Raw genomic sequence first — 57671 nt, 5'->3', positions numbered from 1 at the left:
CCGACCGGTGCGTCCGGCGCGTCGGCGTCCTCGGACGACATCGCCGAACCGGCCGACGGGCTGAGCACCGGCGTCGTCGAGTGATCGACCGAACCGACCACCGGCACGAACAACCGTTGACCGTCGACGAGCACCTGCGCCAGGTTGACGGCGTCGAGATCGGCCTCGGCCGACGGGCCGCCCGCCGACTCGATCGCGTCGTCCACACGGGCACCACCGGCCAGCTCGTACACCCCGGTGTCGGCAACCGCGCCGGCGACGTGCACGACGATCGTGGCGTCCTCCGACGGCACCGACGTCGCCGATGCAGAGTCCTCGGGCGTCGCCACCGTGGCCGACGGCGGCAGGGTGACCGAGGGCAGTGACGTCGCTCCTGCAACGGGCAACGTCGCCTCGGCCGACGGCACGGGCGCCCGGACCAGCCAGAAGCCGAGCAGTCCGACGACCACCACCGACACCACGGTGGCGACCAATCGGGCCGGACCGAACCAACGCCACCAGGCGAGCGCACGTTCGCCGAGCGTGACCGGCGGCTCGGGGCGTTTGACCGGCGCGACCCGATCGTCGCCGCCATCGTCGGAACGCACCGCTGGACGGGCGTCCGGCACCTCGTGGTCGAGCATCGACCTACCTCCTTCGTCGATCGCGCAGGCGCGCGAGACGGATCAGGAGGAAGTCGGTGCGGTCAGACTACGCCGTCCGGGACGCAAAGCGACCAGGATCGACGTCGGCTCAGAACAGACGAGCAGTGAGCTGCTTGCGATACGCCGCAGTGCGGGGATCGTGCGGCCCCATCAGCTCGAGGATGTCGATGAACTCCTGACGAGCGTCGTCGTCGGCCTTCACCTGGTCGAGCAGCTGGGTCAGCTTGTCGTCGTAGTCGTCGTCGGGGGCCAGGTGGACACGGGCCTTGGCGGCGATCGGGCGCGTTCGGTCGCTCTCGGGGATGCGTTCGAGCAGTGCCAGCGCCTCGTCGACGTCGCCCCGGTCGACCAGCAACTCGGCCAGCGCCACGATGGCGTCCTCGTTGCCCGGATCGGCCTGCAAGGCCATGCGGAGGGAGGCTTCGTCGCCGGCCTCGATCAGTGCGGCGAGCTGCGACTCGGCAGCCGTCGGCAGCAACCGCTCGACGAACTCACGAACCTCGTGTTCGCCTTGCGCCCCCATGAATGCGTCGACCGGCTGGCCGTTCTGGAACGCCACCACCATCGGGATCGACTGCACCCGGAACGCCTGCGCGATGCCCGGGTTGGCGTCGATGTCGACCTTGACCAGCTCGACCTGACCGTTCGTCTCGGCGACGACCTTCTCGAGGATCGGGGTGAGGGTCTGGCACGGTCCGCACCACGTCGCCCACAGGTCGACCACCACCGGAGTCGTCAACGACTTGTCGACGACGTCGGTCTGGAAGGTTGCATCGGTGACATCGATCGCCATGCGGGTCACCCTATCGGCGGTACTCTCGGCCACGTGGAGGACGCGAGCGCACGCTGGGTGGACGATCGGCCCGAGGTCACCGACCCGGTGCTGCTCGTCGGTCTGAGCGGCTGGATCGATGCGAGCGGCGCCGCAAAGGCGGCCATCGACGCCATCACCGCCGACGCCGAGTCCTCGCCGATCGTCGAGTTCGACGACGACACCTACATCGACTACCGGGCTCGCCGCCCCACGATGGAGCTGCGCGAAGGGCTGCACTCGGTGCTCCACTGGGAGCGGATCCTGCTGTCCGCCGGCACCGATCAGACAGGCCAGGACGTGCTCGTCCTGCACGGCCCCGAGCCCGACATGGCCTGGCACCGTTTCACCCGCATCGTCGGCGACATCGCGGTCGAGCTCGGCGTGCGGCACATGGCCCACCTCGGGGCCTACCCGTTCGCCGTTCCGCACACGCGGCCGGCCCGCCTCTCGATCAGCAGCCCGTCGCAGGACGTGCTGGCCCGGGTCCCGTTCCTGCGCAGCACGATCGACGTGCCGGCCGGTGCCGCAGCGGCGCTCGAACGCGAGATGCACGATCGCGGCATCCCGTCGATCGGCATCTGGGCGCAGGTGCCCCACTACATCACGTCGATGCCGTACCCGTCGGCGAGCGTCGCGCTGCTCGACGGCACCCGCGAAGCGACCGGTCTCGTGTTCGAGGCGGCCGAGCTGCGAGCGGAGGTCATCTCCCAGGGCCGTCGCCTCGACCAGCTCGTCGCGAACAACCCCGAGCACGAGTCGATGCTTCACCAGCTCGAACAGCTCTACGACGCCGGTGACGACGTCGCCGACATCGATGCCGGCGGCCCGAGCCTCGAGTACCGCAGCGGCGACGAACTCGCCGAAGAGGTCGAGAAGTTCCTCCGCGACCAGGACTGACGGCGACTCGACGAGTCACCGAAGTCACATCGAGTCGGGCCGGCTCGGATCGCCCCACGGCGTGCCGCTCACCTACCGTCTCGATCCATGAAGGTCGACGCCAGCCTCTCCGGTTCCATCACCGACGCCGCCGCCAACGCCGCCGAGCTCGAAGCCGCCGGGTACTCCGGCGCCTGGACGGCCGAGACGGCACACGATCCGTTCCTGCCGCTCGCCCTCGCGTCGCAGACCACGTCGGAGATCGAGCTCGGCACCTCGATCGCCGTTGCCTTCGCCCGCAACCCGATGCTGCTCGCGAACATCGGATGGGACATGCAAACCCTCACCCAGGGTCGCTTCGTCCTCGGTCTGGGCAGCCAGATCAAGCCCCACATCACGAAGCGCTTCTCGATGGAGTGGAGCAAGCCGGCCGCCCGCATGCGGGAGATGATCCAGGCGGTTCGAGCGATCTGGGACACCTGGGAAAACGGCACACCGCTCGAGTTCCGGGGCGAGTTCTACCGCCACACGCTCATGACCCCCTTCTTCACCCCGTCGGCGAAGGATCTCGGCGACTTCGGCGTGCCGCGCATCTTCCTCGCCGGCGTCGGCCCGCTGATGACCGAGGTCGCCGGCGAGGTCTGCGACGGCTTCTTCTGCCACGGCTTCACGACCGAGCGGTTCCTCCGCGAGGTCACCATCCCCGCCCTCGAGGCAGGTCGTGCCAAGGCCGGTAAGACGATGGAAGGGTTCGAGATCGTCGGGCCGTCGTTCGTCGTCACCGGCACGACCGACGAGCAGATGGAACAGGCCGCCGACGCCGTGCGGAAGCAGATCGCGTTCTACGGCTCGACCCCGGCGTACCGCGGTGTGCTCGAACTGCACGGCTGGGGCGGCCTCCAGGACGAACTGAACGCCCTGTCGAAGCAGGGAAAGTGGGACGAGATGGGCGGCCTGATCGACGACGAGATCCTCAACACCTTCGCCGTCGTCGGTGCCCCTGAGGAGGTCGCGCCCGAACTCGGTCGCCGCTACGGCGACGTGATCAGCCGGATCTCGTTCTACGCCCCGTACGAGTCGGAGGCCGACCGCTGGCGCTCCGTCATCGACGGCATCAAGTCCCTCTGACCCCACCCCCAGCCCGACCAGCCCGACCAGCCCGACCAATGCGTGAACAAACTGCGCAATAGTTGCGCAGTTCGTTCACGCCTTCGTCGGGTTCGGGCGGGTGGGTGCGAGGCCGGTGAGCCAGCGACGGGCGTTTTCGCCGAGTTCGGCGGTGGCGTAGCCGCCCTCCTGGAGTACGACGGTCGGGAAACCCATCTGGGCGACCATCCGGCCGCACGCCTCGAATCCGTCGGCGGTGAGGTCGAGGTCGCAGATCGGGTCGTCGAAGTAGGTGTCGAGCCCGAGCGACACCACCACGAGATCGGGGTCGAACGAGTCGACGTCGTCGCAGGCCGCGGCCAGATGGTCGAGGAACGTGTCGTCGTCGGTGTGGGCGGCCAGCGGGAAGTTCGACGTCGTGCCGGCGCCGTCGCCGGTGCCGCGCTCGTCGACGTGCCCCGTCAGGTACGGATAGGCCCGTTCCGTGTCGCCGTGCAACGACACGAACTGCACGTCGCCGCGGCTGTAGAAGATCTGCTGCGTGCCGTTGCCGTGGTGATAGTCGACGTCGAGCACCGTCACCTTGGCATCGAGGGTTCGCGCCAGGTGGTCGGCGACGACCGCAGCATTGTTGAAGAAGCAGTACCCGCCGTACACCGACCGGGCGGCGTGATGACCGGGCGGCCGGCACAGGCCGTACGCGAACCGTTCGCCGTTCGCGACCAGATCGGCCGCCGTGAGAGCGACATCGACCGACGAGCGGGCGGCGTCGTAGGTGCCGTGGGTCAGTGGCGTGGTCGTCTCGAAGCACCACCAGCCGAGTCGGGCCGACACGTCGGACGGCTCGCGAGCGGCCCCCATCCCCTCTCGCAGCTGCGGCATCGCGAACACGTCGGGGATGACGTCGTGGGTGGGGCCGTGTGCTTGCTGGTACTCCTCCCACGCGTGTTCGAGGAAGTGGACGAGTCCGGGGTCGTGGACTGCCTCGATCGGCGCGACGCCCCAGTCCTCGGGGGCGACGAACTCGAACGAACCGTCGGCGGCGAGCGCACTCCGGATGAACTCGGCTCGCTCGGGCCGCTCGAACGGTTCCTGGAAGCCGGACGACTCGAACTCGCGCTGCGGGTGATGTGCCTGATGACGGAGTGAGAACACGACCTGCACGCCGCCATCGTGCCACCTCGTGCGACGGCCCGGGCGATTTCACCAGAACGGGTGACTGGACCCCGACCCTCGAATGTTACAGAATGATGACAGCGGGCGTGACGGGCGAAAGGAGCCCTCCCATGTCCACACCGACCGACCGCACCCCCGGTCGCCACGGCGACAACCCCCAGTTCACCGGACGCCAGGTCATCGACGAACGGGGCGAACCGCTCGGCTCGATCGACGACGTGCTCTTCGATCCCACCGACGAGACCCCCGAGTACTTCGTGGTCAAGCCCGGCATGCTCCGCCGGGCGCACTACCTCCCTGTCGAAGGCTCGTACGAATCGATCGACGGCGACATCGTCGTCCCGTGGGACCAGCAATGGTTCAAGATGTCGCCACCCGCCGCCCGCGACCACGTCCTGTCGACCGACGACCGACGCCAGGTCGAAGCCCACTACGCGGACCGCTGACGATGCGTCTGATCGACATCGGCGGCGCGAGCGACTGGGGAGGGCGACTCGACACCACGACGCCACCGCTCCAGACTGGGAGGAGCGGGCGACCCCGACCCGGATCCCGACCCGGAGGTCAGCCAATGCAATACCGGACGACCGACTCGAGCGACCTCGGCCCCATTTACACGGGCCGCAAGGTCTTCGACGCACACGGTCTCGCGCTCGGCACCATCACCGATGTCGTCTACGCCGACGGCGAATACGAACCGCAGTACCTGGTGGTCGACCCCGGCATGCTGCGGCGTTCGCACTACGTCCCGACGGCCGGCGCCGCCCAGACCGACACGGGCGACATCGTGGTCGCCTGGGATCGCGACTGGTTCCGCCTCTCACCGCCGGCGAGTGGCCGACCGGTCCTCACCGGCCGCCAACGCCGCGACCTCGCGGTCCACTACGCCGCCCGCTGACCACCCGGTGATCCGGGTGAGCCGATCGGGCCCTGCCATCGGCGGACCGTCGCTGAGGCGAATCAGCCCTCGACGAGATCGAGCTGTTCGTCGAGGTACAGCTCCTTGCACTTGGCGCGCTGGAGCTTGCCCGAACTGGTCTTCGGGAGCGTGCCCGCCTGCACCAGCATGACGTCGCGCGGCGGGAGGCCGCACACCTCGAGCGTTCGATGGTGGATGGTCTCGCGCACCTCGTCGGGATCGTCGGCACGCACCTCGGCGACGACGACGACCGACTCCTTGCCCTTGTATCCCTCCATGCCGAACGCGATCACGTTGCCGGCACGCACACCGTCGAGGCCACCGACGGCGCGTTCGATGTCTTCGGGGAACACGTTGCGTCCGCCGACGATGATCACGTCCTTGATGCGGCCGCACAGGATCAGCTGGCCGTCGAGCACGTAGGCGAGGTCGCCCGTGCACAGCCAGTCCTCGTGGAAGAGGGCCCGTGTGGCGTCGTCGCGCTTGTAGTACCCGGGCGTCACCGAGGTGCCGCGGAGCAGCAGCTCACCCACGTGTCGTTCGGGCAACTCCTCGCGGCTGTCGGGATCGACCACCTTGAGCTCCATGCCGGGCACCGCGGTGCCGAGCATCGGGAGTCGACGAGCGGTGACGGCGAGGTCGTCGGGATCGGTGATCTCGACCGGCTTCGCGACACGCGTGCGCTCGAGCACTTCACGGTCGACCGTGTCGCACCGCAGCCCGTCGCCCCGCTTCGGGAACGACGCTCCGATCGCCGTCTCGGCCATGCCGAAGGCGGGGAACACGGCGCCCCCCTCGAACCCGAACGGCTCGGCGGCGGCGACGAACGCCTCGACCGCTTTCGGGTCGACGGGCTCGGCGCCCGACAGGGCGAGCGTCAGCGACGACAGGTCGAGCTGCTGCCCCTTCTTGGCGGCGAGCTTGAGTGCACGCGTCGCGAGCACCCACGAGAAGTTCGGTCCGGCCGTTGCGGTGCCGCCCCAGTCGGAGATCCACTGCATCCAGGCCCCCGGGCTGGCCATGAAGTCCTGCGGTGCCGCCTGGACGAGATCGACACCCTGGCACATCGGGATGGCGAGGAACCCGACGAGGCCCATGTCGTGGTAGAGCGGGAGCCATGACGTCATGACCTCGTCCTCGGTCAACACGGCGGCCTCGCAGCACGCATCGATGTTCGCCGTGAGCACCCGGTCGGGGATCATGACGCCCTTCGGCTCGCTGGTCGACCCGGAGGTGTACTGGAGGATCACGAGCCGGTTCGGGTCGTCGTCGGGCACCTCGAGTCGGTCGCCCGACGGCACGTTGGGCGCACCTGGCATCACCGAGCCCATCGGCTCGATGGGCGGGTCGCCTGCCGCTGCCTCGTAGAAGGCGGCGAGCTGGTCGTCGATGAGCACCAGCTTGGCGTCGCCGTGTCGGATGCGGGCACGGGTCGAGTTCACGAACTCGTCGAGCGAGCCCATGCGCATCGGCAACGGCAACACCATCGACGCGATGCCGGCCATCCAGCAGCCTCGCACGATCGTCATCAGCTCACGAGACGTCGGACCGAGCACGGCGACGTGGTCACCGGGGACCAGCCCCTTGGCCTGGAGCGCGGCAGCGACCGACCGTGCCTCGTCGTGGATCTGACGCCATGGGACGTACACGGGTCCGTCGGGGGCGACGGAGTGGCCGACGAATCGGACCCCGGTGTCACGGTCGGCAGCGCGCTCGAGCCGCTCGATCGTCGAGCCGGTCGCGCGAATGAACGTCGAACTCATGCCACCCGACGCTACTGGCTCGACGGGATGGGAGCGAGGACGACATCCCGCCGACACTCCGTCGACACGCCGTCGACGGATCGAGGACGAGCTGCGATGCCGGTTCGACGTGGCATCGTGGTGGCCGTGACCACCATTCGAGCGACCGTGCTCCACACCCCCTCACCCGACCGGCTCGACGTGCTCGTCGACCAGGCGATCGAGATCGACGACACCGGCCGGATCGAACGGATCGGCGCGGCAGGCCCCGACGCCCACGCCGACGTCGTGCTCCCCGACGACACCGTGATCGTGCCCGGGTTCGTCGACACCCACCTGCACGCCCCGCAGTGGCCCCAGCTCGGAACGGCGCTCGACCTCCCGCTCGACCAGTGGCTGTTCGAGTACACGTTCCCGCTCGAGGCCCGATTCGCCGACCTCGAGTTCGCACGGCAGGTGTGGGATCACATGGTGCCGTCGCTCCTGCGACACGGCACGACGACCGTCACCTATTACGCGTCGATCCACGAAGCTGCCACCACGGCGCTGGCGGAAACGTGCGCCCGGCTCGGCCAGCGGGCGTTCGTCGGACGCTGCGCGATGGATCATCCCGACGGAACCCCCGAGTGGTACCGCGACCCGTCTCCGGAGGCATCGATCGCGGCCAGCGCCCGGTCGATCGACGAGATCCGGGCGATCGGATCACAACTCGTCCAACCGATCATCACGCCCCGGTTCATCCCTGCCTGCACCGACGAGGCGCTCACCGGTCTCGCCGCGCTCGCAGCCGACACCGACACCCTGATCCAGACCCACTGCTCGGAAGGCGATTGGGAGCACGGCCACGTACTCGAACGATGCGGTGTCACCGACGCGCACGCCCTCGATCGGTTCGGGCTGATGCGCGAACACACCGTGCTGGCTCACGCCACCCATCTCGACGACACCGACCGGGCGCTGATCGCGCAGCGCGGCGCCGGCGTCGCCCACTGCCCGCTGTCGAACGTGTACTTCTCCGAGCGCGCCTTCTCGGCTCGCGCCGCGATCGAGGCCGGCGTGCGGGTCGGTCTCGGCACCGACATCGCCGGCGGCCCGAGCCCGTCGCTGTTCGCCCAGTGCGGCCATGCGATGGTGGCGGGGCGACGCCGCGTCGACGAGGGCGAGGCCGACGCACGGGTCGACACGACCACCGCGTTCTGGATGGCGACCGCCGGCGGTGCCGACCTCCTCGGCGTCGACGCCGGCGTCATCGAAGCGGGGCGATGGTTCGACGCCGTCGCGATCCGACTGCCCGATCAGGTCGTGCCCGACGGCGATTGGGCGAGCCGGTTCGAGCGACTCGTGCGCCTCGCCACGCCGAACGACATCCGTTCGGTGTGGGTCGCCGGCCGCCAGGTCGTCTGATCGCAGGCGGCGCCGGGCCGCGTCACGCGCGAATCGGCGTTGGCCGGCACCCGTCGGCGCGGTCACGATGTCGGGATGGCATCACCCTCCCCCGTCACCGCGATCCCCGCCGCCGCCCCGGATGTCGCCGTTCGACACTTCACCGGCCTGCTCGCGCTCGAGACCGACTGCTGGGACGTCCATGAGTCGATGACCAACGGCCCGCACGACTTCGTCCTGCTCCAGACGAACGCCTCGCCGGCGTCGTTCGCTGCCGAGCACATCGACGGTGCCGTGCATCTCCACCACGCCGAGATCTCCGACGAAACACTCGGCCGCTGGCCGACCGACACGCTCTTCGTCGTGTACTGCGCGGGGCCGCACTGCAACGCCGCCGACCGGGCAGCGCTGAAGATCGCCGAACTCGGCCGCCCGGTGAAGAAGATGATCGGCGGCAAGACCGGCTGGCTCGACGAAGGCTTCGAGCTCGTCGCCGACCGATGAACGACGCTGTACCGACCGGCTACTGACTGCCCGGGAGTCGGTCGGGCAGATAGCCGTCTCGTCGGGCGCGGATGAGCTCGTCGTCGCAGACCCGACACAGGAACTCGCGCTGGATGCCTTGGATCGACATCTGCGATCCACGGGACTTCTCGACGATCACCTTCGGCGCCGCCTCGAGTTCGTGTCCGCCGCACTTGGGACACGACGGGCGAGGGTCGCGAACCCACGTGGCCCCGCACCGCTCGCAGGTGAGCTCGATCGTGTCGTCGTCGAGCCGATTGCCGCGCAGGTGCTCGTCAGTGCCACACGCTGCACACTCGATGTCGACCACACGGGCGATGGTAGCGAAGCCCGCCCGACCGAGGCTCCGATCAGCGTCTCGATCGGGCGCCTCGCCGAGCCGACCTGGCGATCACGCCGACGACCAGCACGATCCCGCACAGCGCGACCACCGCAGCCGCCAGCGCGCTGTCGAACGTCGTGGCGAGAACGGCTTGGATCGCGATCAGCGCCCCGACGACACCGAGCACCAGCGGCGACGGCTCGTCGCGCCGGACGGCGACGCCCACCAGCGCCAACGCAACGATCAGCGCGATCACCGGCCCGAGTCGTTCGTCGATGTCGGACCAGCTGATGGCCCCGATGTAGGCGACGATCGCCCCGGCTGCGATGCCGAGGTCCGACGGCCGCACCATGTCGAAGCCCGAGGCGAGGGCCAGTAGGGTGCCCCAGACCACCAGTGCTGCGCCGCCGACCCACACGCTCAGATCGAGCAGCGACGTGGTCGCGAACGTCACCGCGGCGGCCGCGACGACGACCGACAGGAACTCGACGGGACGCGAACGGTTGCGCCACAGCCCACAGCCGACCACCACGACGCCGAGCCCCGGCACGATGACGAGGACCTCCTCCGACGCCTCGCCGGTGCGGTCGACGAGCAGTCCGACGGTCACGGCGACACCGGCCAACCCGACCAGCGACAGGAAGCCCGCGAGCCGATCCGTGCCCGGTTCATCCTGTCGATACGACCAGGCGCCGGCAGTCAGCCCGACGACGATCAGGAGCGCGGCGATCGTGATCCGTCCGGCGAACGCGAGGTCGTCCCACCGCTGGGCGACGACCATGGCGCCGCCACCCAGCGCCAAGGTGCTCCCGAGGTAGACGGCGATCTCGGCGGGGATCGAGAAGCGCCGCTCGGCCGTTGCCTCCAGGTGCTCGTACCGGCGGATCGCGTCGAGTTGCTCTGGCGAGATCAACCCGGCATCCACCCAGGCAGCGCCGTGAGCCACCACCCGATCGGGCTGCAACAACGACGGCATGGCGACCTCCTCTCGCCGCTCCGACTCCAGTGTCCACCCAGGGGTGGTTCTGCACCAGGGTCGCAGGACCCCGATCGAGGCCAGCCCGGGGAGTCCGGCGCTTGTTCGTGTGTTCTCCCTGACCGTGATCGTCGCCTCGTTGCGCCGCGCCGCGGCAACCGCTCACGACCCGATCGGTCGTGCCGCTGCGGTATCGGGTCGAGCAGTGCCGAGCCGGCGGACTTTTCGTTCAGGACCGACCGCTCCCCGAAGACGCGCGCCTACGGTCGATGCATGGCGACCCACCCCGACGCACGGACCCGGATCGTGGTGCTCGTGTCCGGCAACGGCAGCAATCTCCAGGCCGTTCTCGACGCCTGCGACGAGGGGCGCCTCCCGGCCCACGTGGTCGCCGTCGTGTCGAATCGATCGGGCGCGTTCGCCCTCGAACGCGCCGCTGCTGCCGGTGTCCCGTCCGTGCACGTCGGTAAACACGCCGACGAATCGCGCCGCGACTACGACGCCCGGTTGGCCGACGTCGTCGCCGGATTCGGTCCCGATCTCGTCGTACTCGCCGGTTGGATGCGCATCCTCACGAGCGATTTCCTCGGCTGGTTCCCGAATCGGGTGATCAACCTCCACCCTGCTCGACCCGGCGAGCTGCCCGGCGTCAACGCGATCGAGCGGGCCTGGCACGAAGCACTGGCCGGCGAACGCACCGCCACGGGCGTCATGGTCCATCTCGTGCCCGACGAGGGGGTCGACGACGGCCCGGTGCTCGCGACAGCCGACGTCCCGATCCGCCCCGACGACACCCTCGACACCCTCGCCGAGCGCGTCCACGCCGTCGAGCACCGGCTGCTCGTCGACACGATCGCCACCCTCTGCCACCACACGTCCAACACCCCCTGATCCAGGAGCGCCCATCCATGAGCATCAACGACGATCTCTTCGACCGCTACGACGCCCTCACGTTCGACGATGTCGTCGTCGTGCCCGGCTACTCCGAGACACTGCCCGACGCCGTCGACACGGGCGCCGTGTTCGCTCGTGACATCGAGCTGTCGGTGCCGCTCGTGTCGGCAGCGATGGACAAGGTCACCGAGGCACGCATGGCGATCGCGATGGCCCGCCACGGAGGGATCGGCGTCATCCACCGCAACATGACGATCGACGCCCAGGCCGCCGAGGTCCAGAAGGTCAAGCGCAGTCAGAGCGGCATGATCACCGACCCGGTGACGCTGCGAAAAGAAGCGCCGCTCTTCGAGGCCGAAGCGCTGATGAACCGCTTCAAGTTCTCGGGGGTACCGATCACCGACGAGGCCGGCTACTTGGTCGGCATCCTCACCAACCGCGACATCCGGTTCTGTGAGGGCAGCGACTTCGAGCGACCGATCAGCGAGTTCATGACGAGCGACGACCTGGTCACCGCCGAGGTCGGGACGTCGCTCGACGAGGCGAAGCTCCTGCTCCAGAAGTACCGGATCGAGAAACTGCCGCTCGTCGACGCGAACGGCAAGCTCGCCGGCCTGATCACCGTGAAGGACATCCAGAAGCGGCTCGACTTCCCCAACGCCTCTCGCGACGACAGGGGCCGCCTACGGTGCGCCGCCGCCTGCGGAGTCGGCGACGACGTCGAGGCCCGCGTCGAGGCGCTGGTCGCGATGGGTGTCGACGCCGTCGCCATCGACACCGCCCACGGCCACTCGGCCGGGGTCATCAAGACGATCGAGCGCATCAAGGGTGGGTGGCCCGAACTCGCCGTGACGGCGGGCAACGTCGTCACCGAAGAAGGTGTCGAGGCGCTGGCCAAGGCAGGCGCGGACGCCGTGAAGGTCGGCGTCGGCGCCGGCTCGATCTGCACGACCCGAATCGTGTCGGGCGCCGGGATGCCGCAGCTGTCAGCGATCCACTTCGCGGCCAAGCGGGCACGCGAGATCGGCGTCCCGATCATCGGCGACGGCGGCATCACCTACTCCGGCGACGTGGTCAAGGCGATCGCAGCCGGTGCGACCACGGTGATGCTCGGCTCGTTGCTCGCCGGCACGGAGGAGAGCCCGGGTGAGACCGAGTTGTTCGAGGGCCGGCGGTTCAAGTCGTACCGCGGCATGGGGTCGCTCGGCGCCATGCAGGGCCTCGGCGCAGACCGCTACGCCACCGCCCAGGGCGAGCCGACCGACGTCGCCAAGACATCCAACAAGCTGGTGCCCGAGGGCATCGAGGGACGCGTGCCATATGCCGGCCCACTCGGCGACACGATCTTCCAGCTCGTGGGCGGCTTGCGGTCGGGCATGGGGTACGCCGGGGCCGCCGACCTCGAGCAACTGCGCACGAAGGCGCGGTTCATGCGGGTCACGACGGCAGGCCGCGAAGAGAGCCACCCCCACGACGTGACGATCACCAAGGAAGCTCCGAACTACCAGCGCAGCTGACCCCGCCACGTCACGCCCGTCGGCGTGACGAACAACACGTCTGCATGGCGGCTCGGCTGCCGATACACCGGGGAACTTCCCTCTCGACCGACTTGGTCGCCTCCCCATCGTGGATACCGAACCCCTCTCACCGCCGCTCGTCGTCGACGAGCCGACCGAAGTCGCCGACGCGCCCACTCGGCGGCGTCGATGGCGGCTACCGGACCGCGCGTGGATCGTCGTGGCTGCCTGTGTCGTGACCGCGGTTCGTTGGTGGGAAGCCGCCGACCGCCGCGTCTTCCACGTCGCCCCCGACGAACCCGGTCAACTCGCGATGGCCCGGTGGCTGAGTGGCGGGACGCGCTGGAACATGTTCGACCACCTGACGTGGCGGCCGGGGTACGCGCTCACGCTCGCTCCGCTGGCTCGGATCGTCGACGGTGGCGAAGGGCTCGTCCGCGCTGCGCTGACGCTCAATGCCGTGTTCGCAGGCCTGTCGTGCGTCCTGCTCACCCTGCTGGTGCGCCGATGGACCGATCTCGGTCACCGAGCGGCGGCCGGCATCGCTGCCGTCGTCGCGCTGGCGCCCAGCGCGATCGCATCGAGCGCCTATACGTGGGCCGAGTCGCTCATCACACTCGTGTTCCTCGCCACGCTCGTCGCGCTCCAGCGGTTCATCGACCACCGTGGCAGTGCAGCGGCCGTCGCCGCGGTCGCCCTGTCGGCGTTCGCGATGACCGTGCACGGCCGATCGCTCCCGATGCTGCCGGTGACGGCTGCGGTGATCGGCGTCGTCTTGATCGTCGACCGGCGCTGGCGTGAAGCCGTCGCGATCGGCGGTCTCGCGGCGACCCTCGGCCTCCTGTCGGTCCGGTTCACCAACTGGGTGCTCCGCAACGTCTGGGACGAACCGAGCGATGCCAACACCGCCGAGGCGGTCATCGAGCGACTCGACGCCCCCGGGGCACTCCTCGACTCCTTCATCGGACAGATGTGGTATCAGCTCGTCGCGTCCCTCGGCATGGTCGGCATCGGCACGGTGGTGCTGGTCGCGGCGCTCGTCAGGCCGACACGGCGGTTGGGTCGACTCGACGCCGCTGTCGTGCTGGTGCTCATCGCTCCCCTGGCGGCGACAAGCGTGACGTTCATGGCCGGTCGTGCTCGCCCGGATCAGCTGGTCTACGGCCGCTACGTCGACGCGGTGATCTGGCCGGTTGCGGCGCTCGGGCTCGCCTGGTCGTGGCGGCGGTTGCGCGCGACGACCGAGCTACCTCGATCATTCGTCCCGGTCGGGGTCGCGCTCGTCACGATCGCATCGGGCATCGTGGTGGCCTTCCGGCACGGCGACCAGCTGGCAGGCGACGTCGGCTTGCGGATGATGGTTCCCGGCCTGCTGCCGTACATCGGCAACGGTGACGGCGTCCCGGTTCTGACGATCACGGCGTTGGCGACGATGGCGATCGGAGTCCTCGCATGCGTGAGCGTCGCTCCGAGCGTCCGCCGACTCCCCCGATCGGTGTTGCTACTCGGCGCAGTGGCCGCGATCTCATTCGGTGGCGTGCGCGTGCACGATGCGCAGGCCGCCCATCTGAACTCGTGGGCGATCGGTGACGACGTCGCAGAGATCGACCGCATCGTTCCGGCGGGTGAGCCGATCGGCGTCCTGATGCGCCCGTCCGCGCTCGTCCCCGACCTCGTCGAGCAGCGACAGCGGTTCCAGGCGTACCAACTCTTTCTCGACGACCGCGAGTTCGTCTGGGAGCGACGACCCGGTCGATACTCGACGAGCTACGTGCTGGCACCCAGCCGGGTCCGAGCGCTCGTCGAAGCCGGCGGCGTCGTGGTCTGGTACGACCCGGGCAAGCCGATGGCGTTGTGGCAGCTCCCCTGATCGACGTCAGGCGAAGCCGGCGACGACGGCCACGGATGCTCGGTCGAGACCCGACTCGGCCAGCGCGCCGTACGACGACCGCATGAGTCCGGCATCGTCGACGAGAACGTTGGAGGGCGTCGCCGTGATGGCGAACCGGTACCACAGGCTGTCGTCGCGGTCGTCGACGACGACGACATTGTCACGACCGGCGGCGATGCCGCTGAGCCACGGGGCGTCGGGGCCGGTCTCGCCGGACGCCACGACCACGAAGGTGACATCGGGATGCCGTTCGGCGGCCTCGACGATCTTCGGCACTTCGTCCTCGGAGTAGTCACAGTCGGCTCGGACGAACGTCATGATCGCCGGGGCCCGCTCGAACAGTTCGGCGCCCTCGAGCACCTCGCCGTCGAGCGACGTCGCCGAGAAGGCGAACGCTGCCGGCACGGGCTCGGTCTCGGCGATCTCGACCACGGGCATCAGCGCCGCCGTCGTCACGGTCGACCCCGAGTCACCGGTGTCGATCGAGTCGGCAGTCGCGGGGTCGCCGGACGCCCCATTCGCGGACACCTCATCGACCGGTCGGGCGGCGACGTCGTCGGACGAGAAGCTCGAACCGTCCTCGTCGACGAGGACCCGTTCGCCCTTCACCGCACCGCAACCGGTGAGCGCCACGAAGCCGAGGCCGGCGACGAGGAGTGCGGCGCGACGCCTCACGACGGCACCGCCGCGAGCTCGACGTCGTGGAAGTCGACCTGCGACAGGGTCGAGATGAGGCCGACCATGCCGCCCGGGTTCTCAGTGGTCTCGGTGACGACGGTGTTGCCCTGGTAGATGATCGTGTACTGGTCACCGCGTGACTCGATCTTCAGCGTCACCGGCTGACCGGCGGCGGGAGCGGGGATGAAGTCCCACCCGATGTTCTGGTAGTAGCCGAGCTCGTCGTACCGGCCCCAGCGGAGCGTCTCGCCGTCGTCGGCGAGATCGACAACGATCGCACCGCTGCGCGAATCGGTCGAGCTGACGTTGAAGACCACGCCACCGTGGTTGGGCACGGTCGGCGACGAGAAGGTGACCTCCAGGTCGAAGTGATCGACGACGTGGGTGGTGAGCACCGACATCAGGTCGTACTCGCAGTCGTTCAGCTGGCGGTACGAGCCGTTCTCGACGAGCCAGCTGCCCGCCATGACGTTCCATCCGGCGACGTCACCGTCGAAGGTGTCGTCGACGAGGACGGTCCGGGTCGTCACCTGCGTGGTGGCGACAGCGTCGCGAGGCCGCTGGTCTTCGGAGATCGTGGCCGCACATGCAGCACCCTCGCCGAGACCCGCGTCGGGTGCGGCGAACTGAGGTGCTTCGAAGGTCAACTCGTACTCGGCTGCGGCGGCCAAGCCGTCCTCGGTGCTCGGGGCGACCTCGGGGATCGGACCGTCGACGTCGGGCAGGCCCGGCGGCGGCGGAGCGTACGGGCACGAGGCACCGTCGTTCGAGTTCGTCGACGGGCTGGTCGCGATCTGGGTGGCGACCGGGTTGCCGGTGCTGAACCCGGTGATCTGATAGATCTGCCCGCTGTTGCGGCCGACGTACAGGTTCGCGCCGGCGGTCGTCCATGCCGCACCGAACGCCTTGTTCGCACCCGAGATGCCGGCGACGGCGCCGAGGTTCGTGGCGGTCTCGGTCGTCACGTCGAAGCTCCACAGGGTCCCGCCGCCGCTGACGCCGTAGAACGTGCCCGAGACGTTCGCGATGTCGGCGACGCCGTAGTTCTGGGAGAAGCCGCTCAGGCGAGTCGCCTCGAGCGTGGTGACGTCGATCGCATACCAGTCGTTGCCGCCGCGCGACACGTGGAGGCGGCCGTCGTCGCCGAAGTCGCCGGTGTACGAACCGGGCACGATGTCCACGGTTCCCAAGGTGACGACGGTCCCGTTGTCGTCGATCCGGAGGAGGGTGTCACCCCGGATGGCGTAGAGGAAGCCGTCGGCGGGATTGAGGCCCATCGCGTTGTAGTTCGACTGATCAGCTCCCATCGGGAGGTACGTCGACGAGCCGACGTCGAACTCGGCCAGCTGGCCGGCGATGACCTGGAACAGCCCGCTCGGGCAACGTTCGGCGAGGGAGGGGGCGGCCGCCTGCGACGTGGCGGCGACGCCGAGGCTCGACGCAGCGAGCGACAGAGTCAAGACGATTCGTTTCACGTCCATGAGTCAGCCAGGCCGTGATGAGGACCCGATCCCGTTCAGGTCAAGATCCGTTCAGGCCGCAACATGAACGAGAACGTCGTCGCACCTGAACAAATCTTGAGGTTTGGCGAGCAGAGTCGCTGTCGTGATCAACGAGACTTCCAACGAGCGTCGGCCCGTCATCGTCATCGCCGACGACAGCGCGGTGCATCGGGTTGCGATGACCGCCATGCTGGAGCGTGCCGGATTCGACGTGCACGCCGGCCACGACGGCGCCGAGGCCGTGTCCCTCGTGAGCGAGGTGCGTCCCGATGCGCTCGTCGTCGATGCGCTGATGCCGCGAATGAGCGGCTTCCAGGTGATCGAGCACATCCGCCGGTCGCCGATGTTCGCCGCGCTGCCCACGATCGTGGTGAGCGGGCTGGAAGACGTGGCCTCCCGCGTTCGGGCGTTGTCGATCGGAGCGGACGACTTCGTGTGCAAGCCGGTCCACGCCGACGAACTGGTTGCTCGCCTCCGAGCACATCTGCGCCAGAATCGTGTGGCCGCACATCGCGTCGCGGCAGAGCGCGACGACTGGTACCGCGACACGATCGCACATCGCCGTTTCACGATGCACTATCAGCCGATCGTCGACATGACGTGTGGCGAGGTCGAGGCGACCGAGGCGCTCGTGCGATTCGACGACGGCACGTCGCCGGTCGACGTGTTCCACACCCCCGACCATCACGACCGTCGGGTCGAGCTCGAACTCGAGATCGTGGCAGCGGTGACCGACGACCTCGCATCGGGCGCCGTGTCGGTACCGGTCCACGTCAACGTCTCCCCCGCCGCTGCGCTCGATCCCCGACTCGGCGAGCTCGTGCACGGAACCGGACGACCCCTCGTCCTCGAGATCACCGAGAACGCCGCGTTCGATGCACACGATGCCGCGACGCTTCGAGCCCAGATGCCGCCGACCTGCCGTCTCGCCGCCGACGACGTCGGCGCCGGATACGCCGGGCTCGTGCAGCTCGTCGGTGTCCAGCCCGATCTGATCAAGATCGATCGTGAGATCGTCAGCAGCATCGACACCGATCCGGCACGACAGGTGGTCGTCTCGGGGCTGATCGAGTTCGCCGCGACTACAGGCGCCGAGCTGGTCGCCGAGGGCATCGAGACCGCCGCCGAGGCAGCGTTCCTGATCGAGATCGGCGTCCGACTCGGCCAGGGCTACTTCTTCGGTCGCCCGGCGCCGCTCGCGGCCGGGACCGTGCTCGATCCCGATCTCGACACCGACGACATCGGTCCGGTCACCGCCGCCTGATCGGGAGGCCGCCATCGGCCGAACCCGTGACCGTCTGCTCTCGTCGCCCTATCCCGTGATGGGCAGTGTGGCGTCGACTCGGCCGTCATCCCAGCGGCAGGTGCCGTCCGCGTCATCGGTCGTGCGCCGGATGATCCTCGCCGCCACCGCCAGCGCCGCACGACCGATGTCGTCGGTCGCTGGTGGGTGCTCGATCGTGACCGCGAGGTGAGGGCGGTCGACCGTGAACCGGACGGCGACCACGCCGGACTCACAGGCATGGACGATCGAAGCGATCGCCACCTCGCAGAGCGCGATCACGCAATCCCAGCGGGTGCACACCTCGGCGTCGGTGGTGTCCGCGTCGGTGGTGAGCAACTGTCCGTGACGAGCGGTCGGGCGCTGCCACCGCTGGAGGATGTCGGCGGCGACCCGTGCCGGGCGCTCCGAGAACGCCTCGTCGACGAACTGTCGCCGCGCGAAGGCTGCCAACGCGTTGACCAGAGCGAACGCCTCGTCGACGTCACCGCCGGCGTGCACCGTGCTGCGAGCGCGTTCGAGTTCGTCGGTCATCACGTCCGACCAGGCCGATCGTGCTCGTTCGTAGCCGGCGAGCAATCGGCCGACCTGTGCCGTGCGGTCGTCGACCCGTTCTTGGAGTTCTCGGTTGATCTCCCACAGGTCGCGCATGCCGCGCTCGGCGATCATCTCCGCCTGTCGTCGGGCCTTGCGCTCTCGATCGAGTCGTTCTTCGAGCCGGATGATCCGCTCGTCGATCGGCGGGTCGCTCCCGGCCGGCGCCGGTCCGGCGCTCATCGTTCGACGACCTCGAGCACGCACGAGTCGTCACCGCGATGCACACATTCGAGGTGGTCGACGGTGAGGTCGGTGCCAAAATGATCGCCCATGCCGAGGATGAGTCCTTCGGCGAGCGGGCACAGGTTTCGACTCGATTCGTACCGGAGCTGCATCGTGCGGTCGCCGGTCGTCGTTCGGAACGACGGCACCTCGGCGTCGGGGTAGATCTTCTGGACCTCGGGGTGAATGATGCCGTCGAGCTGGGCGAGGACATCCATCCAGGTGTCGGCACCGTCGAGGAGCTCTGCGTGTCGACCACCGAGCCGGGCGAACCCCTTGCGGCCGACGAGGACGAGCGCTTCGGGTTCGGTGACGCCGGCGACGTCGGCGGCGGCGGTCACGAGCGAGCCCAGCTCGGCGTCGGGGTAGCTCCCGAGTGAGGTGTAGGCGCCGTCGGCGCCCGAGCGACGAACGATCTCGTCCCAGGCGTCGGGTCCGAAGACGTCCTCGACGACTTCTTGGACGACGTTGAAAATGACACCTTTCATGGCGTGACACGCTCCCCGGTGATGTGGTCGATGATGATGTGATCTGTTCGTTCCGTCGGCCCGGTCGGTCCAGTTGTTGCGGTCATGACGCTGCCAGCCAGTCCCGGAAGGCCGTCTCGGTCCGTCGAGCAAGCTGCTCGATGTCGTCGGCGGGCCCGCCGTCCTGTTCGATATTCGCACACCGGTCGGCGAGCGCCGACGCCCCGAGCAGGCGGGCGCTCGACTTGAGCGTGTGTGCGGCACGACGGGACTCGGTCTCGTCGTCGCCGACGATCGTCAGCACCCGGGCGTCGAGCTCGTCGAGAAACGTCCCGACGAGGTCACGCACGATGTCGGGCGAACCCAGCTCGTCGGACAGTTTCCCGAGCACCGCCTCGTCGAGTGCAGGTGTCTCGTCGGCCGGTGACTCTTCCGGCGCCGCGGTCTCGACTCGCGCAGGGGCCGCCGTCTCGAAGACAGCTCGCTTGAGCGCCGAGCTGAGGTCGTCGAGCGACGCCGGCTTCGCCACGAAGTCGGTCATGCCCGACGCCAGGAACGCGTCTCGATCGGCGGTCGAGGCCGACGCAGACAGCCCGATGATCGGGATCGTCGCGAGGTCCCCGCCTTCGGCCCGGATGTGTTCGGTCGCCTCGGTGCCGTTCCAGCCCGGCAGCTGCTGGTCCATGAAAACGGCGTCGAAGCGGCCGGCGTCGGGGTCGAGCAGCATGGCGTGGCCGGCCTCACCACGATCGACGATCACCGCCTCGACCCCCAGTCGGTCGAGCTGGCTCCGCGCCAGTTGCTGGTTGACGGGGTTGTCCTCGACGACGAGGACTCGCAGGCCGGGCGGGAGCTCGTCGGTCTGCTGCGTCTCGGGTGGCTTGGCGGTGCGGAGCGGGATGACGACGTCGAAGCGAGTGCCCTCCCCGACCTTGCTGGTCAGGGTCACCCGACCGCCCATGGCGGTCACGAGGCGCTGCACGATCGACAGACCGAGCCCCGCGCCGCGCGCCTCGCCCGCTGTCGATGCGACGCGGAACGGCTCGAGGACTGCGGCCTGTTCGTCGGCGGGGATGCCGGCGCCGGTGTCGATGACCGAGAACACGAGCGCGTTCTCGCCTTCGCGGCGGACCACGATCTGGACCGTGCCGGACTCGGTGAACTTGACGGCGTTGCCGACGAGGTTGGAGAGCACCTGGCGGAGGCGGCCGTCGTCGGCCATCACCCACTCCGGGACGTCGCGCGCGATCCGGTGACTCACCGTCACCGGCTTGTCGATCGCTGCTGCGTTACCGAGGCCGACGACATCGCCGACCAGCCCGTCGAGCTCGGTCGGGATGGGGAAGATGTCGACCTTGCCGGCGTCGAGGCGAGCGGCATCGAGCAGATCTTGGGTGACGTGGGTCAACCCGGACAGCTGCCGGACGAGTCCGTCGGCCAGTTCGGCCGCACGCGGCGGCAGGTCTTCGCGGGTCAAGATCTCGGCCAGTCCTCGAACGGCGTGCAACGGATTACGGAGCTCGTGGCTGACCGTCGCCAGGAGTCTCGTCTGTGCATCGGCGACCTCTTCGGCGGTCTGGTGCCGTTTGGCGAGGTCGTCGAGATGTGCACGCTCGTCGGTGATGTCGCGGGTGGTGAGCACGAAGCCGTCGAGCAGGTCGTCGTCGGTGCAGTTGTACGCCTTGACCGAGCTCAGTTGGCGACGGCCGTCACCGCGCTCGAGCTCGACCTCGGTCTCGAACGACGCCCCTGGGGTGTCGAGGAATTCGTGGTGGTCGGCGACCAGGTGCGCGAACTCGCCGCCCGGGAACAGATCGCGAATGTCGCGGTCGGCCCAGAACGTGGTCGGATAGCCGGCCACCTCGACCAGCTCGCCCTTGCTGAACTTGATCCGGCCGTCGCCTCCGACGAGGGTGATCGAACCATCGGTGTAGGCGAGCAGGCGCTCCGCCGCGGTCTCTCCGCCGACCACCGGCCCGCGCGACGGCGGCAACAAGACGCCGAGCAGGTACTCGCACAGCCCGTCCTCGTCGGCCAGGCGGGCGACGCTCAGGTGCTGGACGAACTCGGTACCGTCACGATGCACGTACCACTTGTCGGTCTCGAACGACTCGAGGTCGCCGTTCGTCAGCCGCATCAGGTAGGTCGTGGACCACTCGTGATCCTCGGGACGAGTGATCCGCCCGACGTCGAGGGCGAGCATCTCGTCGACGGTGTAGCCGAACAGCGTGGCGTACGCCTCGTTGCACGCCACCTGACGGCCGTACGCATCGATGATCGACAGTGGGACCGGTGCGTCCTCGAAAAACCGTCGCCACGGGAGATCCGGCATGGGCACGTCATCCATTGTGGCCGACGGCGGCGTCCCGGGCGTGTCCGGCACGCTGAAACTCATGCGGCGATGCCGACGTGTTCCGATGCGGCAGCGACGAGATCACACGTCAGCAGCGTCGCAGCCGACGGATCGAGCACGGTCACGCTGCCCCGACGCACCGCACCGAAAAGTGCCCGGTGGGCCGACAGGTCGAGGAACTCGACCTCGGAGCAGTCGACGACGAGATGGCCCGGCTCGGCCGCAAGACGGTGGAGGAACGGCTCGACCTCGTACGCATCGAACCGTCTCGGCGCCACGTAGCGACCGTCGAGCTGGTCGGTGATGCTGCAGCACCCGGTGGGTGGAGCTGGGCGATGGTTGGCGGCGTCGATCGTCATGGTCGTGTCCTGGAACGCACCCGATCGGGTGTTGCGACCAGCCTGCTCGCCGTACGTCAAGGGGCCCGCCGCCGAAGATCAACATTGGATCAAGACGGCGCGGTCGGCGGATCGCCGTCGTCGGTGTCGTCGTCCATGTGCGTGTCGGAGAGGGTGTCGTCGTCTGCCTGCGCGTCGTCCGGGGCAACCGACTCGTCCGGGTCCCGACCGTCGGAGCGACGGCCCCGTCGGACCCACCACCACACGGCGCCGCCCATGGACAACCCGATCGAGACCACGATGACAAGCGGTAGCAACGAGCGCAGACGTTCGACCGGCGTCGGACCACGCGGCGTCGCTTCGTCATCGAAGACCGCTGCGACCGGTCGTTCGGTCCCGTCGGCCCGAAGGAGGCCGTACGACATCGAGGCGCGGGTCGCCACATATCCGATGTCGACGGCGTCAGCAGGGTCGCGGAGCTGCCAGACCATCGATCCCGCGCCTGCGGCCGAGGCGGCTTCCCGGAGCTCGGCGACCCTGTCGGCCTGGGCAGCGGGTTGGTCACCGCGGACGACCCCGACGTACTCGGGTCGCCCGTACTCGCTGACGAGCACCGGGCGGTCGACGACCTCATCGAGGGACGCCAGGCGCTCGCGCAACTCGTGGGCGGTGGTGAAGTGATGGAACGACACCACGTCGACCACGTTCGCGACTCGTGCAGCCTCACCGGCGTTCGACCATCCGACGGTGATCGGTGTCGTCTCGTCGAACGCTCGAACGCCGGCGACAGCACGTTCGAGCCATGCGTCGACGACCGCCGCTCCCCCGGAGCGATCGTCGTCGAGGTCTGGCTCGTTCTTGACGTCCCAGAGCACGATCGCCGGATGGCCGGCGATCGGCTCGACGACGTCGTCCAGATAGCGACGGTCGTCCGCCCACTTCGTGACGGAGTGATCGGCGCTCCCGTCGAACAGGGTGACGACCACGCCGAGGTCACGATTCGCTGCCAGGTCGAGGAACTGCTCGACCGCCTCGACGTCGATCTCGCCGAACTCCGGCCCGGCCACGAACACCCGCACGCTGTCGAACCCGTAGCCGACGGCGATGTCGAGCTCTCGGGCGCCGATCTGCGGGTCGAAGCTGCGCCAGGTGGGGTCGAACGACGCCGCGCTCGTCACGTTGACGCCGTCGAGCCGGGTGTCGAACGGCACGCCGCCGTCACCGGCGGCGACGGGTTCGACGGACACGCTTTCGATCTGCTGGACGCGCCAGTTGCCGTCCTCGAGCAGCATCACGAATCGACGTTCTTCGACGGTCGACACGACGGTACGGCGCTGCTGGTCGTCGTCGATCATGCGGACGACGTCGGCGAACGGAACGCCGATCGCGACGACGGAGCCGTCGTCGCTGTAGAAGTCGAGGCGCAGCTCCTGTTCGACCATGAGGGTCGCGACCGAGGCCACGTTCTCGTCTCCCTCGATCATCTGCTCGGCCTGTGCGAGGGCCGGCCCACTCAGGTAGTCGGAGATCGGAGCGGACCCGTCGCCCCGGCCGGCGCGATCGATGGCCGCAACCGCCCGGCTATAGGCGTCGGTGATGTCGTCTCGGGTGGCGGGCTCCATCTGACGTCCCTCGTTGGCGTCGGGGAGCCACCGGATGCCTTCGCTCACCTCGGCCGGTGCAGGTGGGGTGTCGTTGAAGATCGACTCCGGGTCGGCTCCGGACGCCGCCGTCAGCAGCGTGCCGGCGACCTGGCGCAGCACCAACAGCCCGACGAGAGCCACGACGACGAGACCGACGGCGGCGATCAGCCGCTTGGCGCGGTTGACCTGGATCACGGGATCTCCACCCGTTCACGAGCGCCGAGCACGGAGACGTCGACAGCGACGAGATCATCCGGAACCGGGTCGAGGAGCGCAACGCCCATGCCGTCGGCGATGACCACGTCGAGTTCGAGTTCGTGGTCGACGCCGAGGATGCGAGCGATCGTGCCGTCGGGAACGAACCCGCCGAGCTCGGTGAGGACCGGCCCGATCGTGAGCATCACGGCGTCGCCTGTTCGGTCGACCTCGACCGGGAGCGCGGTGACGTCGGCGCCGAAGTTGAGCACGAGTGAGTCGCTCCGCACCCCGTCGACGGTCAGTTCGAGCGACAGCGATCCGGGCGTGGACGGCGCCTCGACGACGAACTCGGCGCGCCCGTCGATCGTGACCGTTCGCAGCGTGCCCCGGCCGCTCGGACCGAACAGTTGCACCACGCCGACCGTGCCGTCGAGCAGTTCGTTGCCGAACTGATCGACGAGGACGTCGCTGCGGATCTCGACCAACTGCCGACCGTCGGCGCGCAGCGGCATCGTCGGCTCCAGCAGATCGACCGAGATCGGTGGCCCCGGCACCTCGAGCACCTCGACCTCGTCGCCGGTCGCCCCGTCGACGTCGACGCGCAGCGTCGTCCGGCCTGCCAGCGTCTCGGAGAACACCCGAACGGCTGCGAGCAGGTGTTGCACCGGCGCCTCGATCGACTCGACCGAGCCGTCGGGGTGACGTGCGATGACCTCGACGATCGTCCCGTCGGTCACCGCGTTCCCGAACCGGTCGCGAGCGAACGCCGTCACCATGGTCCAGTGCTCCCGGTCGGCCGTCATCGACCGTGGGCCGGCGAGCGGCGTGATGCCGTCGACCGCCTCCCCCGGCTCGATCGTGACCGAGGCCGTGCCGACGCCGTCGGCCGTGCGGACGATCGCGGTGAGGTGACCGCTCTGCTCGGTCGGGTACCCGTCGACCGTGACGTCGTCGAAGGTTCCGGCCAGCTCGACCGTGGTGCTGCCGGTGGGGCCGGTGACGGTCAGCGTCGCGTCGGTGACCGGTCGGTCGACGACGAGATTCCATGCGTCGCCGGCCCCGATCGTCTCCGGCCCATCGAGGTCGAAGGTCTCGGTCGGCGCCGTCCACACGGACGGCTCGCCGCGAAGCACGCCGATCGCGAGCGAGCCGACGGCGACGAACGCGACGACAGCGACCGCCACGAGCAGCAACCGCCGGGGTCGGGTCGCCACGAGTCGTCGCCAGCCGACGGTTTCCCGAGAAGCCGGAGCCAGAGCCGGATCGGTCGGATCGGCGACGACCGTCGACCCGTCGGGCTCGGACACGTCCATCGGTTCGGGCACGTCGTCCTCGCTCACGATGCCGACCTCGTGAAGTCGATGACCATGACGTCGAGCGACGGCCAGTCGGTGCCGCTCCGGAACAGGGCACGGTCGTCGAAGACACGCCCGACCCGCAGACTGTTCGCGTAGGTGGTGATCGGCACCTCGATCGTCTCGATGTCGTCCGGGGTCGGCAACGGCATCTCGAACGGGCCCGAGCGCTGCGGCCGCACCGCCTCGGACACATAGTGATCGGCCACCCACCGCACGATCCCGTCGTCGTCGCGCAGCGTGACGAACACGTGGGGCACCGTCGCCTCGGCGACGCCATCATTGCGCAGCTGGCCCGCCAGCACGTCGTCGACGATCGTCAGGTCGTGAGCCGTCAGTTGGCGGCCGAGGTCGGTGTCGGTGACGACCGCCTTCGCGGAGACGATCACCTCGGCGATCCGCTCGACGTCGAGCGCCAACGCCGTCGTGGCCCCGGCCTCGAACTCGACCTGTTCGGCGACGAGTTCACCGTCGACCTCGACGAGCCCGGCGACCCCTTCGAAGTCGATCCGGAACGGCACGATCTCACCGGGGAGTGCGGTATGGACCGCACCGGTCGCCGCTGCGTAGTCGGTCAGTTCCTCACCAGCGGCGTCGAGCAACTCGGCCGTCACCGTGACGTAGCCCGGGTCGACGTCGTCGTTGCGGACCTCGCCGACGACGCTGAGCTGCTCGTCGACCCGAACCAGCGACGCCGACAAGATGCTGATCTCCGGCCGGTCGAGCACGTCCTGGTACGCGGTCGGCTGATCACCGACCTGACGGCGACCCTGCGAGAGGTAGTCGACGCCGGCACGTCGGACGAACTGGTCGGGCGGGATCGTCGGATCGGGCGGCTGGTACTCCAACCGCCATCCGTCGTCGGTCAGGTGGAGGACGTCGACCGACGTGACGACGTGTTCCGACAGCGACGTCACGTACACGAGTTCAGATTCGACCACGACCGTGTCGTCGTCGCGATCGACCTGCGTCGACGTCATCGACTGGAGTCGGGCATACGACGCAACGAGGCCGTTCACCACGGATCGTTCGGTCAGGTACTGCGTGAAGGTCGGACGCGACGCCGGGTCGAGGAGCGCGTAGGCACCGTCGGTCTGACGGAGATCGAGCGCGTCGTAGTACGAGTAGACCGTCTCCGCCGGTGTGTCCTCGACCGGGTCGACCAGCACGTATGCAACGGCTCCCGCGAGCACCAGCGCGGTCACGACGACGACAGTCGCCTGCACGACCCGACGCCGGGCACCGACCGGACGGGCGACCCGACCCGCGGCCGCCGCGCGCAGCCGCGCGAGCCGGTTCCAGTCCTCTCGTTGGTCACCGTCGCCGATCCGCTGCGACGCGGCGAGCAGCCATCGGTCGATCGCAGCGTACGAACGCGTGACGAAGCCAGGGAGGGGGTAGCGCCGACGGCCGATGTCGACGCCGAGGAAATTCGCGATCAGGAAGCACCAGGCCGACACCATCGCCGTCATCGGCAACACGCCCCACAGCAGACGCTGCCACATCGGCAGTTCGAGGCGGAGCCGCCCGGCCGCCAGCGGTTCGACGTCGTCGTGTTGCCACACGGCGATCCCGTTCTCGAGCGGCTCGAGGCGCTGCCAACCGCTCGCCCAGAGCAGGGGGTCGTAGAACTGGTCGTTCGAAAAGACGTACTTCAGGTGGTACTTCTCCGGCGTCGCGAGGAACTGCTGGAGCGACCCGAGTCCGGGCACGCCGCTGTACTTGGCACCTTCGAGCCGTTCGACCGGCGTCGTCGTGAGCTCGGGCAGGCGACGAGCCGAGTGGTAGTTGCCGTCGACCGTTTCGGCCGTCGTCTGCGCCGACAGCCACGCCATCTGGTCGCCGAACCCCAAGGTCAGGTAGCGCCACCGATCGTGCTGGTCCTTCTCGATGAACGTGACGATCGGGTCCATGTCGATCGGTTCGGGCTGAAACGGCCGATACGACGTGAGGCTCGACGCGAACAACGCCATGGCGAGCACGGCGAGGGCCCCCGCGGTCAGGAGCCCGACGGTGACCCGTCGCCCGACGTTGCGACGGAGGACGTCGCCCAGTCGCCCGTGCACCAGGCTCTCGACGAGGCGGCCGGCGAACGGCAGGACGAGGATCGTCGCCCAGAACGTGAATCGGTCGAGGGTCAAGATCTCGAAGGCGCCGCCGAGCATCATCCGCGGGATGGGGGTCGTCCCGCCGGTACCGAGCAGGGTGAGCAGCGCCAATGAGGCGGCGAGCGGCCAGGCCTTCGACACGGCGCCGCGCAGCAAGGCGTACGGCAGGGCGAACAGCATCACGCCCCACGGCACCGCCCAGAACACGAGTCCGGCGTTGGTGTTGACGAGGAAGTTGTCCCGGCTGGCGTGCGGAATCGGGATCTGCGTGATCGGGTCGGAGGCGCTCCACAGCCAGTACGGCAGCACGACCGAGACCAGGCTGATGAGCACGAGGAAGCCGTACACCGAGGTCCGTACCAGTGCGGGCAGCACACGGCGCAGGCGGCGTGCGACGACGGGCCACCACGTCGCCCGCGACAGCGCGGACGGTCGGCCGGACGGTTCGTCGTCGAGCGGGGTCCGGAACACCTCGACGAGGGCGAGCGCGAGCACCGGGCCCACGATGAACACCGACCCGAACAGGGTCGTGACGTGATGCGCCGCCGTGGTACCCGCGGAGCAGACGACCGCCGCTGCGAGAGCACCGCCGCCGCCCCACCGCACCCACCGGTACACGAAGGGGGTGGCGTTCAGGAGCATGCCGAGTGACAGCAGGGTCGGCAGCTGGCCGAACACGTGCGCCGTCTCGGAGATCGACGACGACACGGCCGCCAGGATCGCGGCATAGCCGGCCGCCCGTTCGCTGACCCACAGTTTCGCGTAGCGGAAGATCCCGATGACCGTGAGCAGGATCGCACCGAGCATCACCGGGATGAACGCCGTGCCGTCGTCGAGCACCTTCGACCAGAGCGCCAGGAGCTGGTGGCTGCCGGGCGGATAACTGACCGTGGTGAAGCCCGTGTACCAGCGTGGTTCCCAACTCGAGAACCACGACCGGGCGTAGTGGTCGCCGAAGAACAGATGGACGTATGCGTCGTACGTCGACCGGAACGAACCCACGATCAACAACCCGCCGTGGAACAGCACGGTGATCACGAGCGCGATGCCGAGGCGCAGATCGACTCGCGCGCGTCTCCCGGCCATGTGACCACGCTATGTGCCCGCGCATCAGCACGGTGTGTTTCTCGATCAAGGCAGGATCAAGGACCTGCGCGTTGCCGGCCTCGTCCGAATATCAAGGTGACCTCAAGAAGATTCTCATGGTGGTCAGGATCGCTCGATTCATAACACTGTTGGACCGATGTCGTGCCAGAGTGTTGCTCATGCCGCCCGCCCACGAACTCGCCGCCGAGCTGGCGATCCGGCTCGCCGGCGCGTCTCGCGAGGAAGTGCAGCATGCCGTCGAAGAAGCGCTCCAGCTGCTCGCCCGTGAGGCCGGGGCGCCACGCGCCTACATCACGCTCTACCACGACGACGGCACGTTCGAGAACAGCCACGAGTGGACCGAAGGTGACGTCGTGCCGCAGCGACCGGTCATCCAGCGGCTGCGATCTTCCGACTTCGAGTACAGCTACCAGATGGCGATGCGGAACGAGGTGCTCGCCGCGACCGACCTCGATCAGTTGCCCGTGGCGGCCTCGGCCGAGAAAGCGTCGTTCTCGTCGTTCGGCGTGCGCGCCGTGCTCCAGGTGCCGATGATCGTCAATGACGAGTGCATCGGCCTCATCGGTTTCAACTACTGGTCACCGAGCGATCCGTGGAGCGACGACCTCGTCCTCACCGTCCGGCTGATCGCTCAGGTGATCGGCGTGGTGTTGGTCCGCAATCGCGCCGAGTCGAGCATGCGGCGGGCCTACGAGGAGGCCGATCGGGCGAACCGAGCGAAGGACGAGATGCTGGCGCACCTGAGCCACGAGCTGCGTACCCCGCTGCACGCCATCCTCGGGTACACCGAACTGATGGAGCTCGACGAGCGCTCCGATCACGATCGCGAAGCGCTGTTCCAGATCCAGTTCCAGGGCCGCAACCTGTTGACGATGGTCGATGACCTGCTGTCACTGGCCAACGGCGACTTCGTCCCCGACGAAGCGGTCGAGCTCGGGCTCGTCGTCGGCGAGACCGTGTGCAACCTCACCCCGGTGAGCGAACAGCGGCTGGTCGAGCTCACGCTCGGCGATCGCAACGACGAGGTCACGGTGCACGCCGAGATCGCCCGTGTGCGCCAGGTGATGTACTGCGTCCTGTCGGGTGTGATCACGGCAGCGACGCCTGGTGACCGCATCGGGGTCGAGCTCGCTCCCGACGGTGTCGTGCACGTCCGGGTCCGTGCCGACGACGCCACGGCCCGATCGGTGGCGGTCATGCCCATGGCCCGAGCGCTGATCGCGGGCCACGGCTCGATCGAAGCGTCGCATCGCGACGATGACGATCTCGACATCGCCATCCGTTTCGACGATCACACGCTCCCGGCCCGTGGCGACGACGCCATCGTCGTCAGCGGCGCGTCGAAGGCCTGACCGCGGAGGTCGACCCCCGGCACTCAGACGACGATGCCGTAGCCGACGCCGCGCACGGTGCGGACGATCTTGCGATCGGTCACACCGGCCAGCTTCTTGCGGAGGTTGGCGATGTGCACGTCGACCACGTGGTCGTCGCCGTACCAATTCTCACCCCACACCGCTTCGAGTAACTGTGCTCGCGTGAGCACCTGGCGAGGGTTCGCAGTGAGCTGGTCGAGCAGGTCGAACTCGATACGCGTCAGCTCGACCGGTGCCCCGCCGATCTCGACTTCGCGTGCCAGCGGCCGGATCACCAGGCCGTCGAGGTCGCGTTCGGGCACGTCGACCTTCGGCTCGCGCGGCCGGCGGGCCATTGCCTCGATCCGGGCGCCGAGCTCGCGCGGCGAGAACGGCTTGGTGACGTAGTCGTCGGCGCCGAGTCGGAAGCCCACGACCTTGTCGACCTCGTCGTCGCGGCCGGTGAGCATGATGATGTAGGCGTTCGACGTCTCGCGGATCGAGCGGCAGAGATCGAGTCCGTCGCCGTCGGGCAGGGTCAGATCGAGGATGACGAGATCGGGCGGAACCGACGCCATGCTCTGCTCGGCCTCCGCGATCGTGGTCGCCGTCCGGACCCGATGGTTGCTCTGTCGCAGCACCGACACGACGACCTGGGTGAACTCGACCGAATCCTCGACGACGAGAACGTCCAACTCCTGCATGGAGTCATTGTCGCACTTCGGCACACCGCCGTGCGGCTTCTCGGATCGCGAGCGCCGGAATCGGGTGGGCGCGCCCCCGGTCGAGTGGCGGGAATACTCTTCCGGGGGCGCTTGCCCGTGGCGTCATCGGGGTGGTGGGCACCCCGGTGATGACACCATCTCACGAAGGGAGCGCAGCGGAGCGGCACTCACCCTCGAGATGGCCGCCATGCCGTCGAACCCGGCGGGAAGGGTGACTGGCGGCGGCGTCATGTGAGCATCAAACCACAGCCGAACGCTCAGCGTGTCTGGCCACGACCAAGAAGATTCTGGTGTTCCTCAAGCGCCGGCCCGAACATCAAGCGACGATCAAGTTGGATCAGGGCAGGATCAGCTTGGCGGGTTTCGAATTGCAATAACGGTGCTGTTCGATCAGAGTCGGTGCCGTGGAGCGCATGACGGCCGAGATCGCCTTGCGCCTGGCTGCCGGTGCCGACGAACGCCTCGATGCCGACGTCGCCCAGCTTCTGGCCCAGGTCGGTGAGCGATATGCCCATCTCGGCCCGCGCCGACTCGGCGTGCTCCGCTTCCCCGTCGCCGGCGCCTTTCAGGTCGTCTCGATGTGGGTCAGCGACGACGCTCCACAGCTCCGCCGACCGGCCTCGGGCGGCTCCTTCCAACGACGCTCGGAACGCCCGTACTGGTACGGGCAGATGCTCGAGGCATCCGGACCGATGTTCGGTCGGACGGTCGACTTGCCCGACGAGGCCCGAATCGAACGCGAGATCTTCGAGCGTGAGGGCGTGGCGACGTATGCGCACGCTCCGATCCGGAGCGGCGGCCAGACCCTGGGAGCCCTCATCTGGGCATTCACCACCGACCACCCCGCCGACGACCCGGCGATCACGGCCCTCGTCGACGACGCCGCCGCGCTCGCGTCGGCGTTCAGCGTTCCGCTGCTCCGGATGGACTCCATCGACGACCCCGGAGCCGAACTCGCACTCCGACTCGTGCGGACCGACGACCGCGCGCTCCGTCGCACGCTGCACAGCATCCTGGGCGAACTCGCCGTCGCCGTGCACGCCGATCGGGCGAGCGTGCTGGTCGCGCACCCCGAGGACGGGACCGCCTCGCTCGCCGTCGGCTGGATCGACGAGAGCAAGCCGCTCCCGCCGACCATGCTCGCTCCTGACAGCGCACGGGTCAGTTCCAACCATTGGCAGTGGTCGCTCGGCCAGATGCTGGCCGGCAAGGCGGTTCGTCTCGACGACATCGCCGACGCCCCGCCGGAAGCTGCCGCCGACGTCGCGACCTGGGGGGTCGATGGCGTGCGGTCGGTCCTGGCCTTCCCGTTGACGACCGATGGAACGTTCCGGGGCGCACTCATCCTCAATCGCATCGAGCCGGGCTCGTGGAGCGACCGACAGGTGCACCGATGCGAGATGATCGCAACGAGCGTCGCCGCCGTCGTCGATCGTCTGACGACGGCCGAACGGGAGCGGACCGAGGCTCGACGCGAGCGCGATCTGCTGGCCTCGACGATGGAGCTCATCGGTGAGCTCAGCCACGAGCTGAAGACGCCGCTGCACACGATCGCCGGCTTCGCCGAGCTCATCGACGATTCGCGACTCACCGAATCCGACCGCGACGCCCTCCACACCGTCCGAGACGCAGCTGCCCGACTCGGGACCATGGTCGACGACCTCTTGACGGCAGCGAAGCCCCAGGACGACGCGTCGACCGAGGTGTTGCCCGTGCTCCAGCAGGTCCTCAAACAGTTCGACTCGATCGCGATCGCTCACGCCGTCGACATCGATTGCAGCTCACTCGATCCGTCGACCAGCGTCCCGTTCGATGCGCCGCGCACCCGGCAGCTCCTCCGCTGCCTCGTCTCGGGAGCATTGCTCGGAGCCGGTCACGGCGGCACGATCGCCGTGCATGCCGACGACGACGGACGCACGCTCGTCGTCGACATCGACAGTGCCGAGGTCGTCCCGCCGGCGGCACTCGGCTTCCCGGTCGCCCACGCCATCCTCGGGGATGTCGGCTCGATCGAGATCGACCGACTCGACGACGACCCTGCGGCGTACGGCGCCGTCGTGCGCACGCGGTTCCGCGACTCCGCCACGGCGATCTCGGGCTCCTGACCGACGACCGTCGGGTTCGGACGGGGAACGAGACGGGTACCGTCTCCCTCGGCGGCGCTCCCCCACCTGCCGCCGAGGAGGCAGCAATGAACGAACGCCACCGCGTCGTCGTGATCGGCGCAGGCTTCGGCGGGCTCCGCGTCGTGCGCGGTCTGGCCGACGCCGATGTGGACATCGTCGTCGTCGACGCCCACAACTTCCACACGTTCCAGCCGCTGCTCTACCAAGTCGCGACCGCCGGTCTCGACACCGACGACATCGCCTACCCGATCCGTGGAATCTTCCGACGTCAACGCAACGCAGCAGTGCGCGTGGCCGCCGTCACCGGCATCGATCTCGATCGTCGGACCGTCACCACCACCCGCGGTGAACCGTTGGAGTTCGACACCCTCGTCGTGGCAGCAGGCACCGTCAGCCACGACTTCGGGATCGACGGGGTCACCGACCACACCCTGCCGCTGAAGTCGGTCGCCGACGCCGTGGCCATCCGGGATCACGTCCTGACCACCTTCGAGCACGCCACCTTCGACGACCAGGTCGGGAACGAACTCGACGTCGTCGTGTGCGGTGGTGGTCCGACGGGGGTCGAGATGGCCGGCGGGCTGACCGAGCTGTACGACCGCGTCCTCCGGAAGGACTATCCGACGCTTCCGGTGACGAAGGCGCGAATCACCCTGGTCGAGGCCGTCGATCGCGTGCTCGGCACGTTCGACGAGTCACTGAGCAACCGAGCCGAAGCGACCTTGCGAGAACGTGGGGTCGACGTGATCACCGGCACCCCGATCGCCTCGGTCGACGAGGGCGCCGTCGCGCTCGAGGACGGCAGGCGGCTCGAGGCGGGCACGATCGTGTGGGCCGCCGGCGTCCGAGCGGCACCGGTCGCCGAGATGCTCGGCACCGAACTCGGACGAGGTGGCCGAATCATCGTCGGCGACGACCTGTCGGTCCCCGAGCACCCGAATGTGTTCGCGATCGGCGACATCGCCGTCGATCCCGACCGGCCGCTCCCCCAGGTGGCCCAGCCCGCCATCCAGGGCGGCAAGCACGTCGCACGACAGATCGAACGTCGACTGGCGGGCGAGCAGACCGAGACGTTCGAGTACACCGACAAGGGCTCCATGGCAACCATCGGCCGCAACCAGGCGGTCGCCGAGTTGCCCGGCGGGATGAAGCTGAGCGGGCCGATCGGCTGGTTGGCCTGGCTCGCGTTGCACCTGCTGTATCTCATCGGATTCCGGAACCGACTGAACGTGTTCGTCAACTGGGCCTGGAACTACCTCACCTACGACCGGGCCAGCCGGCTGCTCGCTCCGAGCGACGATTGATCATCGACGACCGGTGATCGCCGGTGCGAGGGCGGTGCCGCGGATCGAACCGTCTGCCACCATGGACCGGTGGCCGAGTACCAGTATCCGTACCCCGCTCCTGAGCTCGCCGCCGAGCATCCTTTCGTCCCGCTCGACTTCCGGCGACTCGAGCCGGCGGAGATGCAGCGGCGTGCCGACGAGTTCCACGCCGAGATGGCGCGCCGACGGTCGGTCCGGATGCTGTCTGACGAACCGGTCCCGATCGAGCTGATCGAGACGGCGATCGCGACGGCGAACACGGCACCGTCGGGTGCCCACCATCAGCCGTGGCGCTTCGTCGTCACCGGCGATCCGACCATCAAACGCGAGATCCGACGAGCCGCCGAGGACGAGGAACGGCAGAACTACGAGGGCGGTCGGATCAACGACGAGTGGCGCCGCGAACTCGCACCGCTCGGCACCGACTGGCACAAGGAGTTCCTCGAGTTCGCACCATGGATCGTCGTGCTCTTCGAAGAACGGTTCGGCGTCGACGACGAGGGGGTCCGCCGCAAGCACTACTACGTGAAGGAGTCGTGCGGCATCGCCGCGGGCCTGTTCGTCGCCGCACTGCATCACGCCGGACTCGCAACCCTCACCCACACGCCGAGTCCGATGGCGTTCCTGAGCCGGGTGCTCGGGCGCCCCGAGAACGAGCGGCCGTTCGTGCTGTTCCCGATCGGCTACCCGGTCGACGGCTGCCTGGTGCCCGATCTGCAGCGCAAGGCGCTCGATCAGGTCATGACCGTCGTGACGAGCTGACGCCGGGGTTCAGCCGTCGGCGGCGAGTTGGGCGACGAGGGCGTTCGGCTCCTCGACGCTGACACGGAGCACCCGCAGGCCGACACCGAACGGTCCGACCTTGCTGGGCACGGCCGGGTCGAGGTCGAGACGGACGACACCGCTCGACGAACCGTTGACCAGCCACTTCGCGCCCCAACCGTGCACGCCCCATCCCCAGATCTTGTCGTCGTCGAGTCGAGCCGACGTCACGGCCGAGCGCGGGATGTCGGATCGGAACGCCCATCCCATCCGCACCGTCACCGTGTCGTCGGACACCGTCACATGGCTCCGCTCCGGCCCCATGCCGAGCACCGTCAACAGGGCTCGGTTGAACGAGCCGTACGAAATCCCGAACCGTTTCCCACTCATGGCGGGCACCCTACCCAGTCGCCGACAGACGGGTCGGGTGTCGCAGGGAACAACGACGAACCCAACGGGTCGGGTGTCGCAGGGAACGGCGACGAACCCAACGGGTCGGGTGTCGCAGGGAACGGCGACGAACCCAACGGGTCGGGTGTCGCAGGGAACGGCGACGGAGTCGACGTTTCCGGAGATCACCCGACCCGGGTCAGGCGAGTTTCTCGACGAACGCTTCGAGTTGACGCAGGTTGCGACACTCGAACACGCCGTCGGTGTGCGCGCCGTAGTCGCCCACGATCGAGTCGCCGGTGTTCCAGTACGACTTCGGTTCGGGGTTGAGCCAGTAGACGTGGCGTGCCTTGTGCTGGATCTCCTTGACCACCCACGACTGACTGGCGTGATAGTTGTTCCGGGCGTCGCCCAGCAGCAGCACGGTCGTCTTCGGACCGACGTCTTTGCCGTAGCGTTCCCAGAACACCTCGAATGCGTGCCCGTAGTCGGAGTGACCGTCGACCCACACCACGTCGGCCTCGGTGTTCACCCGGTGGATCGCTTCCTGGATGTCGTCGGTGCCCTTGAAGAAATCGGTGACCTCGTCGATGCCGTCGATGAAGACGAACGACCGCACCTTCGAGAACTGACCCTGGATCGCGTACACGAGCATGAGCGTGAACCGTGCGAACGCGGCAACCGAACCGGAGATGTCGGCGACGACCATCAACTCCGGCTTGGCCGGGCGCGGGTACTTGAACTTCGGCTCGGCCGGCACACCGCCGTAGCTGAGTGAATGCCGCACGGTGTTGCGGAAGTCGAGTGGGCCCTTGCGGCCGTGCTTGCGCTTGCGGGCCAGGCGGGCTGCGAGCTTGCGGGTGAGCGGCTGCAGCGCCTTCTTCAGGCTCTGCATCTCCTCACGGCTGGCGTGCATGAACTCGACGTCTTCGGGGAGCGGCTTGCGGAGCGTCTTGGCCATCGCCTCGACGCCGCGGTCGGCCACGAGCCGGCGGCGGATCTCGGCCTCGATCTCCTGCTTGAACTCCTCGATGCGGTGCTCGAACTCGTCGTGCTCGAGCCGCTCCTCGAGGTTGGTGAGCTCACCGCCGGCCTGTTCGGCCGCCTGTTCCATGAGCTTGTCCATCATCCCGTCGAGATCGAGGTTCCGCAGTGTGCGGTAAAGGTAGTAGGTGCCGCCGACCGGGCGGCCGGGCTCCATGCCGGCGAAGCGCTTGACCGCCTGACGAGCGAGCGCCCGCATCATCGCCTGGTCGCCGTTGAGGAGCGCCTGCATGAGCATCTGCGCGATTTCTTCGGGCGTCATGGCGTCCATCGAGCCGGAGCCGTCGGCGCCCTGCCCCTCGTCGCCCTGTTGCTCCTGCATCTCGCGCCACAGGTCGTCGAAGTCGGAGTCGTCGGCGTCGGTCAGCTTGTACTCGGTGCCGCGCAACGAGAAGTAGACCTCGAAGACCGTTTCGAACGCCCGCCAGTGCGAGTTGTTCTTGATGAGGGTTGCCCCGAGCGCGTACTTGAACGCCTCGCGGTCGTCGATCGGGATGTGCTGCACCGCCTCCATCGCGTCGAGGTTCTCGGTGAGGCTCACCGGGAGTCCGGCATTGCGGAGTTCGACGACGAAGCCGTTCAGCAGGTCGAGCATCGACCCGGTCGGCTGACCGTGGATGTTGGTGTTGGTGGGCGCGCTCATCGAGGAGCCTCCGTCACTGGCGTCGAGGAGTGATCACTCCTCGACATCGAGCTCCTTCACCGCCTTGGCGATGTCGGTCTGGTACTTGAGGAGGATGTGCAGGGTCTCCTTGGCCGTTGCCTCGTCGATCGTGTCGATGTTGAGCAGCAGCAGGGTGCGGGCCCAGTCGAGGGTTTCGGAGACGCTGGGCGCCTTCTTGAGGTCGAGCATGCGGATCGACCGGACGATGCGGGCGACCTGGTCGGCCAGGTGCTCGGTGATGTCGGGCACCTTGGTGAGCACGATCTCCTTCTCGCGATCCATCGACGGGTAGTCGACGTGGAGGTAGAGACAGCGACGCTTGAGCGCTTCGGAGAGCTCACGGGTGTTGTTCGACGTCAGGAACACCATCGGGATCTGCTTGGCCTCGATCGTGCCCAACTCGGGGATCGACACCTGGTAGTCGGAGAGGATCTCGAGCAGGAGCGCCTCGGTCTCGACCTCGACGCGGTCGACCTCGTCGATCAGGAGCACGACGGGATCGTCGGCCGAGATCGCCTCGAGCAACGGACGGGTCAGCAGGAACTCGTCGGAGAAGATGTCGTCGTGGACCTCCGACCAGGAGTCGGAGTTCTTGTCGGCCTGGATGCGGAGCAGCTGCTTCTTGTAGTTCCACTCGTACAAGGCTTTGCTCTCGTCGAGGCCTTCGTAGCACTGCAGGCGGATGAGCCGGGCGCCGGTCATCTCGGCGATCGACTTGGCGAGCTGGGTCTTGCCCGTGCCCGCCGGCCCTTCGACGAGCACCGGCTTGCCGAGCCGGTCGGCGAGGTACGCCACACCGGCGATGCCCTCGTCGGCGAGGTAGTTGACCGACTTCAGACCCTCTCGGACCTGAGGCACGCTCTCGAAACGGTTCGCGACTTCAGCTGCCATATGTCGACGACGCTACTCCCCTGCTTGACCGCAGGGTCAATCGGAAACGACGTGGGATCCGACACAGCGTTTACGCTGCTCGACGATGGCCACCCCGTTGCTGCCCTACGCCGAGTCGTTCGTGGACGACGTCACCGCGGCGCTCGGTGCGTTGTCGGGACGGGATCACGCAGCCGACTGCACGATCGAGGCGCGAAACATCGTCACGGCCGTGTTGGCCGCAGACGGCCGTTTCACCACCGACGAACTCGAGGGCTGGCTCGACGCGATCGGAGCACGACTCGACCCGCCGGTCCTGGTCACCGCCCATCAGCTCCGTGCGAGCGACCTCCTGCGCTCCGACGACGGCTGGTTGGCGAGTCCGAGCACCCTGTTCGACCTGCTCGTCCGCGCCGACGCCCGCGACGGCACCGCCCGGGCGAGCGTGTACTACGGCAAGGCGATGGAGCTGGCCCACGCCACAGCGGCTCTCGACCTGGTGCCCTCGACCGACGAGATCGCCGCGATCGACCGGTTCCGCGCCACGTTGCTCGCCGGCTTCGACGCCGCCGGCGTCGCCCGACCGGGAGCGGCCGCAGCGGTGGGTCCGGCGGCGAGCGATCCGTCACCGCAGGCGTCCGAGCCCGAACCCGAGCCCGCTCGACCGGTCGAGGACGTGCTCGCCGAGCTCGACGAGCTGATCGGGCTCGACCACGTGAAGGGCGAGGTGCGTCGACTCACCAGCCTCATTCGCGTCCAGACGCTCCGGGCCGAGCACGGCCTGCCCGTCATCGAGACGAGCCGCCACATCGTGTTCGTCGGCAACCCCGGCACCGGCAAGACGACGGTGGCGAGACTGTTGTCGGAGGTGTACCGCAGTCTCGACGTGCTGTCGAAGGGCCACCTGGTCGAGACCGATCGCTCGTCGCTGGTCGCCGGCTATGTCGGCCAGACGGCGACGAAGACGCGAGCCGTGCTCGAGTCGGCGCTCGGCGGCACCGTGCTGATCGACGAGGCGTACGCGCTCGCCCGCGGCGGCGAGAACGACTTCGGTCGTGAGGCGATCGACACGCTGGTCAAGTTCATGGAAGACCATCGCGACGACCTCGCCGTCATCGTGGCGGGCTACCCGGACGAGATGCAGGAGCTGATCGACAGCAACCCCGGCCTCGACAGTCGGTTCGCCCGCACGCTCGCGTTCCCCGACTACACCACCGACGAGCTGGTGGCGATCTTCGGTCTGATCGCCAAGAGGCAGGAGTATCACCTCGACGCCGATGCCGCCCGCCGGCTCCACGAGGTGATCGCCGCAGAGCCGCGAGACCGCGGGTTCGGCAACGCCCGCTTCGTGCGCAACGTGTTCGAACAGGCCGTCGCTCTCCACGCCGTCCGCCTCGCCGACGTCGACGCCCCGACCCGCCACGACCTGACCACCCTCACGCCCGACGACATCGCCGCCGTCTGAGGTGATCAGGGGCGAACGGCCCTGTGCGGTGAACCTGGCGACTCGTACCGTTGGCCGCACGGCTGCGAGCGAGAGGAAGATCGGCGTGAATTTCGACGTGTCGGAGGAGATGACGGTTCGTCTGGAGATGATCCGCGAGTTCATGGACCGCGAGGTCATCCCGCTCGAGGGCGAGATGCTGCACGGCGACGACGCGACGCTCGCCGAGGGCGTCGCCGCCGCTCAGGCGAAGGTCAAGCAGATGGGCCTCTGGGCGCCGAACCACCCCGTCGAGTACGGCGGCCTCGGCTTGTCGATGGTCGACCACGGCCTCTTCGCCGAAGCGGTGGGTCGCAGCCCGCTCGGCATGAGTGTGTTCGGTACCCAGGCCCCCGACGCCGGCAACGTCGAGATCCTCCACATGTTCGGCACCAACGAACAGCACGAACGATGGCTGCGGCCATTGGTGGCAGGTGAGATCCGCTCGTGCTTCTCGATGACCGAACCGAACACCGCCGGCTCGAACCCGACCCTGCTCGAGACCACCGCGGTGCTCGAGCGGGGCGAATGGGTCGTCAACGGTCAGAAGTGGTTCAGCTCGTCGGCCGACGGTGCGGCCTTCGCGATCGTGATGGCCGTCACCGACCCCGACGCACCGGTGCATCGGCGGGCGAGCATGATCATCGTCCCGACCGACACACCGGGCTTCGGCCTCGTGCGCAACGTCAGTGTGATGGGCCACGCCGGCGAGGGCTGGGCGAGCCATGCCGAAGTGATCTATCAGGGTTGCCGGGTCCCGGAGGGGAACCTCCTCGGCCCGCGCGGTGGTGGCTTCGCGATCGCCCAGGAGCGACTCGGCCCCGGCCGCATCCATCACTGCATGCGTTGGCTCGGGATCGCCCAGCGGGCATTCGAGATGATGTGCGCCTACGCCAACGAGCGAGTGATCGAACCGGATGGCAGCACGCTGGCCGACAAACAGGTGATCCAGCACTGGGCGGCCGAGCTGTCGGCCGAGATCCGCAGCGCTCGCCTCCTCACCCTGCACGCCGCCTGGATGATCGACCGCCACGGCGCAAAGGCCGCCCGCGACGAGATCTCGGCGATCAAGTTCACGGTCGCGAACACGATGCTCAGGGCCGTCGACACCGCCATCCAGGTGCACGGTGCGCTCGGCGTCACCGACGACACGGTGCTGGCGTACTGGTACCGCCACGAGCGCGCCGCCCGCATCTACGACGGCGCCGACGAGGTCCACAAGTCCAGCCTCGGGCGGCGCATCATGCGACGAGCCGCGCCGGTGGGCTGACCCGTCGATCCGTGGCGCCGGGAGCGTTCAGCCGGTCGAACGACTCGCCGGGCTAGCGTTCCCCGACGTGGGCGTTCGAGACCGCTTCTTCACGCCGCAGACCGCGAAGGCGATCATGTCGTGGCGCATCGCGCTCGGCGTCGGCGTCGCTGTCGCCATGGCGGTCACCGGACTCCCGCTCCTCGTCGCGATCGCGATCGGTCTCGGCACCTACATCGCCTTCGTGCTGGTCGCCATGCCGTCCGGGCCGACACGACCGGACATCGACCCATTCGCCCTGTCCGAGCCCTGGCGGCAACTGATGCAGCAGGCCCAAGGGTCGGGCCGCAAGCTCCGGACGACGATCGACGGCGTCGACGACGGGCCACTCAAACAGCAACTCGTCGCGATCGCCGACCAACTCGACCGTGGCCTCGCCGAAGCGTGGGCCGTCGCGAAGCGGGGAGACGACCTCGACGACACGATCCGAAACCTCGGCCCGACGAGCCTGCGGTCGAAGCTCGACACCCTTCGCTCCCGCTCGGGCGACGATCCGTCTCCCGACACGCTCGCCGCGATCACCTCGGTCGAGCAGCAACTCGAGACCGCCGAGCGGTTGAAGCAGCGGTCGGCCGAGACGGCCGATTCGCTCCGGGCGACCCAGACCCGCCTCGACGAGCTGGTCGCCCGCGCCAGCGAGGTCCGCGTCGGCATGGCCGACACCGACACGTACGCGCGCGACGTCGACGATCTCGTCATCCGGCTCGAGGCGCTCCACCAGGCGCTCGAGGAGACCAACCCCGGATGACGACCGCTTCGTGAGCTCGCTCCTCAGGTCGAACCTCGTCGTCGCGTCGGGCACGGCGATGTCCCGCGTCAGCGGTCTGGCGCGCTGGTTCGTCTTCGCGTACGTCATCGGTCAGACGGCGCTCGCCGATGCCTACGTGTTGGCGAACGAGACGCCCAACATCGTGTACGACCTCCTGCTCGGTGGCGTGCTGTCGGCGACCCTGGTTCCCCTCTTCACCACCTTCGCCCGCACCGACGGCGACGACGAGGGCGACGACCATGCGACGAACGTGATCATCACGGTCAGCGTCACCCTGATGGTCGCATTGACCGTCGTCGCCGTCGCCGCCGCTCCCCTGGTGTTCCGCCTGTACAGCCTCGACGTCGCCGACGAGGTCGACGTCGAGCTGTTCCGCCAGGTCGGAACGACCTTGGCCCGGATCTTCCTCGTCCAGATCCTGTTCTATGGGCTCACCGGCGTGGCGAACGCCTATCTCAACAGTCGGCGACGCTTCGTCGCTGCGGCGTGGAGCCCGGTCCTGCCGAACCTGATCATCATCGTCACCCTGCTGTCCCTGCCCGGTGCCGGATCGACCGAGTACGGCCTCGCCGACGTGATCGACGACAGCAGGGTCCGGTGGACGCTCGGGCTCGGCGCCACGGCGGGCATCGCGGCGATGGCGGTCGTCGTCGTGCCGGCGATGTTCGCCGCCGGCCTCCGGTTCAAGCCGTCGTGGGACTGGCAGCACCCCGCCGTCCGCAAACTGCTGGTCCTGTCCGGCTGGACGATCGGCTTCGTGGTCGCCAACCAGGTCGCGGTCGTCGTCATCCGCAACCTGGCGAACGCCGAAGGCGAAGGAATCCTCACGGCGTACGTGCAGGCGTTCACGTGGTTCGTCCTCCCGCACGGTCTGCTCGCCGTGTCGATCTCGACGACGTTCCAACCGGAGATGGCGCGCGCGGTCAAGGCCCACGATCAGGCGGCCTTCGTCCGTCACACCTCGCTCGGCACGCGCATGATCGCCGTGTTGACCCTTCCGGCGGCGGCGGGCATGCTGGTGCTCCGCGAGCCGATCATCGGGCTGATGCGGCGTGGCCAGTTCGACTCGAACGACCTCCAGAACACCGCCGAAGCACTCTCGGGTCTGGCGCTCGGCTTGGTCGGCTTCTCGGTCTACTTGTTCGTGCTCCGTGGCTTCTACGCCCACCAGGACACGCGTACACCGTTCGTCCTGAACGTGGGCGAGAACCTGCTGAACATCGTGCTGGCGTTCGCCTTCGTGGGCCGGTGGGGCGTGCTCGGGCTCGGCCTGGCGTACGCCATCGCGTACCTCGTCTCGTCGGTGTGGGCACTCAACGTGCTGTCGTACAAAGTGCCGGCGTTCCGCGTTCGCGACGTCGTGGGCGGCATGTGGAAGATGGGACTCGCCGCGGTCCTGATGGCCGAGGCGATGTGGTTCGTCACCCATCGTGTCGACAGTGACGTGGGTTGGGCCGGCTTCGCCCAAGTGGTGATCGGCGGCACCGTCGGACTCGTCGTCTACGGCGCCGCGCTGTTCGTCCTCCGGGCCGACGAGGTGGCCTGGCTCCGTCGCCGCTTCGCCCGCTCCGGCTGACCCGCCGACGGCCCGGCGAGGCGTTCGAGGCGAAACGCTAGGCTCCCGGCCATGTTCAAGCTCGCGAAGAAGTGGTGGAAGTACCTCACGGCCAAGCTCACCGGTTCGTTCGAGGCCAACGCCGATCCGAAGGTGCAGCTCGAGCAGGCCATCGGCGAAGCGCAGGAGCAGCACAAGCGGCTCAAGGAGCAGGCGACCGCCGTCATCGCCGGTCAGAAGCAGGCCGAGATCCGACTCAACGGCAAGATGGCCGAGCTCGAGAAGCTGAACGCCAACGCCCGTCAGGCGCTCATCATGGCCGCCGACGCCGACAAGGCCGGCGACGCCGAGAAGTCGGCCAAGTACACCGCCGCCGCGGAGACGATCGCGGGCCAGTTGATCGAGGTCGAAAAGGACGTCGAGTCGTTGAAGGCAATGGTCCTCGAGTCGACCGAGGCGGCCGATCAGGCCAAGGCTGCCGTGAGCCAGAACAGCCGTCTCCTCCAGCAGAAGATCGCCGAGAAGTCGAAGCTGGTCAGCCAGCTCGAGCAGGCGAAGATGCAGGAGGAGATGAACACGGCGATGCAGCAGCTCAACGAGTCGGTCGGCGACGACGTACCGACCCTCAAAGAGGTCGAGGAGAAGATCCAGGCCCGCTACGCCAAGGCGAAGGCGGCGTCCGAGCTGCAGGAGACCTCCGTCGAGTCGAGCGTGCTCGAGATCGAGCAGGCGACCGCCAACGTCGAGGCCCAGAGTCGCCTGAGCCAGCTCCGCACCGAACTCGGACTCGACGCCGGAACTGCGCCGGCTCCCCAGGTCGACCCCGGCACCTGACGCCACCGCCCGGTCGACACCGACCGACCGGCGTGGGCCGGCCGTTTCGGGGTACGTGCGTGCGGGTACGGCGCCCTGCATGACCACCTTGCTGCCCGTTCCCGCCACGGTCGACGCCGAGGCCGAGATCACCGTCGAGGACTCGGTGGCCGGCTTCGACGTCGGGAACTGGCCGACGGCACTGACCCTGTTCGTCGTCGCCGTGGTGATCGCGCTGATCGCCAAGCGACTCGTGCAGAACGTCGTCAAGCGGCACAACGAGGTCCTCGCCCGTCTCATGGGTCGCACGACCGCCGCACTCATCGTCACCGTCGGCCTCGTGTCGGCACTGTCCAACCTCGGCATCCAGGTCGGCGTGCTGATCGGCGCGCTCGGCGTGACCGGCTTCGCCATTGCGTTCGCGATGCAGGACACCCTGTCGAACATGATCGCCGGCATCATCCTCCAGCTGCGGCGGCCGTTCACCTACGACGACAAGGTCTCCCTCAACGGGTACGAGGGCACGGTGACCGACATCAACCTGCGCTCGGTCGAGATGAAGCTGCTGTCGGGCGAGATGGCGCTGATCCCGTCGGCCGAGGTGCTCCAGAACCCGATCGAGAACTGGACTCGTCGTCCCAACCGTCGGTTCTCGGTCGACGTGGGCGTCGCCTACGACACCGACGTCGCTCGCGTGGCGACGCTGCTGGCCGAGGCGATGGGACGTGTCGACGGTGTGCTCGACGACCCGGCTCCCGTCGTCGACTTCGCCGGCTTCGGCGGCAGCTCCATCGACTTCACCGTGTACGGCTGGTTCGAGTCACGCCACCCGTACTTCGATCTGCGTGTCGCCGCCGCCGACCAGATCAAGCGCACCCTCGACGACGCCGACATCGAGATCCCGTTCCCGATCACGACCCTGATGAACCCGGACGGATCGGCACTCGCCGCTCACGACCGCGACGCGGCGTGACGCCCGACGCGCTGCACCGGATTCCGGACGAATCGGAGAACGCGCGTTTTGGACGCTCGGGCATCGGGTAGGGCCGTCCCGACAGCAAACCCACGAAAGGGAGTCACATGACCAAGACACGCATCCGCCGCATCGCCGGAGCCGCCGCCCTCGCCGGCGTCATGACCATCGCCAGTGCCGGCACCGCTGCTGCCGGCACCGACGAGGACGACGACGACGGTGACGACGACACGGAGGAGACCGCTGACGCCGACCCGACCGTGGTGAACACCGGCGGTGCGTTCGACGACGACGGCAACATGGTCCCACTCACGCTCGCGGCGGTCGGCATGGTCGGCCTCGCCGGAGGCGCGTTCGCCGTGCGCCGTCGACAGACCGAGGTCTGATCCGACCCGTGTCGACCGACACACCCGACCTCGTCGCCGTCGAGCGTCGCCGCACCTGGGTGCGGCGGGGTTCGACGGCGGCGATCGTCGCGTTCGGCACGCTGGCCGTCGTCTTCGGTGTGCTCGCAGTCGACGCCTCGCAGTCCGAGCAGCCGGCGACGTTCGCAGCGACGGCACGCCTCGACGAACCGTTCTCGATCGACGAGATCGACGATCGAACGGTCGCCGACGTCCTGGGCACCACACCGCAGCGAGCGACGCCGCCCTCGACGTCCCAGGCCACCGAGACCGCGGACCCGTCGCTGGCCATGCCGCAGGCACCGAGTCCACGACCGACGGTCCCGGCTCTGTCGGACCGCTCCACGACTCCGGCGTCGCAACCCGCGCCGAAACCGAGCGGGTCGACCCCGGCCGCCACTCTCGACAGCACGACGACGCCGGTCACCGCCACGACCCCGGACGCGACGACCACGGTCCCCACGATCGTCGCCGCTCCCCGACCGGACCCGGCGCCGCCGATCCTCATCCGCTCGTCGGGGGTCTCGTTCGGTGACCTTCCGGTCGTTCCGGTCGGCACCGAACCGAACGGCGAGTTGACCGTGCCCGGGGCATTCGAGATCGGCTGGTACGAGCGTGGCGGCATGCCATTCGGCCCCGGTGCCACGGTCCTCGCCGCGCACGTCACCTGGAACGGCGATCTCGGCGCTTTCTACCACCTCGGTCGATCCGAACCGGGCGACCTCATCGGGGTCACCACGACAACCGGGGACGTCCGCGCGTACGTCGTCACCGAGGTGACCATGTACGGCAAGTACGACCTCCCCGGCGACCGCATCTGGCGCGACGACGGGCCGGAGGAGCTGGTCCTCATCACCTGCGGTGGCAGCTTCGACGAGTCGATCAACCGGTACCGGGACAACATCGTCGTGTTCGCCGAGCCGGTCGACCTCGACCGCTGACGAGATCCACCGACCAGTGCGACTGACCGGCCTCGCCTCGTCGGTCGCTTCCTCAGACGTCGTCGAAGACGACGAGGTCGTCGCGGTGGACGACTTCGTCGTTGACGTCGTCGGGTAGATCGGCGGTGCGACGACCGATCGCGGCCACCAGTTGATGCGCGTGGACCGACGCCCGTCCACGTGCGAAGGTCCGACCGTCGCTCGTGACGATGTCGACGACGTCGCCGACCCCGAAGCCTCCCTCGGTGCGCATCACACCCGCTGGGAGGAGGCTCTTGCGGCCCTGGACGAGCGCCCGACGCGCGCCGTCGTCGACGACCACCTTGCCGTGCACTTCCGCGGCAAACGCGATCCAGAGCCGACGGGCGGAGAGCGCTCGCGCATGCGGCTCGAACGTCGTGCCGACGAGATCGTCCGAGACGGCGCCGGCGAGGATGCCCTCGCGTGCCGCTCGACCGATGACGCTGCGAACGCCCGACCACGACGCCATGCGTGCGGCGGTCAGCTTGCTCGCCATACCGCCACTGCCGCGGCCACTCCCACCGGACCCGGCGGTGATCGCCAGCAGCGGATCGTCGGAGCGGACCAACGGGATCAGCTCGGCGTCGGGGGTCGTCCGGGGGTCGGCGGTGTAGACCCCGTCCATGTCGGTGAGCAACACCAGTACGTCGGCACCGGCGCTGTTGGCGAGCAGTGCTGCGATGCGGTCGTTGTCGCCGTAGCGCAGCTCGTCGTTGGCGATCGCATCATTCTCGTTGACGATCGGGACCACCCCGAGTTCGAGCAGCCGCTCGATCGTGCTGCGCAGATGGAGGTACTGCGACCGCTCGACGAAGTCGAACGGATCGACGAGGAGCTGCGCACACGTGATGCCGTGTCGTTCGAACTCGATGCGGTACCGCTCGACCAGTCGCGCCTGTCCGACGGCGGACACCGCCTGCAGGGTGCGCATGTCGGTGGGGCGTGCCGGCATCCCGAGCGCGGCGATGCCCGTCGCCACCGCGCCGGACGACACCACGATGACCTCGTGCCCGTCGGCACGGAGCGCGGCGACCTCGTCGGCCAGCTTGGCGATGGCCGGACCGGAGATCTGCCCACTGTCGTCGGTGATCGACGCCGTCCCGATCTTCGCGACCACTCGCATGGCGTCCCCGCCCGCCCGGTTCACAGGTCGCTCTGGTACTCGAAGCTGAACTCGCCGACCCAGACGACGTCACCGTCCTGGACGCCGGCGCGCTGGAGCAACTTGTGCACACCGAGCCGGTCGAGCCGATTGTCGATGTAGGAGAGGGCCTCGGGTGTCGTCACGTCGTTGAGCGCCACGACCCGCTCGACCTCACGGCCGACCACGCGATACTCACCGTCGCCGATCCGTTCGATCACGGCACCGGTCACCTCGGGCTTGATGACCACCACGCCCTCGGGCTCCGGTTCGTTCTGGCGAGCCTCGTGGACGAGCGCCGCCATCCGGCCGACGAGTTCACGAACCCCCTGACCCGTCACCGCCGACATGATCGGGTGCTGCCAATCGAGAGCGTCGAGTTCGTCCTGGGTGACGACATCGGCCTTGGTCCCGACGACCAGACGGGGCCGTTCGAGCAGATCGGGCCGATACGAACCGAGCTCGCGCAACAGGATGTCCTCCTGCTCCGCCGGGTCGGTGCCGTCCATCGGCTGGAGATCGATGAGCAGGCACAGCACCCGAGCACGCTCGATGTGACGCAGGAACTGGAAGCCGAGACCGCGCCCCTCGGACGCTCCCTCGATCAAGCCGGGGATGTCGGCGACGACGAAGTTGGTGTCGTCGTCGAGGCTGACCACACCGAGGTTCGGCTCGAGGGTCGTGAACGGATAGTTGGCGATCTTCGGCTTCGCCGCCGAGATGACGCTGATGAGGGTGCTCTTGCCGGCGTTCGGGAAGCCGACGAGTGCCACGTCGGCCATGAGCTGGATCTCGAGCTTCAGCCAGCGCTCCTCACCGTGTTCGCCCTGTTCGGCGAAGGTGGGTTCACGACGGAAGTTCGACAGGAACTTGGCATTGCCGCGTCCACCCCGGCCGCCGTTTGCACCGAGGAAGCGATCGCCGTGTCGGTACAGCTCGGCGAGCACCTCGCCCGTGTACATGTCTTTCACCACCGTGCCCTCGGGCACCTTGATCTCGAGCGACTCACCACGCTTGCCGTGGAGGTCCTTGCCCTTGCCGTGCACGCCGTCGGTCGCACGGCGGTGCGGGTGATCGCGGAACGCGAGCAGCGACGAGACGTTGTGATCGGCGATCAGCCAGACGTCGCCGCCCTTGCCGCCGTCGCCACCGTTCGGGCCGCCGCGCACGACGGGACCTTCGCGGCGGAACGAGACGCAACCGGCACCGCCGTCGCCACCGCGGACGTTGAGCTGGCATTCGTCGACGAACTGGGACACCGGTTGGATGCTACCGACGTGTCGTGCGAGGACCGGCCATGGATCCAGCCCGCGACGGGCACGTCGCCGCGACCGCCATACTGGACGGACTGTGAGTGAGACGAGATCGAATCAGCTGCGCGGCGACGAGGCGATGCAGGAACGAGCCGAGAAGTGGGCCGGAACCATGCGCGGTCACCAAGCCGACGGCATCGCCCTGGCCCATGAAGACTCGTGGGCCGGGCCCGGCCACACCACGACGCCGCCGCGACCCGATCGCGAAGCGTTCGAGGACGATCATCTCGCCCCGCTGGCGACGCGAGCGAGCGGTGCCGGCGAACGGGTCGTGGAAGAAGAACCCGATCCGTTCCGCACGTGCTTCGAACGCGACCGCGATCGCATCCTGCACGACACGGCGTTCCGGCGATTGGCCGGCAAGACCCAGGTCTTCGTGTTCCCGGCCGACCACCAACGCACCCGTCTCACCCACGCGCTCGAAGTCGCCCAAGTGGCACGTTCGGTCTCGCAGGCGATCGGGCTCAACGTGGCACTCACCGAGGCGATCGCCATCGGTCACGACTGTGGGCACGGCCCGGGTGGCCATGCGAGCGAGGACGCACTCACCCCCTACGTCGAGGAGGGGTACGACCACGCGGTCTGGGGCGCCGACGTGGCACTCGTGCCGCTCAACCTGTGCGCCGAAACGCTCGACGGCGTCCGGAACCACTCGTGGAGCCGTCCGGCTCCGGCCACGCCCGAAGGCGAAGTCGTCTCGTGGGCCGACCGGATCGCCTACGTCTGCCACGACTTCGAAGACGCCGTCGCCGCCAATGTCGTCACCCCCGACCAGTTGCCGCCCCTCGTCCGCGACCGGATCGGCGTCGACCGATCGACGCAGCTCGGCACGCTCGTCCGAGCGATGATCCAGGCGACCGCCGACACGGGTCGGATCGGCATGACCACCTACTACGCCGAGGCACTCGCCGAGTTTCGGCGTTTCAACTACGAAGAGGTCTACCTCCGCCCCGCCAGCAACGCCCAGGCAGAGGCCGTCATCGCCATGCTCCAGGCGCTGGTGGAGCACTACGCCGCCAAGCCGTTCCTGTTGCCGGACGGCACCGAGCTCGAGGTCGAGTCATCCGACGCGTTCCGCGCCGCCGTCACCTACGTCGGCGGCATGACCGATCGATTCGCCTGCCGACAGGCGATGGCACTGCTCGACTGGGAACGCGATCGCCTTCCCGTCGGTATCGACGTCTGACCCGTTGAACACGCGGGGACGACTCCCCGTCGTTTCCGATCCGGCGCTCCCACCACCTTCCGGTGGTCGTGAGCCTCGCACCCCGTCCACGCCCGATCGCCGCCGCCGCATCGATTGCCTCCGTCGCGCTCGTCGCGATCTGCTCGTTGCTCGTCGTCGCCGGCGAACGCGCCGCAGCCGCGACGGTGATCGCCTCCTACGAGCACGGCCGTGCCGACGTGATCATCAACGGCTACGGAACGCAGGCGATGGGGACCTTCCGACTCCGCGACGGGGACGAGACACACATCGCGCTGTGTCTCGAAGCCGACGTCGCCCACAGCACCGCGGACGGCGCCTACGAACCCGTCGAGGCAACGGTCGCTTCAGCTCGTCTCGATGCGTTGCTCTGGTGGCTCGACCGGCAACCGTCGATCGACGACGACACCGCCGTCGCAGCGAGCGCGCTCGCCTGGTTCTACGCAGGCGCCCGCCGCTCGATCGGCCCACCCGTGTGGGCCGACGGCACACGCGGCTTCGCGGCGATCACACCGGCGACACCGGAACCGTGGGATTCGTTGGCTCCGTTCTCGATGTCGCATCCGATCGGGTTGGTGGCAGGGGGAACGCATCTCGACGAGGCCGAGCGACGGGTCGCGGAACTGCACTGGCTCGCCGACCGCCTGGCGGGCGAGTGGCACCTCGATGTCGAGGCGGGTGCGAGCGGGGCGACGGCTCGACTGGCCATCGACGGTTCGCCCTTCGCCGGCCACCCGGTCGATCTGTCCGTCACGACGGTCGGTGGCGCTCCCCTGCCGACACGAACCGTGCTCACCGACCCCCAGGGTCGGGTGTCGCTCCCGATCCCCGAGGCGTCGGACGGCTACGTCGTCACGGTGTCGACCGTGGCCCCGGGGCTCCACCGCGAATGGGACGGCGCCGGGTCGATCCAACGTCTGGCGACGCCGACCGAGAGAACCGTGTCGGCGTCGGCCGAGCGAAGGCCCGACGACGGACATCTCGTCGTCAGAAAGCGGTCGGCCGATCCGACGATCGGCGTCGAGGGTGCCGTGTTCGATCTGATCGACGCCGACGGCGCGGTGGTTGCGACGGCTCGAACCGACGTCGACGGCATCGCCCGCTTCACCGGCATCGACCGCGCGGCGCACCGCCGGCCCTTCACGATCGTCGAGACGGCCGCGCCACCCGGCCTCGTCGCATCAGCGGTTCCCGTCGTCGTCGACCGGCTCGGCACCGACCCGGACGATCCACCCGTGATCGAGATCACGAACGATCCCGCCACGGTGACGCTCGTCGTCCGCAAGACGTTGAGCGTCGACGCGGCCGGACCGCCAGACCGCAGCGGGTTCGAGTTCATCGTCCGCCGCCGCACCGACGGCGCCGAGCACGTCGTCGTCACCGCGGCTGACGGCGTCGCTGCGCCGCTCGCACTGCCGCTCGGTACCTACGACGTGTGCGAGTCCGACGTGCCGGCATGGGCGACGGGCCTGACCGACACCGGCTGCCGAACGGTCGACCTGACCCTCGACGCCCTGGGGACGACCATCGAGATCGGCTATGTGAACGAGGTGCCGGAACCGGGCATCGACACCCGGGCGACCGATCCGACCGACGGCGACCAGGTGATCGAACAGCACCAGACCGAGATCGTCGACCGGGTTCGACTCGACCGTCTCGTGCCGGGCACGACGTACCGGATTCGTGGCGACGTGGTCGACGCCGAGCAGGGCACACCGACGAGGTTCGTCGGCTGGGCCGAGTTCACGGCCGACGGCACCGACGCGACCATCGACGTCCCCATCACGGTCGAGGGCCTGTCGGTCGGTGACTGGGTCGTGACCGAGGAAGTATTCGTCGGCGACGTGCTCGTTGCACGCCACGCCGATCTGCTCGACGCCGACCAGACCGTCGCGGTCGTGGCACCGGCGACCACCACGTCGGTGGCTCCGTCGACCAGTGTGGCTCCGGTCACGACGACCACGACCACGACCACGACTGCGACGACGACCACCACGACCACGACGACCACGGCGGTCCCGGTCGAGTCGACTCCTCCGACGAGCGTCGTCGCTCCACCTCGGGTCACGCTGCCGCCGACCGGCGGCGACGCCGTCGCCACGGCACTCCGGCTCGGCGACGTCGGTTTCGTCGTCGGTGTCGGCCTGTTCGCCGTGGCCGGACTCACGCCTGCTCGACGTCGCTCCGAACGCGACGAAGCGGGACGCTGACGCGCCCCGCTTCGTTCCGTTCGTGTAGTTCCGGTCAGACCGTCGTCAGCCCACCGGCTCGACGTCGATGACGTATCGATGCGGCTGTCGCCGGGCCATCGACCAGGTCGTCGTCGTCAGCCCACCGGCTCGACGTCGATGACGTATCGATGCGGCTGTCGCCGGGCCATCGACCAGGTCGTCGTCGTCAGCCCACCGGCTCGACGTCGATGACCTTGCGACCGTTGCGCTGGCCGAACTTCACCGAGCCGTCGATGAGCGAGAACAGCGTGTCGTCGCCGCCCTTGCCGACGTTCTTGCCGGGGTGGAACTTGGTACCACGCTGACGCACCAGGATGGTGCCGGCGGTGATCTGGGTGCCGCCGTAGACCTTCACGCCCAGACGCTGGGCGTTGGAGTCACGACCGTTGCGGGTTGAACCGCCACCTTTGGTCTTCGACATTGCTGGCTCCTTCCGATGCGACCGTTACTTCGAGATCTTGGTGATCTCGACGACGGTGTAGTTCTGACGATGGCCGTAACGACGGCGCTGGTTGGTGCGGCGCTTGTAGGTGAACCCGTTGATCTTCGGGCCCTTGGTCGTGCCGACGATCTTGCCGGTGACCGACACACCCGAGAGGGCGTCGGCACCGGCCAGGACGTTCTCGCCGTCGACGAGCAGGACGGGGGTGAGCGAAACCTCGCTGCCCTCGTCGCCGTCGAGCAGCTCGAGCGCGACCTGCTGACCTTCGGTGACCTTTTCCTGCTTGCCGCCAGAGGCGATCACTGCGTACATAGCTTGAGAGATGCTATCTGCGCCGTTGGAGCGTCCCAACCGGTCGATCGAGACAGCGTTCACGAGATCACGGCGCTCGACGCCGTGGCGGGCCGGGTCGTGGCGGGCCGGGCACTCCGGACATGCAATGTCGGAGTACCGGCCCGACCGTGGGACCCGCCGCCCCAATGGAGTGAACTGTAGCGTTCAGTTCACCGGGCCGACAAGCACCCCCGGAGGTCGATGCCGACCGGTCAGCAGCAATCTCGCGGCGCGTACGACGGCTTGTACGGCTCGTCGGAGAGTTCGACGGCGAGTTGTTTCACGAACCTGCCCTTGGTCACGACCCGCATCCGGGATGCGAGGCCGGACAGCACCGGGCTGATCAGGATGGTGAACTCCGGGTGACCGACCTCCGAGTACGGCGCCAGGTTCTTGTTCGTCGTGTTGGTGTCGACCGACACCTCGGCGATCTTGCCTCAACCGGTCGGACGGATGAAGTCGATCGCCATGGTGCCGCCTCGCTTGCTGAGCAGAGCGGCCGCGTCGTCGGTGATCTCGAGTTCCACGATGTCACGGTACCGCGACGTGAGACCCGAAGGTCGCCCGAACATCCTCTGGTTGAATGGAGCCATGGTCCCGACGGCACGCACTCGCGGCGGCTCCGCGCCCGACCCGACGGTTCGGACGCGGGTGCTCGAGGCGTTCGTCGATCAGGTCGAACAGCACGGCCTGCCCAACGTGTCGATCGAGCAGGTCGCCCGGCAGGCGGGCGTGTCGAAGGTGACGCTGTACAAGCGATGGCCGACCCGCCGCGAACTCGTGGTCGACGCATTCCGACTGGTGTCCCGGGCAGCACCCGATCTCGCCGACTACGACACGGCACGTGGGGTGTTCGACGCGATCTTCGCTCGCGCCGACGAGTCCGCACAGCATCTGCAGATGCGCCAGCTGACCGCGGAACTGGTCGCCGCTTCCGAGTACGACGACGTCGCACAGCGCGTCCTGTTCGAACGTCAGGCGATGTGGCGAACGTTCATCCGCGACGTGATCGAACTCGGGAAGCGCACCGGAGAGGTCCCGGCGAGTCGCGACCCGGATGCGCTCGTCGAGGTGATCGTGAGCATCACGACCTCCGGCTACCTGATCCGCGATCGCACCACCGATCAGATGGCCGCCCTCGCCTGGCGGGTGATGACCGCCGACGATCCGCTCTGAGTCGCTTCGGCCGGCGCCCCGAAAGGTTTCCGAAAGCCCTCACCGTGACAGTGGGGGCATGCAGCACCGAACACGACTCCCACGATTCACCGCCCTCACACTCGCAGCAGCGGTCGCACTGTCGGCCTGTGGCGACGATGCCGACGGCGCAGACGACTCCGACGAACCGGCACCCGTCGAGACCGACGCACCCGTCGAGACCGACGCACCCGTCGAGACCGATGCACCGGCCGAGACCGATGCACCCGTCGAGACCGATGCACCGGCCGACACCGCCACAACGGACGACACGGAGACCGACGACACTGCGGCCGATGACGCTGCGGGTGTCCTCCAGGTCGAGATGCACGACTTCCACTACGGCAACCTTCCCGACGAGGTGCCGGCCGGCACCCGTATCGAGGTCTCCAACGTGTCCGACTCCGAGATCCACGAGTTCGTCGCCTTCCGGCTCGCGGACGACGACGAGCGTCTGATGGCCGACATCATCGGCGACCTCGAGGCCCTGCTGACGAGCGGACCGCCGACCGCCGTCCTCCTCGCTCCGCCCGGCGGCGAACAGATCGCAGCGGTCGGCGACGGCACGCTCGCCGAGCCCGGCCGCTACGTCATCGTGTGCGTCATCCCGACCGGCGCCGACCCGGGCGAATACCTGACAGCTGCCGCAGAGAGCGACGGCCCACCCCAGGTCGACGGCGGTCCGCCCCACGTGATGAACGGCATGTACGCCGAGCTGATCGTCACGGCCTGAGCGCAGACCCGACCGCACCCGACCACACCCGAAACGCGATCGTGCCGCCCCGGAGGTCCGGGGCGGCACGATCGCGTTCGACGGTTGTTTCGGTCAGTCGAGCATCGAATGGTCGACGACGACGCCGCGCCCCTCGCAGTCGGGGCACGTCTCGGAGAACTCGGTCAGGAGCCCCTCGCCGATCCGCTTGCGGGTCATCTCGACCAAGCCCAGTTCGGAGATCTCGAACACCTGGGTTCGGGTCTTGTCGCGGGCCAACGCCTCACGGAACTGGTTGACGACCTGCGCGCGGTTGTCCTTGATCTCCATGTCGATGAAGTCGATCACGATGATGCCGCCGATGTCTCGCAGACGGAGCTGCTTCGCGATCTCGACCGCCGCCTCCATGTTGTTGTGGAACACGGTCGCTTCGAGGTTGTCCTTGCCGACGTTCTTGCCGGTGTTGACGTCGATGACGGTGAGCGCCTCGGTGTGCTCGATGATGAGCGACCCGCCGGACGGCAGCCACACCTTACGATCGAGCGCCTTGTGGACCTGTTCGTGCACGTGGAAACGCTCGAACAGCGACAACCCCTCCGCGTCGGCGTCGTAGTACTCGATGCGGTCGGCGAGTTCGGGGTTGAACGCCTTCACGTAGGCGTGGACCTCGTCGAACAGACGCTTGTCGTCGATGACGACGCCGCGGTAGTCGGGGTTGAACTCCTCGCGGATGACCCGGACGGCGAGTTCGGGTTCGCGATACAGCAACGTCGGCTTGTTGGCCTTGGCGGCCTTCGCCTCGATGTCGGCCCACTGCGCCAGCAGCAGTTGCATGTCGGCCTCGAGGTCGGCTTCGGTGGCGTGTTCGGCAGCCGTTCGCACGATGAGGCCGTGCTGCTCGGGCTTGACCCGATCGAGGATGTTCCGGAGCCGCTTGCGCGTGTCGTCGGGGAGGCGCTTCGAGATGCCGTAGGTCTTGGAGTTCGGGATGAGCACCACGAATCGGCCCGGCAGGGAAACCTCCTGGGTGAGCCGTGCGCCCTTGGCCCCGATCGGGTTCTTGGTGACCTGACACATGATCATCTGCCGGGCCTTGAGGATGTCCTCGATGCGGGCGTTCTTGCCCTTTTCCTCGATGTCCTCGGGGTCGTACTGGACGTCGCCGCGATACAGCACGGCGTTCTTCGGCGTCGCGATGTCGACGAACGCTGCTTCCATGCCGGGCAGGACGTTCTGGACGCGGCCGAGATAGATGTTGCCGTGGATCTGGCTGATGTCGTCGGCGGGGCGGGAGACGTAGTGCTCGATGAGGTTGCGGCCCTCGAGCACGGCGACCTGGCTCACGCCCGGGCGCACCTGCACGCACATGAAGTACCGGCCGACCGGCTTGCCGTTGCGCTCGCGTCCGCCGCGCTGGGCGACGAGTTCGCGTTCGGCGTCGGACATCTTCTTCTTGCCACGCCCGCCACGGCGGCTCTTCTTCTTGCCGCCGTCACCCTGGCCGCTGTCGCCGGAGCTCCGTTGCTGATCGGCGCCGCCGCCCTGCTGCTGGCCGCCGCCTTGGCCGCCCTTGCCGCGCCCCTTGCCGCCTCGACGGCGTCGCTTGTTGCCGGACGAGCCGCCCGACCCGCCGCCCGATTGGCCGTCGTCGCCGGCCGCCTCGTCCTGCTTGGACTTCGCCGGCCCGGGAGGCGGCACCGACGGGCGGGGCGCCGCGTCGCGCGTGTCGCCGACCTTGGGCTTGCGCACGAGCGACTGCTCGGCCACCGACGGGTCTTGCACCTTGCCTTCGCTGATGCGTTCGGGCAGCTCGTCGGGGTTGCGGTCGTCGCCCGACGACGAGTCGGCACCGGTGGTGCCGCTCCCGTCGTTCGGGGTCTCGGCGTTCTGGTTGGGCCGCTTCCGACCCTGGCCGCCGCGAGAACCACGGCGCCGCTTGCGTTGACCGGAGGAGGAGCCGCCGGGGTTGCCGCCCGAGTTCTCGGCGGCGCCGTTGCGCTGGGACCGGGTGTTGTCGCCGGTCTCGGTCGTGGTCGTGTCGGTCTTGCTGTGGTCGTTACTGCCGTTGCCGCCCGCCGACGAGTCGGTCGTGTGGTTCGGCGAGTCCGGCTGGTCGCCGGTTCGTGTGGAGTCGTCCATTGGGGTTCCTTGTCATGCGAGCACCTCGACGGGGCGCGCATCGAGACCGGCGGGCAGCGGGAGCAGTTCGTCCGGCTGTCCGTCTCGATCGATCCATTGATGTGTACGGAGCGCCCGGACGAGGATCGGCTCGATGTCCGGGTAGGCCAGCTGTGCGAACTCTGCGGGTCGCAGCGCTCGTCCGACGGTGGCCAGACGGACGACCAACCGGTCGCCCGTCGCCGTGGGTTGCGCGTCGAGGATCATCGGGCGGACGTCGTCGACGCTCCGCTTCCCCTTGCGTTCCCGTTCCAACTCGAGCACGTCGGCGTCGAGGAGCCGACATGCGTCGATGTGTGCGTCACGGTCGAGGTCCGGCGCCCAGAGTTCCCAGGTGACGGAGGTGACGGCTTCTTGCAGCGACGCCGCGCCCTGCTCACGCTCGGCGACGACGAGGACGTCGAAGCCGTTCGGGAGCGCAGCCGAGAGCCGCTCGGGCAAGGTGTCGAGATCGACGTCGGCGACGTCGGGACGCAGCTCGATGTCGACGTACTCGGCGATCGACTCGGCGCCCGTCGGGAGCGCCAGGCCGAAGCTGATCTTGGGTCGGGGGGTGAACCCCTCGGTGGCCGCGACCGGCAGTTCGGCGCGCCGGAGCGCACGCTCCCAGATGCGAGCGGCGTCGCGGTGGCTCGTGAAGCGGACCTTGCCGAGCTTCGACGAGCGGCACCTGATCTTCACGACGTCGCTCCGGCCGGGGTGGGTCGGCGCATGATCTGTACCGGCACCTCGCCGCCGCGGCTGAGGTCTTGGCCGGTTCC

Annotated in this window: 53 protein-coding genes (2 of these 53 running past the window's edge); 26 read left to right on the top strand and 27 right to left on the bottom strand. The window is 68.4% G+C overall.

Features of this window, described 5'->3' with window-relative positions; translation table 11 throughout:
- Both BDK89_RS08025 and trxA read right to left on the bottom strand, forming a co-directional pair.
- Positions 1-623, bottom strand: the 5' portion of a protein-coding gene (locus BDK89_RS08025; protein WP_133868447.1) for a ComEA family DNA-binding protein. 190 nt of this gene lie to the left of the window's left edge; 623 of the gene's 813 nt are visible here — the first part of the coding sequence; it begins with the start codon at positions 621-623; its stop codon lies beyond the left edge, outside the window.
- A 109-nt stretch (positions 624-732) separates the two neighbouring features.
- Positions 733-1437: a thioredoxin gene (gene trxA / locus BDK89_RS08020; protein WP_133868446.1), complete on the bottom strand. Its 705-nt coding sequence runs from the start codon at positions 1435-1437 to the stop codon at positions 733-735.
- Positions 1438-1470: 33 nt separating this feature from the next.
- On the opposite strand from trxA, the gene BDK89_RS08015 reads away from it, so the two are divergent.
- Both BDK89_RS08015 and BDK89_RS08010 read left to right on the top strand, forming a co-directional pair.
- On the top strand, positions 1471-2355 hold the full coding sequence (locus BDK89_RS08015) for a PAC2 family protein (protein ID WP_166657455.1): 885 nt from the start codon (positions 1471-1473) through the stop codon (positions 2353-2355).
- Between the two features lie 87 nt (positions 2356-2442).
- Positions 2443-3462: an LLM class F420-dependent oxidoreductase gene (locus BDK89_RS08010; RefSeq protein ID WP_133868444.1), complete on the top strand. Its 1020-nt coding sequence runs from the start codon at positions 2443-2445 to the stop codon at positions 3460-3462.
- Between the two features lie 75 nt (positions 3463-3537).
- On the opposite strand, the gene BDK89_RS08005 is transcribed toward BDK89_RS08010, so the two are convergent.
- A complete protein-coding gene (locus BDK89_RS08005; RefSeq protein ID WP_133868443.1) occupies positions 3538-4605 on the bottom strand; it encodes a histone deacetylase family protein in 1068 nt (355 codons plus the stop codon).
- 122 nt (positions 4606-4727) lie between these two features.
- On the opposite strand from BDK89_RS08005, the gene BDK89_RS08000 reads away from it, so the two are divergent.
- Together BDK89_RS08000 and BDK89_RS07995 are read left to right on the top strand one after the other, a co-directional pair.
- Positions 4728-5063, top strand: coding sequence for a PRC-barrel domain-containing protein (locus BDK89_RS08000; protein ID WP_166657454.1), 336 nt, complete (start codon positions 4728-4730; stop codon positions 5061-5063).
- Between the two features lie 125 nt (positions 5064-5188).
- Positions 5189-5515, top strand: coding sequence for a PRC-barrel domain-containing protein (locus BDK89_RS07995; RefSeq protein WP_133868441.1), 327 nt, complete (start codon positions 5189-5191; stop codon positions 5513-5515).
- 62 nt (positions 5516-5577) lie between these two features.
- Here BDK89_RS07995 and BDK89_RS07990 read toward each other — a convergent pair whose 3' ends face one another.
- Positions 5578-7299, bottom strand: a complete 1722-nt coding sequence (locus tag BDK89_RS07990) for an AMP-binding protein (protein ID WP_133868440.1) — start codon at positions 7297-7299, stop codon at positions 5578-5580.
- A gap of 126 nt (positions 7300-7425) precedes the next feature.
- On the opposite strand from BDK89_RS07990, the gene BDK89_RS07985 reads away from it, so the two are divergent.
- Together BDK89_RS07985 and BDK89_RS07980 are read left to right on the top strand one after the other, a co-directional pair.
- Entirely contained in the window at positions 7426-8682 is a 1257-nt protein-coding gene (locus BDK89_RS07985; RefSeq protein ID WP_208294005.1) for an amidohydrolase family protein, read from the top strand.
- A gap of 75 nt (positions 8683-8757) precedes the next feature.
- On the top strand, positions 8758-9165 hold the full coding sequence (locus BDK89_RS07980; protein WP_133868438.1) for a rhodanese-like domain-containing protein: 408 nt from the start codon (positions 8758-8760) through the stop codon (positions 9163-9165).
- A 19-nt stretch (positions 9166-9184) separates the two neighbouring features.
- Here BDK89_RS07980 and BDK89_RS07975 read toward each other — a convergent pair whose 3' ends face one another.
- Both BDK89_RS07975 and BDK89_RS07970 read right to left on the bottom strand, forming a co-directional pair.
- A complete protein-coding gene (locus tag BDK89_RS07975) occupies positions 9185-9496 on the bottom strand; it encodes a hypothetical protein (protein WP_133868437.1) in 312 nt (103 codons plus the stop codon).
- Between the two features lie 40 nt (positions 9497-9536).
- Entirely contained in the window at positions 9537-10484 is a 948-nt protein-coding gene (locus BDK89_RS07970; protein ID WP_133868436.1) for a DUF2157 domain-containing protein, read from the bottom strand.
- Positions 10485-10757: 273 nt separating this feature from the next.
- Here BDK89_RS07970 and purN point away from each other — a divergent pair, with 273 nt between their 5' ends.
- From purN to BDK89_RS07955, 3 genes are all read left to right on the top strand, one after another.
- Entirely contained in the window at positions 10758-11375 is a 618-nt protein-coding gene (gene purN / locus BDK89_RS07965; protein ID WP_133868435.1) for a phosphoribosylglycinamide formyltransferase, read from the top strand.
- 17 nt (positions 11376-11392) lie between these two features.
- Positions 11393-12895, top strand: coding sequence for an IMP dehydrogenase (gene guaB / locus BDK89_RS07960; protein ID WP_133868434.1), 1503 nt, complete (start codon positions 11393-11395; stop codon positions 12893-12895).
- A 109-nt stretch (positions 12896-13004) separates the two neighbouring features.
- On the top strand, positions 13005-14765 hold the full coding sequence (locus tag BDK89_RS07955) for a hypothetical protein (RefSeq protein ID WP_133868433.1): 1761 nt from the start codon (positions 13005-13007) through the stop codon (positions 14763-14765).
- 6 nt (positions 14766-14771) lie between these two features.
- On the opposite strand, the gene BDK89_RS07950 is transcribed toward BDK89_RS07955, so the two are convergent.
- Positions 14772-15461, bottom strand: a complete 690-nt coding sequence (locus tag BDK89_RS07950) for a TlpA family protein disulfide reductase (RefSeq protein WP_133868432.1) — start codon at positions 15459-15461, stop codon at positions 14772-14774.
- Positions 15458-16939, bottom strand: coding sequence for a DUF6923 family protein (locus tag BDK89_RS07945; protein ID WP_133868431.1), 1482 nt, complete (start codon positions 16937-16939; stop codon positions 15458-15460). Before BDK89_RS07945 ends, BDK89_RS07950 begins: the two co-directional genes overlap by 4 nt.
- 130 nt (positions 16940-17069) lie before the next feature.
- On the opposite strand from BDK89_RS07945, the gene BDK89_RS07940 reads away from it, so the two are divergent.
- On the top strand, positions 17070-18230 hold the full coding sequence (locus tag BDK89_RS07940; protein WP_133868430.1) for an EAL domain-containing response regulator: 1161 nt from the start codon (positions 17070-17072) through the stop codon (positions 18228-18230).
- A 48-nt stretch (positions 18231-18278) separates the two neighbouring features.
- Here the strand turns inward: BDK89_RS07940 and BDK89_RS07935 are convergent, their stop codons facing one another.
- The 7 genes from BDK89_RS07935 to BDK89_RS07905 all read right to left on the bottom strand — a co-directional run bounded on the left by BDK89_RS07935 (position 18279) and on the right by BDK89_RS07905 (position 28615).
- A complete protein-coding gene (locus BDK89_RS07935; RefSeq protein WP_133868429.1) occupies positions 18279-19025 on the bottom strand; it encodes a hypothetical protein in 747 nt (248 codons plus the stop codon).
- On the bottom strand, positions 19022-19555 hold the full coding sequence (locus tag BDK89_RS07930; protein WP_133868428.1) for a heme NO-binding domain-containing protein: 534 nt from the start codon (positions 19553-19555) through the stop codon (positions 19022-19024). The genes BDK89_RS07935 and BDK89_RS07930 overlap by 4 nt, the downstream gene beginning before the upstream one ends.
- Before the next feature lie 82 nt (positions 19556-19637).
- The gene (locus BDK89_RS07925) at positions 19638-21866 is read right to left on the bottom strand and encodes a PAS domain-containing sensor histidine kinase (RefSeq protein ID WP_243839245.1); all 2229 of its coding nucleotides are present in this window, start codon (positions 21864-21866) and stop codon (positions 19638-19640) included.
- 59 nt (positions 21867-21925) lie between these two features.
- Positions 21926-22246, bottom strand: a complete 321-nt coding sequence (locus BDK89_RS07920) for an STAS domain-containing protein (RefSeq protein WP_133868426.1) — start codon at positions 22244-22246, stop codon at positions 21926-21928.
- A gap of 89 nt (positions 22247-22335) precedes the next feature.
- Entirely contained in the window at positions 22336-24063 is a 1728-nt protein-coding gene (locus BDK89_RS07915) for a cellulase family glycosylhydrolase (RefSeq protein WP_133868425.1), read from the bottom strand.
- A complete protein-coding gene (locus BDK89_RS07910; protein ID WP_133868424.1) occupies positions 24060-25406 on the bottom strand; it encodes a hypothetical protein in 1347 nt (448 codons plus the stop codon). Before BDK89_RS07910 ends, BDK89_RS07915 begins: the two co-directional genes overlap by 4 nt.
- The gene (locus BDK89_RS07905) at positions 25403-28615 is read right to left on the bottom strand and encodes an FxLYD domain-containing protein (RefSeq protein WP_133868423.1); all 3213 of its coding nucleotides are present in this window, start codon (positions 28613-28615) and stop codon (positions 25403-25405) included. Before BDK89_RS07905 ends, BDK89_RS07910 begins: the two co-directional genes overlap by 4 nt.
- Positions 28616-28794: 179 nt before the next feature.
- Between BDK89_RS07905 and BDK89_RS07900 the strand changes: the two genes are divergently transcribed.
- The gene (locus BDK89_RS07900; protein ID WP_166657452.1) at positions 28795-29988 is read left to right on the top strand and encodes a sensor histidine kinase; all 1194 of its coding nucleotides are present in this window, start codon (positions 28795-28797) and stop codon (positions 29986-29988) included.
- A 23-nt stretch (positions 29989-30011) separates the two neighbouring features.
- Here the strand turns inward: BDK89_RS07900 and BDK89_RS07895 are convergent, their stop codons facing one another.
- Positions 30012-30692 (bottom strand): response regulator transcription factor, encoded by a 681-nt coding sequence (locus BDK89_RS07895; RefSeq protein ID WP_133868421.1) that lies wholly within the window; start codon positions 30690-30692, stop codon positions 30012-30014.
- A gap of 434 nt (positions 30693-31126) precedes the next feature.
- Here BDK89_RS07895 and BDK89_RS07890 point away from each other — a divergent pair, with 434 nt between their 5' ends.
- The 3 genes from BDK89_RS07890 to BDK89_RS07880 all read left to right on the top strand — a co-directional run bounded on the left by BDK89_RS07890 (position 31127) and on the right by BDK89_RS07880 (position 34926).
- The gene (locus BDK89_RS07890) at positions 31127-32818 is read left to right on the top strand and encodes a sensor histidine kinase (RefSeq protein WP_243839244.1); all 1692 of its coding nucleotides are present in this window, start codon (positions 31127-31129) and stop codon (positions 32816-32818) included.
- Positions 32819-32904: 86 nt separating this feature from the next.
- Positions 32905-34143 carry an NAD(P)/FAD-dependent oxidoreductase gene (locus BDK89_RS07885; RefSeq protein ID WP_133868419.1) on the top strand — a complete coding sequence of 413 codons (1239 nt, stop codon included), beginning with the start codon at positions 32905-32907 and terminating at the stop codon, positions 34141-34143.
- Between the two features lie 162 nt (positions 34144-34305).
- Complete coding sequence (locus BDK89_RS07880; RefSeq protein ID WP_133871023.1) at positions 34306-34926, top strand: nitroreductase family protein; 621 nt, start codon at positions 34306-34308, stop codon at positions 34924-34926.
- A gap of 9 nt (positions 34927-34935) precedes the next feature.
- Here BDK89_RS07880 and BDK89_RS07875 read toward each other — a convergent pair whose 3' ends face one another.
- The 3 genes from BDK89_RS07875 to BDK89_RS07865 all read right to left on the bottom strand — a co-directional run bounded on the left by BDK89_RS07875 (position 34936) and on the right by BDK89_RS07865 (position 37915).
- Positions 34936-35316, bottom strand: a complete 381-nt coding sequence (locus BDK89_RS07875; protein WP_133868418.1) for a hypothetical protein — start codon at positions 35314-35316, stop codon at positions 34936-34938.
- Positions 35317-35515: 199 nt separating this feature from the next.
- Complete coding sequence (locus tag BDK89_RS07870) at positions 35516-37003, bottom strand: vWA domain-containing protein (RefSeq protein WP_243839121.1); 1488 nt, start codon at positions 37001-37003, stop codon at positions 35516-35518.
- Between the two features lie 33 nt (positions 37004-37036).
- A complete protein-coding gene (locus tag BDK89_RS07865; RefSeq protein WP_133868417.1) occupies positions 37037-37915 on the bottom strand; it encodes an AAA family ATPase in 879 nt (292 codons plus the stop codon).
- 85 nt (positions 37916-38000) lie between these two features.
- On the opposite strand from BDK89_RS07865, the gene BDK89_RS07860 reads away from it, so the two are divergent.
- From BDK89_RS07860 to BDK89_RS07825, 8 genes are all read left to right on the top strand, one after another.
- The gene (locus BDK89_RS07860) at positions 38001-39359 is read left to right on the top strand and encodes an AAA family ATPase (protein WP_133868416.1); all 1359 of its coding nucleotides are present in this window, start codon (positions 38001-38003) and stop codon (positions 39357-39359) included.
- Positions 39360-39444: 85 nt separating this feature from the next.
- Positions 39445-40647: an acyl-CoA dehydrogenase family protein gene (locus BDK89_RS07855; RefSeq protein ID WP_208294004.1), complete on the top strand. Its 1203-nt coding sequence runs from the start codon at positions 39445-39447 to the stop codon at positions 40645-40647.
- A 67-nt stretch (positions 40648-40714) separates the two neighbouring features.
- Positions 40715-41434, top strand: a complete 720-nt coding sequence (locus tag BDK89_RS07850) for a hypothetical protein (RefSeq protein ID WP_133868415.1) — start codon at positions 40715-40717, stop codon at positions 41432-41434.
- 10 nt (positions 41435-41444) lie between these two features.
- On the top strand, positions 41445-43031 hold the full coding sequence (gene murJ, locus BDK89_RS07845) for a murein biosynthesis integral membrane protein MurJ (RefSeq protein ID WP_133868414.1): 1587 nt from the start codon (positions 41445-41447) through the stop codon (positions 43029-43031).
- Between the two features lie 51 nt (positions 43032-43082).
- On the top strand, positions 43083-43844 hold the full coding sequence (locus BDK89_RS07840) for a PspA/IM30 family protein (protein WP_133868413.1): 762 nt from the start codon (positions 43083-43085) through the stop codon (positions 43842-43844).
- 79 nt (positions 43845-43923) lie between these two features.
- Complete coding sequence (locus tag BDK89_RS07835; protein WP_133868412.1) at positions 43924-44796, top strand: mechanosensitive ion channel family protein; 873 nt, start codon at positions 43924-43926, stop codon at positions 44794-44796.
- A gap of 107 nt (positions 44797-44903) precedes the next feature.
- Positions 44904-45182, top strand: a complete 279-nt coding sequence (locus BDK89_RS07830) for a hypothetical protein (protein WP_133868411.1) — start codon at positions 44904-44906, stop codon at positions 45180-45182.
- A gap of 8 nt (positions 45183-45190) precedes the next feature.
- Positions 45191-46141 carry a class F sortase gene (locus tag BDK89_RS07825; RefSeq protein ID WP_133868410.1) on the top strand — a complete coding sequence of 317 codons (951 nt, stop codon included), beginning with the start codon at positions 45191-45193 and terminating at the stop codon, positions 46139-46141.
- Between the two features lie 52 nt (positions 46142-46193).
- On the opposite strand, the gene proB is transcribed toward BDK89_RS07825, so the two are convergent.
- Both proB and obgE read right to left on the bottom strand, forming a co-directional pair.
- Complete coding sequence (gene proB, locus BDK89_RS07820; protein WP_133868409.1) at positions 46194-47285, bottom strand: glutamate 5-kinase; 1092 nt, start codon at positions 47283-47285, stop codon at positions 46194-46196.
- Between the two features lie 20 nt (positions 47286-47305).
- On the bottom strand, positions 47306-48562 hold the full coding sequence (obgE, locus tag BDK89_RS07815; RefSeq protein WP_133868408.1) for a GTPase ObgE: 1257 nt from the start codon (positions 48560-48562) through the stop codon (positions 47306-47308).
- A 166-nt stretch (positions 48563-48728) separates the two neighbouring features.
- Here obgE and BDK89_RS07810 point away from each other — a divergent pair, with 166 nt between their 5' ends.
- Positions 48729-49802, top strand: coding sequence for an HD domain-containing protein (locus BDK89_RS07810; protein ID WP_208294174.1), 1074 nt, complete (start codon positions 48729-48731; stop codon positions 49800-49802).
- A gap of 68 nt (positions 49803-49870) precedes the next feature.
- Entirely contained in the window at positions 49871-52030 is a 2160-nt protein-coding gene (locus tag BDK89_RS07805; RefSeq protein WP_133868407.1) for a VaFE repeat-containing surface-anchored protein, read from the top strand.
- A gap of 187 nt (positions 52031-52217) precedes the next feature.
- On the opposite strand, the gene rpmA is transcribed toward BDK89_RS07805, so the two are convergent.
- From rpmA to BDK89_RS07790, 3 genes are all read right to left on the bottom strand, one after another.
- Positions 52218-52472 (bottom strand): 50S ribosomal protein L27, encoded by a 255-nt coding sequence (gene rpmA / locus BDK89_RS07800; RefSeq protein WP_133868406.1) that lies wholly within the window; start codon positions 52470-52472, stop codon positions 52218-52220.
- Between the two features lie 24 nt (positions 52473-52496).
- Positions 52497-52805 carry a 50S ribosomal protein L21 gene (gene rplU / locus BDK89_RS07795; RefSeq protein ID WP_133868405.1) on the bottom strand — a complete coding sequence of 103 codons (309 nt, stop codon included), beginning with the start codon at positions 52803-52805 and terminating at the stop codon, positions 52497-52499.
- 233 nt (positions 52806-53038) lie between these two features.
- On the bottom strand, positions 53039-53248 hold the full coding sequence (locus BDK89_RS07790) for a hypothetical protein (RefSeq protein WP_133868404.1): 210 nt from the start codon (positions 53246-53248) through the stop codon (positions 53039-53041).
- Between the two features lie 169 nt (positions 53249-53417).
- On the opposite strand from BDK89_RS07790, the gene BDK89_RS07785 reads away from it, so the two are divergent.
- Both BDK89_RS07785 and BDK89_RS07780 read left to right on the top strand, forming a co-directional pair.
- Positions 53418-54002, top strand: a complete 585-nt coding sequence (locus BDK89_RS07785) for a TetR/AcrR family transcriptional regulator (protein ID WP_166657451.1) — start codon at positions 53418-53420, stop codon at positions 54000-54002.
- Positions 54003-54060: 58 nt separating this feature from the next.
- Entirely contained in the window at positions 54061-54753 is a 693-nt protein-coding gene (locus tag BDK89_RS07780) for a hypothetical protein (RefSeq protein ID WP_133868402.1), read from the top strand.
- Positions 54754-54846: 93 nt separating this feature from the next.
- On the opposite strand, the gene BDK89_RS07775 is transcribed toward BDK89_RS07780, so the two are convergent.
- The 3 genes in view from BDK89_RS07775 to BDK89_RS07765 are tightly spaced (at most 12 nt apart) and all read right to left on the bottom strand, a layout consistent with a single transcriptional unit that may run on beyond the window.
- Positions 54847-56871: an Rne/Rng family ribonuclease gene (locus BDK89_RS07775; protein ID WP_133868401.1), complete on the bottom strand. Its 2025-nt coding sequence runs from the start codon at positions 56869-56871 to the stop codon at positions 54847-54849.
- Between the two features lie 12 nt (positions 56872-56883).
- On the bottom strand, positions 56884-57591 hold the full coding sequence (locus tag BDK89_RS07770; protein ID WP_166657450.1) for a TIGR03936 family radical SAM-associated protein: 708 nt from the start codon (positions 57589-57591) through the stop codon (positions 56884-56886).
- A protein-coding gene (locus BDK89_RS07765; RefSeq protein WP_133868399.1) for a TIGR03960 family B12-binding radical SAM protein crosses the window boundary here: on the bottom strand, positions 57588-57671 show its 3' portion. The gene runs 1911 nt beyond the window's last position; only the last 84 of its 1995 coding nucleotides appear in the window; its start codon lies off the right edge, out of view; the stop codon is at positions 57588-57590. The genes BDK89_RS07770 and BDK89_RS07765 overlap by 4 nt, the downstream gene beginning before the upstream one ends.

The sequence above is a fragment of the Ilumatobacter fluminis genome, assembly GCF_004364865.1.
In the GTDB taxonomy this organism is placed as follows: domain Bacteria; phylum Actinomycetota; class Acidimicrobiia; order Acidimicrobiales; family Ilumatobacteraceae; genus Ilumatobacter; species Ilumatobacter fluminis.
Note: the sequence above shows the minus strand (reverse complement) of the source record. Positions and strands in the feature narration are given on the sequence as shown.

Excerpts from the sequence above, each read along its gene's own strand:
- trxA (WP_133868446.1), bottom strand. The coding sequence starts at position 1,437 with ATGGCGATCGATGTCACCGATGCAACCTTCCAGACCGACGTCGTCGAC.
- BDK89_RS08010 (WP_133868444.1), top strand. The coding sequence starts at position 2,443 with ATGAAGGTCGACGCCAGCCTCTCCGGTTCCATCACCGACGCCGCCGCC.
- BDK89_RS08000 (WP_166657454.1), top strand. The coding sequence starts at position 4,728 with ATGTCCACACCGACCGACCGCACCCCCGGTCGCCACGGCGACAACCCC.
- BDK89_RS07995 (WP_133868441.1), top strand. The coding sequence starts at position 5,189 with ATGCAATACCGGACGACCGACTCGAGCGACCTCGGCCCCATTTACACG.
- BDK89_RS07990 (WP_133868440.1), bottom strand. The coding sequence starts at position 7,299 with ATGAGTTCGACGTTCATTCGCGCGACCGGCTCGACGATCGAGCGGCTC.
- BDK89_RS07980 (WP_133868438.1), top strand. The coding sequence starts at position 8,758 with ATGGCATCACCCTCCCCCGTCACCGCGATCCCCGCCGCCGCCCCGGAT.
- BDK89_RS07970 (WP_133868436.1), bottom strand. The coding sequence starts at position 10,484 with ATGCCGTCGTTGTTGCAGCCCGATCGGGTGGTGGCTCACGGCGCTGCC.
- purN (WP_133868435.1), top strand. The coding sequence starts at position 10,758 with ATGGCGACCCACCCCGACGCACGGACCCGGATCGTGGTGCTCGTGTCC.
- guaB (WP_133868434.1), top strand. The coding sequence starts at position 11,393 with ATGAGCATCAACGACGATCTCTTCGACCGCTACGACGCCCTCACGTTC.
- BDK89_RS07935 (WP_133868429.1), bottom strand. The coding sequence starts at position 19,025 with ATGAGCGCCGGACCGGCGCCGGCCGGGAGCGACCCGCCGATCGACGAG.
- BDK89_RS07930 (WP_133868428.1), bottom strand. The coding sequence starts at position 19,555 with ATGAAAGGTGTCATTTTCAACGTCGTCCAAGAAGTCGTCGAGGACGTC.
- BDK89_RS07925 (WP_243839245.1), bottom strand. The coding sequence starts at position 21,866 with ATGCCGGATCTCCCGTGGCGACGGTTTTTCGAGGACGCACCGGTCCCA.
- BDK89_RS07920 (WP_133868426.1), bottom strand. The coding sequence starts at position 22,246 with ATGACGATCGACGCCGCCAACCATCGCCCAGCTCCACCCACCGGGTGC.
- BDK89_RS07905 (WP_133868423.1), bottom strand. The coding sequence starts at position 28,615 with ATGGCCGGGAGACGCGCGCGAGTCGATCTGCGCCTCGGCATCGCGCTC.
- BDK89_RS07900 (WP_166657452.1), top strand. The coding sequence starts at position 28,795 with ATGCCGCCCGCCCACGAACTCGCCGCCGAGCTGGCGATCCGGCTCGCC.
- BDK89_RS07895 (WP_133868421.1), bottom strand. The coding sequence starts at position 30,692 with ATGCAGGAGTTGGACGTTCTCGTCGTCGAGGATTCGGTCGAGTTCACC.
- BDK89_RS07890 (WP_243839244.1), top strand. The coding sequence starts at position 31,127 with ATGACGGCCGAGATCGCCTTGCGCCTGGCTGCCGGTGCCGACGAACGC.
- BDK89_RS07885 (WP_133868419.1), top strand. The coding sequence starts at position 32,905 with ATGAACGAACGCCACCGCGTCGTCGTGATCGGCGCAGGCTTCGGCGGG.
- BDK89_RS07880 (WP_133871023.1), top strand. The coding sequence starts at position 34,306 with ATGCAGCGGCGTGCCGACGAGTTCCACGCCGAGATGGCGCGCCGACGG.
- BDK89_RS07875 (WP_133868418.1), bottom strand. The coding sequence starts at position 35,316 with ATGAGTGGGAAACGGTTCGGGATTTCGTACGGCTCGTTCAACCGAGCC.
- BDK89_RS07870 (WP_243839121.1), bottom strand. The coding sequence starts at position 37,003 with ATGAGCGCGCCCACCAACACCAACATCCACGGTCAGCCGACCGGGTCG.
- BDK89_RS07865 (WP_133868417.1), bottom strand. The coding sequence starts at position 37,915 with ATGGCAGCTGAAGTCGCGAACCGTTTCGAGAGCGTGCCTCAGGTCCGA.
- BDK89_RS07860 (WP_133868416.1), top strand. The coding sequence starts at position 38,001 with ATGGCCACCCCGTTGCTGCCCTACGCCGAGTCGTTCGTGGACGACGTC.
- BDK89_RS07840 (WP_133868413.1), top strand. The coding sequence starts at position 43,083 with ATGTTCAAGCTCGCGAAGAAGTGGTGGAAGTACCTCACGGCCAAGCTC.
- BDK89_RS07835 (WP_133868412.1), top strand. The coding sequence starts at position 43,924 with ATGACCACCTTGCTGCCCGTTCCCGCCACGGTCGACGCCGAGGCCGAG.
- BDK89_RS07830 (WP_133868411.1), top strand. The coding sequence starts at position 44,904 with ATGACCAAGACACGCATCCGCCGCATCGCCGGAGCCGCCGCCCTCGCC.
- proB (WP_133868409.1), bottom strand. The coding sequence starts at position 47,285 with ATGCGAGTGGTCGCGAAGATCGGGACGGCGTCGATCACCGACGACAGT.
- BDK89_RS07810 (WP_208294174.1), top strand. The coding sequence starts at position 48,729 with ATGCGCGGTCACCAAGCCGACGGCATCGCCCTGGCCCATGAAGACTCG.
- rpmA (WP_133868406.1), bottom strand. The coding sequence starts at position 52,472 with ATGTCGAAGACCAAAGGTGGCGGTTCAACCCGCAACGGTCGTGACTCC.
- rplU (WP_133868405.1), bottom strand. The coding sequence starts at position 52,805 with ATGTACGCAGTGATCGCCTCTGGCGGCAAGCAGGAAAAGGTCACCGAA.
- BDK89_RS07785 (WP_166657451.1), top strand. The coding sequence starts at position 53,418 with ATGGTCCCGACGGCACGCACTCGCGGCGGCTCCGCGCCCGACCCGACG.
- BDK89_RS07780 (WP_133868402.1), top strand. The coding sequence starts at position 54,061 with ATGCAGCACCGAACACGACTCCCACGATTCACCGCCCTCACACTCGCA.
- BDK89_RS07775 (WP_133868401.1), bottom strand. The coding sequence starts at position 56,871 with ATGGACGACTCCACACGAACCGGCGACCAGCCGGACTCGCCGAACCAC.